At 69.6% G+C, this 42,432-nt stretch carries 25 protein-coding genes and 4 pseudogenes; 18 read left to right on the top strand and 11 right to left on the bottom strand.

Features of this window, described 5'->3' with window-relative positions; translation table 11 throughout:
- The 4 genes and pseudogenes from IF99_RS33590 to IF99_RS0122175 all read left to right on the top strand — a co-directional run.
- Positions 1-89 (top strand): annotated as a pseudogene (locus IF99_RS33590) (IS5/IS1182 family transposase); the annotation flags it as partial.
- A 281-nt stretch (positions 90-370) separates the two neighbouring features.
- Positions 371-1,030, top strand: coding sequence for a tyrosine-type recombinase/integrase (locus IF99_RS0122165; RefSeq protein WP_078655206.1), 660 nt, complete (start codon positions 371-373; stop codon positions 1,028-1,030).
- A 231-nt stretch (positions 1,031-1,261) separates the two neighbouring features.
- Positions 1,262-1,468, top strand: coding sequence for a helix-turn-helix domain-containing protein (locus IF99_RS0122170; protein ID WP_030998504.1), 207 nt, complete (start codon positions 1,262-1,264; stop codon positions 1,466-1,468).
- Positions 1,469-1,663: 195 nt separating this feature from the next.
- On the top strand, positions 1,664-2,623 hold the full coding sequence (locus IF99_RS0122175) for a tyrosine-type recombinase/integrase (protein WP_234340804.1): 960 nt from the start codon (positions 1,664-1,666) through the stop codon (positions 2,621-2,623).
- 63 nt (positions 2,624-2,686) lie between these two features.
- On the opposite strand, the gene IF99_RS31715 is transcribed toward IF99_RS0122175, so the two are convergent.
- Positions 2,687-2,998: a hypothetical protein gene (locus IF99_RS31715; protein WP_030998508.1), complete on the bottom strand. Its 312-nt coding sequence runs from the start codon at positions 2,996-2,998 to the stop codon at positions 2,687-2,689.
- A 6-nt stretch (positions 2,999-3,004) separates the two neighbouring features.
- Between IF99_RS31715 and IF99_RS35495 the strand changes: the two genes are divergently transcribed.
- The 3 genes from IF99_RS35495 to IF99_RS0122195 all read left to right on the top strand — a co-directional run bounded on the left by IF99_RS35495 (position 3,005) and on the right by IF99_RS0122195 (position 12,080).
- The gene (locus IF99_RS35495; RefSeq protein ID WP_267882252.1) at positions 3,005-3,139 is read left to right on the top strand and encodes a hypothetical protein; all 135 of its coding nucleotides are present in this window, start codon (positions 3,005-3,007) and stop codon (positions 3,137-3,139) included.
- A gap of 606 nt (positions 3,140-3,745) precedes the next feature.
- Entirely contained in the window at positions 3,746-5,941 is a 2,196-nt protein-coding gene (locus IF99_RS0122190; protein WP_234340805.1) for a hypothetical protein, read from the top strand.
- A gap of 79 nt (positions 5,942-6,020) precedes the next feature.
- On the top strand, positions 6,021-12,080 hold the full coding sequence (locus tag IF99_RS0122195; RefSeq protein WP_030998511.1) for a hypothetical protein: 6,060 nt from the start codon (positions 6,021-6,023) through the stop codon (positions 12,078-12,080).
- A gap of 686 nt (positions 12,081-12,766) precedes the next feature.
- Here the strand turns inward: IF99_RS0122195 and IF99_RS35100 are convergent.
- Both IF99_RS35100 and IF99_RS0122215 read right to left on the bottom strand, forming a co-directional pair.
- Positions 12,767-13,138: a hypothetical protein gene (locus IF99_RS35100; protein ID WP_051703618.1), complete on the bottom strand. Its 372-nt coding sequence runs from the start codon at positions 13,136-13,138 to the stop codon at positions 12,767-12,769.
- 742 nt (positions 13,139-13,880) lie between these two features.
- Positions 13,881-16,607 (bottom strand): ATP-binding protein, encoded by a 2,727-nt coding sequence (locus tag IF99_RS0122215; RefSeq protein ID WP_030998513.1) that lies wholly within the window; start codon positions 16,605-16,607, stop codon positions 13,881-13,883.
- 208 nt (positions 16,608-16,815) lie between these two features.
- Here IF99_RS0122215 and IF99_RS34100 point away from each other — a divergent pair, with 208 nt between their 5' ends.
- The 3 genes from IF99_RS34100 (at position 16,816) to IF99_RS0122230 (ending at position 21,319) form a co-directional block, all read left to right on the top strand.
- Positions 16,816-17,166, top strand: a complete 351-nt coding sequence (locus IF99_RS34100; protein ID WP_158716639.1) for a hypothetical protein — start codon at positions 16,816-16,818, stop codon at positions 17,164-17,166.
- 30 nt (positions 17,167-17,196) lie between these two features.
- Positions 17,197-18,081 carry an alpha/beta fold hydrolase gene (locus IF99_RS0122220; protein WP_030998515.1) on the top strand — a complete coding sequence of 295 codons (885 nt, stop codon included), beginning with the start codon at positions 17,197-17,199 and terminating at the stop codon, positions 18,079-18,081.
- Between the two features lie 469 nt (positions 18,082-18,550).
- On the top strand, positions 18,551-21,319 hold the full coding sequence (locus IF99_RS0122230) for a LuxR family transcriptional regulator (protein ID WP_051703619.1): 2,769 nt from the start codon (positions 18,551-18,553) through the stop codon (positions 21,317-21,319).
- 217 nt (positions 21,320-21,536) lie between these two features.
- On the opposite strand, the gene IF99_RS35500 is transcribed toward IF99_RS0122230, so the two are convergent.
- Complete coding sequence (locus IF99_RS35500; RefSeq protein WP_267882253.1) at positions 21,537-21,659, bottom strand: hypothetical protein; 123 nt, start codon at positions 21,657-21,659, stop codon at positions 21,537-21,539.
- Positions 21,656-22,465, bottom strand: coding sequence for a MerR family transcriptional regulator (locus IF99_RS0122240; RefSeq protein WP_030998521.1), 810 nt, complete (start codon positions 22,463-22,465; stop codon positions 21,656-21,658). Before IF99_RS0122240 ends, IF99_RS35500 begins: the two co-directional genes overlap by 4 nt.
- 237 nt (positions 22,466-22,702) lie before the next feature.
- Between IF99_RS0122240 and IF99_RS0122245 the strand changes: the two genes are divergently transcribed.
- Complete coding sequence (locus IF99_RS0122245; protein WP_030998523.1) at positions 22,703-24,238, top strand: alpha/beta hydrolase; 1,536 nt, start codon at positions 22,703-22,705, stop codon at positions 24,236-24,238.
- A 361-nt stretch (positions 24,239-24,599) separates the two neighbouring features.
- On the opposite strand, the gene IF99_RS0122250 is transcribed toward IF99_RS0122245, so the two are convergent.
- Together IF99_RS0122250 and IF99_RS0122255 are read right to left on the bottom strand one after the other, a co-directional pair.
- Positions 24,600-25,262 carry a response regulator transcription factor gene (locus IF99_RS0122250; RefSeq protein ID WP_030998525.1) on the bottom strand — a complete coding sequence of 221 codons (663 nt, stop codon included), beginning with the start codon at positions 25,260-25,262 and terminating at the stop codon, positions 24,600-24,602.
- Positions 25,263-25,353: 91 nt separating this feature from the next.
- Positions 25,354-27,072 (bottom strand): sensor histidine kinase, encoded by a 1,719-nt coding sequence (locus IF99_RS0122255; protein WP_037827306.1) that lies wholly within the window; start codon positions 27,070-27,072, stop codon positions 25,354-25,356.
- Between the two features lie 225 nt (positions 27,073-27,297).
- Between IF99_RS0122255 and IF99_RS0122260 the strand changes: the two genes are divergently transcribed.
- Positions 27,298-27,894, top strand: a complete 597-nt coding sequence (locus IF99_RS0122260) for a hypothetical protein (RefSeq protein ID WP_030998529.1) — start codon at positions 27,298-27,300, stop codon at positions 27,892-27,894.
- Between the two features lie 198 nt (positions 27,895-28,092).
- On the opposite strand, the gene IF99_RS0122265 is transcribed toward IF99_RS0122260, so the two are convergent.
- Positions 28,093-28,725, bottom strand: coding sequence for a TetR/AcrR family transcriptional regulator (locus IF99_RS0122265; RefSeq protein WP_030998531.1), 633 nt, complete (start codon positions 28,723-28,725; stop codon positions 28,093-28,095).
- A 169-nt stretch (positions 28,726-28,894) separates the two neighbouring features.
- Here IF99_RS0122265 and IF99_RS0122270 point away from each other — a divergent pair, with 169 nt between their 5' ends.
- Both IF99_RS0122270 and IF99_RS35105 read left to right on the top strand, forming a co-directional pair.
- Positions 28,895-29,560, top strand: a complete 666-nt coding sequence (locus IF99_RS0122270) for a hemerythrin domain-containing protein (RefSeq protein WP_030998533.1) — start codon at positions 28,895-28,897, stop codon at positions 29,558-29,560.
- Positions 29,557-30,561, top strand: a complete 1,005-nt coding sequence (locus tag IF99_RS35105; protein ID WP_051703620.1) for a hypothetical protein — start codon at positions 29,557-29,559, stop codon at positions 30,559-30,561. Before IF99_RS0122270 ends, IF99_RS35105 begins: the two co-directional genes overlap by 4 nt.
- A gap of 318 nt (positions 30,562-30,879) precedes the next feature.
- Here IF99_RS35105 and IF99_RS35805 read toward each other — a convergent pair.
- Positions 30,880-31,140 (bottom strand): annotated as a pseudogene (locus IF99_RS35805) (IS3 family transposase); the annotation flags it as partial.
- Between the two features lie 278 nt (positions 31,141-31,418).
- On the opposite strand from IF99_RS35805, the pseudogene IF99_RS32750 reads away from it, so the two are divergent.
- Positions 31,419-32,256: pseudogene (locus IF99_RS32750) on the top strand (IS5 family transposase).
- 750 nt (positions 32,257-33,006) lie between these two features.
- Complete coding sequence (locus IF99_RS0122285; RefSeq protein ID WP_030998537.1) at positions 33,007-34,074, top strand: restriction endonuclease; 1,068 nt, start codon at positions 33,007-33,009, stop codon at positions 34,072-34,074.
- Positions 34,075-34,436: 362 nt separating this feature from the next.
- On the opposite strand, the gene IF99_RS35810 is transcribed toward IF99_RS0122285, so the two are convergent.
- Together IF99_RS35810 and IF99_RS35110 are read right to left on the bottom strand one after the other, a co-directional pair.
- Complete coding sequence (locus IF99_RS35810; protein WP_420705700.1) at positions 34,437-34,925, bottom strand: hypothetical protein; 489 nt, start codon at positions 34,923-34,925, stop codon at positions 34,437-34,439.
- Positions 34,925-35,098: pseudogene (locus tag IF99_RS35110) on the bottom strand (IS5/IS1182 family transposase); the annotation flags it as partial. The gene IF99_RS35810 and the pseudogene IF99_RS35110, both read right to left, overlap by 1 nt.
- Positions 35,099-35,594: 496 nt before the next feature.
- Here IF99_RS35110 and IF99_RS0122295 point away from each other — a divergent pair.
- Complete coding sequence (locus IF99_RS0122295) at positions 35,595-40,262, top strand: AAA domain-containing protein (RefSeq protein WP_078655208.1); 4,668 nt, start codon at positions 35,595-35,597, stop codon at positions 40,260-40,262.
- A 197-nt stretch (positions 40,263-40,459) separates the two neighbouring features.
- Positions 40,460-41,110 carry a hypothetical protein gene (locus IF99_RS34105; RefSeq protein ID WP_158716640.1) on the top strand — a complete coding sequence of 217 codons (651 nt, stop codon included), beginning with the start codon at positions 40,460-40,462 and terminating at the stop codon, positions 41,108-41,110.
- The last annotated feature ends 1,322 nt before the right edge of the window (positions 41,111-42,432 follow it).

Raw genomic sequence — 42,432 nt, forward strand, 5'->3', positions numbered from 1 at the left:
ACCGCCGCTACGAGCGCAAGGCCGAACACTTCCTCGCCTTCGTCGGCATAGCCGCAGCCCTCATCTGCCACCGCCGACTCACCAAATAAAACAACGTCTTAGAAGGCGCCTGCTCTATCCTCGCGTTCCCTTGGTCACCGAGGGGTAGGTATGTGTGGGTTCGGACAGATTCGCCGACAGCAGACACATTGAGTCCCATACGGACTGGATTAACTCGGCGAAGGAAGCAAACCTAGAGCGGTCTTGAGAAAGCAGAACCTGCTCTCTGCGCATCAGTCGGGACCGCGAGAGGTGCGTCGCGGGCGCAACATAGCCGACGATCGCCGGTTGGCCAAACCGGCGCTTCTGCAGACCATTGAGTGACCAGGGGATGCCGACGCATCCCGATGTCTCGTGTGAGGAGTCATGTAGCTTGTCGAAGCTGGCAATAGGTGAATCGTCCTTGCTCTCAGCGGACCATGTTCGCGCCCTTCTGGAGTGGCTCCAGGAGGAATCTTCGGGAGCCGTTTTCCCTTTCCTCGCCGCTATGGCGGGCACCGCCCTTTCGCCGGGTGAAGCAGTCTCGGTACGGGTGCAGGACGTGACGCTCCCGGACGCGGAGTTCGGGGAGGTGTTGGTCCGTGCCGGCGAGAGCCGGAGGGTTCCTGTCTCCCCGGACGTCGTGGGTGTGCTGAGGCGCTGGATCGACGAGGCGGGTTTGGAAGCTGAAGACCTGCTGTTCCCGGCCGAGCGGGGTGGGGCGTTGGCGTCCTCCGAATACAAGAGGGCGTGGAGGCGCGCTCGCCAAGCGGTGTTGAGCCCGGACGAGGTGCAGGCGGGCTTGGGGGAGCAAGTCTCCAGCCTGCGTGACTCCTGTCTGGACCGCTGGCTCGAGGCGGGCGTTCCTGCGTGGGGTGTCGCCGAGTGGGCTGGCGTGAGTGCGAGCTGGATTGCGCTGCGGTACCCGCACCGCTTCCGGCTGGAAGACATCGAGATCGACTGGGAGCACCTGGAAGAGAGCCTGCGCCTTCCGGGCATTCCCGAGCGGTAGTTTCCCCTCTCGCGCTCCGACTCACGATCCGAGCGCGAAGAGCACGCGCCGAGCACATTTCGAACGTCGGCGGTCCACGCCGCACGCGGCCGTGTCACATGGCTCGACCCTCAGCGATCTGGTTCCCACTGCCCTACAGGGCCGGTTGACCTGCGCCGTGGACTGCCGGCAGCCCGGCTGAATCAATTCACCTGCTTAGCCTTTCCCCCCTCTGTTTCCGAGGACTCGCGCATGCCTGCCCGTTTGCTGTCCATTCCCGCTGTCGCCGCCGCCCTGGACGTCGACCGGCGCACCGTCTACCGCTTCATCGCCGCCGGCGACCTCCCGGTCGTCGACCTGCGCACCGGGACGGAACGATCTCGCGTCCGTGTCCCTGCTGCCGGGCTTGAGGAGTTCATCGCCAGGAGATTGGTTGGCTCCCCGCGCCTCCGTCGGTGAATTCCCGCCCCCAGCCCAGACCTCACCGCTTCCGAACAAAGGAGTAGTACCGCGTACCTGCGCAAACTGAAGTCCGGCAAGTGGCAGGCGACCGTTCGTAACCGGGCCGGAGACCGGTTCAGCGAGTCCTTCCCCCTCAAGGCCCAGGCGCGGGCCTGGGGCATCGAGCTGGAGACCCAGTTCGCCCGTGGAGGCATGCGGGACCCGCGGGCCGGCGAGATCGCGTTCCGGGAGTGGCACGACCGGTGGTGGAACGCCCGCATAGTCGAACCCCACACGCTGCGGGGCGATGCGTCCAGCATCAAGAACCACGTCATGCCGTACTGGGCTGACTGGGAGATGCGGGCCATCACCCGCATGGACGTCCAGAGCTGGATACGCTCCCTGGTCGAGAAGGGCGCAGGCCCTGCCGCGATCAAGCGGGCCTACAACCTGACGTCGTCCATCATGCGCGCTGCTGTCGACGACGATGTGATCGCGGTGAGCCCGTGCCGCAGCATCGATCTGCCGCCCATCGCGGTCAAACCGCCGCAGTGGTTCACGCCCGACCAGGCGCAGAGCATCCTCGACGGACTCTCCCCCGCCTGGCGGACGATGTGCCTGCTCGGCTTCTACACCGGACTGCGCTGGGGAGAGCTCTCCGGCCTGCACCGCCACCGCATCGACACGCGCCGCTCCCGCCTGTTCGTCGTGGAGGTCAACACCAAGAGCGGCATCAAGGAGTACCCCAAGAGCTCCAAGAGCCGCCGGGAAGTCCCGCTCCCGCCCCACGTCCTGGAGGCCCTCGAACGGCACATCCACCGGCTCGACCGCGACGCAGTGGTCTTCACGACCATCACCAAGGGCCGCTCCGGGCGCCTCCTCGCCGACAGCAACTGGCGTCGGCAGACCTGGTGGCCTGCTGTCGAGGCTGCCTACCATTTCGGCGACGACGGCGAGTTGCAGCTCGTCCCGCACTACCCGCCGCACTCCATGCGCCACACTTGCGCCTCGTGGCTCGTCCAGAGGGGAGTCTCGCTCTACGAGGTTCAGCACCTTCTCGGCCACGAGAGCTTCCAGACCACCCAGCGCTACGCCCACCTCCAGCCGGACGCCCATAAGGCTGTGCTGGGAGCCTGGGAACGCATGGAAACCCCGCTCACCATCGTCGCATGAACGTTCCTTTGCCCTGTCCTCCACGGACAGGGCAAAGGCGTTTCCCGGTTGAGCCGGGCCGGGTCACGTTCGCGGGTCGGTTGGACAGTCTCCGGGAAGCGTCCAGCGGCCGTCTGCGTCGAAGGGCCACGCGTAGGCGTAGGCATCGATCTTCGCCAGCTCACGCAGCGCCTCCCGCCCGGCAGGCGGATCCACAGGAGTGCGCAAGGGTTCCCTCAAGGGGTCGAGTTGCACCGCGTACGCCTCAGCCCATTCCAGCCAGTCCGCCTCCTCCGTCGCGACCGGCGCCTCGCCTGCTCGGGCGCGGGCTGCCCGGCAGAAGGCGCGGATCTCTTCGGCCTGCCGCCAGTCCCGAATCTGCCCGGTAAGAATCATCGCCCTGTGCTGCTCGATCTGCTGCTCGCGAGCCCGCGCGACGGCCGCGTATCAGCGGCGCCGCTGTTCGGCCTCACGCAGCTCCTTCTCCCGCTCCCGGCGGTCGGCTTCCGCCGCAAGGCGTTCCAGATTCTGCAGTAGGTGCCCCAGCCGTGACTCCAATGTCCACCGGGCGCTGTCGCTGTACGAGTACGAGTGCTGGTACCAGCTCCCGGAGGGCGCGCCGAGAGCGAGGCGACCGTTGAACTCTTCGTCGTACTTGGGCAGGCGCGTCCAGGGATTGCGCTCCTCTTGACGGCGCTCCTGCGGGGTCGAGTGAGCGACTCGATCTTTGTGGCTCGCTCACCGGCGTATTCGCGAGCGAGGCGCCCGCATGAGCGACGCCTTCAGAGGGCCGTTCGGAGATGCTTGACGCTCGGATGACGCTCGAAGCGGAAGCCTCTGCTGCGCCGCCAAAGGCGGTGCGAGTGACCATCCCGGCCCCACGTACCTTGGGGGGAGAACGCGACCCGACGAACGCGGTGACGGATTCGATCGTCGTGGGCCGTCGCAAAGTGATGAAAGCGCTACAAGAAACCCAAGGATGGGCATACTCTGCGGGAATCACCGCAGGTGGGCCGGGGCGACCTGTAGTGCAGCGGAGGTGTCATGGGTGGGGACCCGCATGTATCAGCACAAGGGGTCGAAGAACGTGAGCGCACGGGGGTGCCGGATCCATACGGTGACCGGGCTCTTCTGACCTCTGCCATGACGGAGGGCTACGCCGCCGTCCCCGACGAGGAACGCAGTCGGCTGCGGAGCTACATCGAGGCGGTTGTCGCGGCCCGTGCGGCGCCGGTGCACACCACCGTTGCCTTCAACGCCGTGTACTTCGGATATGACCTCGACGGTGACGGCTATGGCGGAAGCCCGCTGTGCCTCGACGACTTTCCCGTGATCACCTCCGGCGAGTGTGCTCCCGTGCTCCCGGTCGGTGCCATGGTGTGTGTCACCACCGGGTCGGACCCGCTCTACGCCGAGATCGTCTACCGGGAGGGCGCGCACCCGGAGGTGGGCGCGCTCGGGGACGTGCCGGCCTGGGTGTCGGGGGCGCCCGCGGGCGCCGAGGGCCCTGGGAGGCCCGGTGCTGACGCCGCGCCACGGCGCAGGGAGCTGCTGGTCCCGGACCTTCGAGCCTTCGGTCCGGCCCTGGGTCTGTCACCCGCCCAGCTTCATCGCTTACGCACGCGTGGGCGCTGGATCAATGAGGACGGGCATGTCGTCGTTGACGTGTGCTATCCGTCCTGGGAAGCAGCCCGGCGCGACGATCTGACGGCCTACGCGGACCACCTTCTGACGACGGCACGGCAGCAGCTGCTCAGCCCCTTCGTCCCCGTGTCCCTCGCCGCCCTGGTGGGCGGCACGCACGATGAAGACCTGCGGGCGGGGCTGCTCGGTCTCCTCGACACGGTGCGGGGTGTCCTCGACTCCAGTGCCGCGTTACGCACCTGGGGTCATTACGCCATGACCCGCGCCTCCCTCGCGGATTGCTGGCGGGACACCGGGCCGCTGGGAGGTGACGATGTCAGGTCTCTCGTGGCCGAGGTGGAGCGCGCGGCCACCCCGGTGAGGCGGCGATACGGCCTTGTGGCTCCGGTCACTGTGTACACAGCGGTCGGACCACGGCTGCGCGGCTTCCCCGGGGCGGCGGAACGGCTCAGGGGAGCGGGGTACGCCGCTGCGGTGTGCCGGGTGAACCTGGCGCTCGCCGACGTGGTCCAGGGGGACAGCGACCAGGGTCTGTTCGGGAACGGCTCCCGGATCACCCTCGACGACGCGTTCGAGGGGGGAGGGGTGTGGCGGTCCCATCATCCCGGTGACGCGGAGGTCCCCCGAAACCCCCTGGTCCCGGCCGGACGCGGCTGGGCCTCCACGCTGCCCGCACCGCCGGAGCCGGAGGCGGAGGCGGAGCTGGAACCGGTAGATCTGCCCCTCGCTGACGACGACCTCCTCGGCCCCGGTGAACTCCTGCGGAGCGACGCGCAGGAGATCGTCTGGCGGGCGCCCCTGCGGCTGGCTCATCTCATCGACGGCTGGTTCCCCCTGCACCCGTTCGTCGCGGAGGAGCTTTGCGAGTCGCACGGCGCGCACCCCACGCTGCGCCTTGAACTCGAGCACGCCGGTGAAACGTTGGACGAGAAGGAGGCGGTTCAGGACGTCACGGTCGAACTCGGCGACGACTCGAATCGGTTGACGGGGATCGTCTGGCCCGGTGACTTCTTCCCCGGCCTGATGCTGGAGCTGCGCCGACGTCGTGGCGACACAGTGATCCGCCTCGCCACGACGCGACTGAAGGAGTGCGTGCAGGTCGGTGACCGTGGGGCGGGGCACTGTTACGACCCCCGCGTGCTCACCAGGGAGGACGTGCCGGGCAGCAGCCGCCATGGTGACAGCGCGGTCGGGCTCGGTCCCCGGCAGCTGGTGATGCGCACCGTGCGCCGTTGCGGTCTGCTGACCCTGGACGGCCATGCCCTGATGGATCGAACGGTCCTGCCGAGCGCGGTCTATGGGCGTCTGCCGGCCCGGTCGCAGGCCGCCGCCCTCGACGCGGCCGTCGCGGAACTGCTCGCGGAACATCTTCTGGAGCCGGCCCTCGGCAGCAGGGACGCCTGGGGCCAGCCGCACTTCCCGCCGCGTGACGGACAGCGGATCATCTTCCTGATCGGCTACCGTCCCGCCGGGCCACGGGTGATACGGCCGTGGGGCGGTGGCGAGCCGGGCGGTGAGCGACTGCGCGGCGTGCAGTTCGTCCCAGGCCATCTGCGCCGCCTGCGGCCGGGGTGCTCGCCCAGCGACGTTCAGCGCGCGGCTTTTCGGGAGCACTGCCGCAGGCTCGGCAAGGCGGACGGCTGGGAACTGCCGTACGGCTACACGTTCGTGACCGAGCACACGCGTGGCAGCTGATCCTTCACCGCTTTCGCGCGTCCATGGCTTCGGCCGCCCTTTCCCCCATCCGTCGCCCACAGAAACGGAGTGCGTGTACATGCAGGACCGCTACCGCGTCGTCACAGGGCCGCCATGGTCCCCGTCGAGTGTCTCAGCCGAGGACCTCGAAGGCCTCGCCGCCGCGCTCAACGCCTTGGAATCCCCGGCCGTCGCCGCCCTGAACGACCTCACTGCGGACATGGTGGAGCTCGCATTCAACTCCCTGCGGCCCAAACACCGCCAGGAGTTGCTCACCAGTCTTGGCATCCGCATGTCGGCCCCTCGACGGGTGAGCAGTGCCCTGTGCCGGGATGTGCTCGCCAGACTGCGGCGCGAGTCACGACAGCACGCGTGCACATGCGGGGTCAGGGGTCTCACGGTCACCGTGATGAACCAGGTCGGGGAATTCGTCCTGGCGCAAGACGGTGAGACGGTCCGCGACCCTGTTGCCCGGTGGGGCGCCACGCTGGTTCGGGCCACCGTGTTCGCGTGGTGCAACGCCACCGTCACCGACGCCCATATCCTTGCCTGGGCGGCGGACCAGGACTGGCTCGGGGTGACGGTCGGTGACGAGGAGTCGGCTCGGCTCGCCGCCGTAGCTGCCGCTTCGCGGTCCCTCGTGGAGGCGTACCCCGACTTCGCATCCGGAGCGGCAACCGACGACGAGCCGGCGCTCGCGAAGGACGGGAAACCGGAGCGTGCTGCCGTCGCCGACCGGCCGGGCACCAGTGCCTCCGCACCGGAGACCGCGGCAGCGGACCCCAGCGCCTCGCACGAGGAGACCGCTGCGGCCTCCGAGGGCGCCAGGAGCAAGGAGGGAACGACTCCGGAGGAGACCTGTCGGCAGCTGGAGTCCGCCCTCGCAGAGGCCCGCCAGACCGCGGAGAAGGTCACCGACGCGGTTATGGACGGCCGCCCTCCGCAGGACGAGGACATGGCTTCGCTCGCTGCGCTGAGCACTGCCTTCGATGACGTGGAAGCGGTGTTCCGGGCCGCCGGGATCGAGGGGGTGCCTCGTCGCCTGGCGGACATGACGCGCGCCGCACGCGCGCACTGGACAGCGCGGAAGCGTGATCTCCAGGCCCGCGAGCCGCTGCGGGAGCTGCTTAATGTCGCCTGCCGCCCGGACAGCTCCGTCGCTGCCGTCGCTGCCGCCGAGGCCGTGCGCGGCGCGGCCCGCCGCCTGCTGGACGTGCCGGTGTGGGAGGAGCCGCAACGCGAGGAGGGCGCCGCGCTCGCCGCTCTGGCCCGCCTCATCAGGCTGGGGCGGCAGGCGGAGGCCGCGACGGAGATCCTGGCACTGCAGGCGCAGGTCGTACGGGTCCTGCCCACGTGCGCCATGGCGGTGCTGATCGCTCCTGAGCTGACGCTGGACCAGTCGGTGGACGGTGACCCGCGCCCCGTCGGGGCCGCCGAGGCGCATGGCACCGACCAGCCCGCCGACACCGAGACGACCTCGGAACACGTAACCGTGCAGTCGGCCGCACCGACCGAGGCGAACGCGCCCCAGTCCACCGCCATGCCGGAAGTCACGACGACCGCCGAGCCGGTCCACGCCCCAGACGCAGACGCCGCGGCGGCCGCCGACAACGACCCGGCGCCCCCCACGTCCGCCGATGCGCCGGTCGTGGCGCCCGCCGCTCCCACGGTCTCTCCCGCCGAGGACACGCTCGCCCGGGAAGCGGCCCCGGTGGCGGACGGAGCCACCGATGAGGCCGCGGTCGAGGGGGTCCTGGCGCGGCTGGTCGTGGAGCGGCGCTTCGGACTCGCCCACCATGTGGCGAGTGCCGCCGGCCACGTCGAGCCCCAGGTGGCGGCGCTCCGCCTGGCCGGTGCCGCCGCGCTGCTCACCTCCGGGAACAGCCAGAGTGCCCGGCTCACGGCGGATCTCCTCCAGGAGTACGGCGGATACGCGGGCCAGGACACCGAAGGCAGCGAACTCCTCCTCCTCCCCGCCCTGCTGCGCACCGCGCTGATCACCGGCGACCATGCTGCCGGCGCTCAGCTCAAGGCGCTGGTGCCCCGGCTCCCGGACCGGCTCGGAGAGGCGGCGACCGCCGTCGCCGACCGTGCTCTCAGCGGCGCCCTGCTGATCGCCTCGCCGCTGGTCGCGGACGTCTCCGAGACCGAGACCCGGCTGCGGGAACTGCGTGAGCAGAGCCGCGACCTGCTCGCGCCGCAGCGGCTGCGGTTCGCACGGGCCACGGAGATCGCCAAGCGCTGGCTCGCCCCCGGCGACGGGATGCTTGGATCGCTGCTCACGACCGTCGTCGGCGACGACCGCGACGCGCTGCAGCAGGTGCGGGAGCAGGCCGACCGGCTGTCGAAACTGACCGAGGTCAACAGCGAGATCGACCGCATGGACCGCAAGTACCGCTCGTCCAGCAGCAAACCGCTCCAGGGCTCCGGGCGGCAGGATCTGGTGCATCTCGTGGAGCGGGTTGTCAGCCTGGTCAAGGAGTGGTGCATGGCGGTCGACGGCACCCGTCGCGACCGTTCCGACGGCAGCCGTGCGGTCAGGGAGATCTCCTCTTTGCGTCAGTCCCTGCTGGACGGCAGGGAAGCGGCGCTGGGTGAACTGGAGCGGTTGGCGCGGCGCCCGGACGCCCTCTCGGGCGCGATGGCCTGGGCGGCCCACGCCTCGATGGAGGAGTTGTTCGCTCTGCTGGCCGGCGACAGCGTGACCACGCGTCACGGCGGCCCGGCCGACCCGGAACTCGCGCTCGACGCAGAGCTGTTGAAGGTGCAGGACACCCACGACGGTCAACCGTCGCTGGGCGAGCTGCTGACCGCGGTCGACCGGAGCTGGCAGGACGCCCTCGACGAGCGGCTCTCGTACGACGCCTTCACCGCGGCCCGCGACATCGTCGACCTCGCCGGACGAGGGCTGCTGCCTGCCGCCGGGGCTGGGGAGTTCGCCCCGCCCGCGGAAGCCGAGATCGACGAAAGGGAGACCGCCCGGCGTGCGCAGCTGCGGAAGGCACACAGCGACCTCGTTGCCGAACTGCACCGCGCTCAGGCCGACGGCGCCGTGACCGAGGACCAGGACCTGGGCCTTCAGGAGTTACTCGCCGACGCCCGTGACCGCCTCGAAGGCACCGGTCGGCACGACCTGCTGGACGTGCGGCGGGCGCTCGACAAGGTACGAAGTGGCCTGCCGGCCTTCCGGAAGCAGGCGGCGGACCGGATCCGGGCCCGGCTCGACGCCCTTGACCCCTCCTTGGAGGAGCGGGCCCAGGTCCTGCGGCGCCTGGAGACGAACGACCTGGCCACCGCCGCCGATCTCGTCTACTTCCTGGAGATCGGCGAACCCGTCCCGGAGATCGAGGGCGGCGAATCCCATCTGACCGAGTTCTTCCCGGCCGTGCCCGACGGCCTGCCTGGAGGCATCGACCACGACCTCGTCGAGCTGGTCAGGTCAGGCGGCAAGCATCCGATGGTCCCCGTCCTGGACTACGGCGGCCTTTCCCCCGACGAGGCGGCGCTCGCGGCCGACGCCCTCGACGAGTGGCGTGCGCTTGCGGCCACCGAACGGAAGGACAGGCTCCAGGTGGCTCCGACGCGTCAGGTGCCGCCCCTCCTCAAGCTCCTCGGCTACGACGCCAAGAGCGCCAGGCCGCTCGACGACCGGTCCCAGCACCGGCGGGAGTACCGTCTCTTCGAAGCGACCGGCGTGGAGATCAACGGCAGGGCGAAGGCACCCGCGTTCGGCTCGCAGATCACGGAGCAGGGTGGCAACCTGCGGGTGATGATGGTCTGGGGCAGACCGCCCGCCAAGGTCGTCATGAGCTGGGCGGAGCGCGACACCAGCGGAGCGGGCCTGCTCGTCGTCTACTTCGGCACGCTGAGCCGTGAGGCCCGAGTCGAACTCGCGGCCGGCTCCGACCGGCTGCAGCCGCTGTTGGTGGTGGACGACGCCGCCCTCTCCTATCTCGCGGCCCGCGGCGACCGCCAGGTCAGCGCCGCCACGCAGACCCTGCTGCCCTTCTCCGGCGTCAACCCGTACATCAGGGAGAAGCGCGGCCGGATCGGCGGCGAGATGTTCTACGGCCGCGACGCCGAACGCAAGAGCATCCTCGACCCGCGTGGCACCCAGGTCATCTACGGCGGCCGGGGCCTGGGCAAGTCGGCACTGCTCGCCGACGCCGGGGAACGGTTCACGGAGCAGCGCCCCGGCTACCACCAGACGGTGTACGTCAACCTCGACCAGGAGAACATCGGCAAGGGCAGCTCGCGCGGGCCAGAGGCGCTGTGGAGCGTCCTGCTGAGGGAGCTGACCGTTGCACAGGTGCTCGAAGACCGGCCACAGGGGCGCGGGAAAAGGCAGGAGATCTCCGAGCGGGTGCGCGCCGGCATCCGGACCTGGCTGGACGGGGACTCCCGGCGCCGACTGCTGATCCTGCTCGACGAGTGCGACCAGTTCTTCGAGGCCGACGCCCCGCGGTTCGACCAGACTAAGAAGCTCAAGGGCCTCGGGTCCGACACCAAGGACGCGGCGAAGGTCGTCTTCGCAGGACTTCACTCCGTCCAGCGCTTCTCCAAGCTCGCGAGCAACGGACCGTTCGGCCACCTCGCCCAGACTCCGAAGGTGATCGGCCCGCTGGCTCCCCAGTCGGCTGCGGAACTGCTGGTCGAGCCGATGCGGGCGCTCGGGTTCGAGTTCAAGGACCTGGATCTCGTCAACCGTGTACTCGGCTACTGCTCGTACCAGCCGTTCCTGCTCCAGATGTTCGGGCACCGGCTGGTCGAGCTGATGCACCGCAAGCGGACGCGGCGCGGCGCCGGGGAACCCCCTTACGAGGTGGAGGTGGCCGACATCGAGATCGTGGAGTCGGACGCCGCACTCCGGGACGGCATCTCGGCGGCCTTCAAGGACACGCTGAGCCTCGACCACCGCTACGACGTGATCGCCAACGTGCTGGCGTACCACGCCCGCCATCACGGCCTGGAGGTGCGGCTGAGCGACACCGAGCTCCGCGAGGAGTGCGAGACGTACTGGCGCAAGGGCTTCGAACAGCTCGACACCGAGGGTTTCCGTGCCTACCTCTCCGAGATGGTCGGTCTCGGCATCCTCGCGCCCAACCACGACGGCCTGGGCTGGCATCTGCGCGGTCCCAACGCCCTGCGCATGATCGGTACCTCCCACGAGGTGGAGGCACGTCTGCTCAGGGCCGAACAGGACTGCGAACTCCAGGAGAGCATCGTGCAGGAGGGCCGCCCCGAGCTGCCCGACGGTCGGCCGGCTCCGCTGACCAACATCCAGCTCGACGACCTCCTGGGGGAGCGCTCCAACCGGACTCGGGTCGTCCTTGGCACCACCGCCACCGGAGTCACCGACGTCGCCCGGACCCTGCGCACGATCGCCGGACCGATCGACGGCTGGACGCTGCCGCCCGTCGGCAAGCCCAGCGTCTACAAGCAGGAACTCACCGGCGGTCGCCCCCGCGAACGACGGGTCGTCATCAGCGACTTCGTCAACTACCGGGACCCGGTCCGGCCCGCGACCTGCCGTGAAGCCGTCGACCTGGCCGAGACGCTGCTGCCCGCTACCCCGGGGGTCACCCGCTCGGTCGTCCTTGTCACCGATCCCGCTCAGCTCGCCCTGTGGCGCTCACTGCTGACGGGAACTGAACCCACCTCGGCCGCCCCGGTGGTGCTGCGCCGGCATGACCACCGCAGCCTGCGCGGCTGGGCCCAGCGCGTGGAGATGTTCCACACGGAGGACCGCCTGGACCGTCTCCACGAACTGACCGGTGGCTGGCCAGTCCTGGTGGACCGGGCCCACCACCTGCACGAGGAACTGGGTGACTCCGACGAGGTGTTGCGCCGCCTGGCCGACCTCCGCACGGACCGGGCCGAGGCCCGTGCATTCGCCGAGGCGACCGGCGTGTACGCGGAGCCGCTGCTGGCCGCCGGGTACCGGGCCCTCGACGACGAGTTCAAGGACGGCCTCTTCGACATCGAGGGTGCGGTGACCGCTGTCGCGCTCAAGATCGATGACGAGCACGAGGCTCGGTGGATCGTCAACTGCCTGCATGCCTTGCAGGTGTTCGCCCATGAGGACACCCAGCTGCGCCTGGAACCGGTGCTCCGGGAATGCGTGGCGCTGGGCGGGTGAAAGAGCTGGCATGTGAACCGTGACCGGACATGGCCGTGGCGATCACGGGCGTGCCGGTCGCGGTTCCGCAGTGGGCGGAGAACCTGTTCCGCCCACCGGTGCGGGCCTATCCAAGGGCGCGCGGTCTACCAGGGTCCCAGGTCCTGCCGGGACGGTCGTCGACCGGACGACCAGCCGACTCATGGGCCTGAACTCACGGGCCCGCGAGGTGGCCCGATACCGCAAGAAGACGAACGCCTTGGCCGTGTCGGCGAAGTTCGCCGCCGGGCGGCTGTGACCGCGATACGGAGGGTGCCAGCTGCCGTGTCGAGGGTGAGAGCGAGGCGGAGGTTTCGGCCTCGCACCCGGCCGTGCAGGGCCGCGGCGGCGGCGAGCTCGGCGATGAGCTGCTTCGCTTGTTCGGTGGCGGCGGGTGACACCTCCCCTGAGCGGAGCTGCTCGGAGGCGAGCAGCCGGGCCAGGCGCAGCTCGGCCTCCCCGCCGACGACCACAAGGTCCCTCGACCTGTTGATCCGGTCGGCGATACTGCCGCGCGACGGCGCTTCCATCACATGCCTCTCACACACCAAGCCCCGTGTCCCGCCATGGAGCGGTGGTGCTCCGGCGTGAGCGCGGTCCGCGCGGCGGTGCCCGCGGTGAGACCGAACGGCGGGGGCGCTCCCGGCGCGACACGGCGCCGGCGACTCTTACACCGCCGCCGTACCGGCCTCGCTTCTCGGCAACGGGGTCTTCGCGGGGCTGACGGTCCTCCCGACCTCCTCACTCGTCGTGGACGACGTCGAGTCCGGAGTCGCGGGACGGGCTTCCGGACCGATCCGGACCACCCGGTGATGCGAAGGAGCGATCGGCTTCGCCGTGACCGCGTCGGTGTACGGTGCCGGATCCGTGCCCGGCGTGTCCGTACCGGACCTTCGCGCGGCGTTCTTCACCGCGGGCGCGCCGACCGTCTTGGAGTTCTGCTTGAGGTAGCGGGGCAGGTCATTGGGTCGGCCCTCGTGCAGGACGGTGCGGTACAGGCTGATGCGCTGGCGGGGCTTGCACATGTCGTACAAGGTCATCCACGATCACCCGGGTCGGGCCGTGCAACTCGTCCAGTGACTCCGGCAGGCGGCGGCGGGACCCCCGCTACAGCGAGAGGTCCTCAGCGATCGCACCCGAGAGGCCGTTTAGCGTGGGTGCGGGATGCTGCGGGCTAGAGGGCGTAATCCCGTTTTGGCGGCCGGGGACATTGCGAGGGTCATGATGTGCGAGCTGGCGTCCGGGGCGGATCTCCGGGGGAGCTGGTTGCCGCAGTCCGCTCAGCTCTGAGCAGTACGGACTCTCTGGCTTGACGCTCGTTTGACGCTCCGGGCGTCCGCACGAAGGGCGCTGAGCAGAGAATCCGGCTCTGACCTGCGGCTTTCTCGTATCCCTTCAGGCCGACATCTTTTCGATGACGCAGCACTTCGAGTGCGTGGCGATCCTGGAGCCGGTGGCGAAGGGCTCCTGACCTGCGGTTTGCGTGGGCGCATTATGTGCCGTGTGGCGTTACGGGCGATATCTTGACGCTGAAATGATGCTCGTTTGACGCTCGTTCTGATGGGGCGTCAGGCGTGCTGGGATGCTGTTCAGGCCGCCTGCAGCGGTGCTTCTCGCCTTCCTGGCAAGGCTCGTTCATCAGCTTCCTCCAGGGCGGCGTCGGGCTGGACCCCCCGGAAGCAGCCTGCGGCTGGTTGTTGGGGACGAAGCCGAGTTGGCTCGGCTCCTGGCCTTCCGGGTGGCATTCGCGTACCGCGACAGGGCACGCACGCTGTCGGCCCGTCACGGAAGCCGCAGGTCTCGCAGCTGTCGCCGGGAGGTGATGCTCAGCTTGCGGAAGATGCTGCGGAGGTGGGCCTCAATGGTGCGCGGGCTCAAGAACAGCTGTGCGCCGACCTCCCGGGAGGTCGCGCCGGTAGCTACCAGCCGGGCGATCGTCAGCTCCTGGGCGGTGAGCGCGTCCGAAGGCTGGGCGGACCGGCTGCGTGGGTGCTCGCCGGTGGCGCGCAGCTCGCGGGCGGCGCGCGCGGCGAACGCTTCCGCCCCCATGTCCGACAGCATCTGGTGGGCGGTGCGGAGCTGCTGGCGGGCGCCTTGGCGGCGGCCCTCGCGGCGTAGCCACTCGCCGTAGACGAGATGAGCCCGGGCCAGCTGGGTGGCCACGCGGCAGTTTCGTAGCTGCTCGATCGCCTCGCGGTAGTACTCCTCGGCGGCCGGGCCGGTGCTGACCAATGCCCATGAGCGCGCTGCCAGCCCGAGCCCCCACGGGGTGCCGCTGGCCTGCGCCCGTGAGCTGAGCTGGACCAGCGCAGCGGTCGCACGCTCCGGCCGGCCGCTACGGCATGCCGCTTCGATGAGCTCGGAGTGGGCCAGGTTGCTGTGGGTCAGCTCGTCGGACTCGAAAGCCCGCGTCGCAGCGACCAGAGCCGCCGGGTAGTCGCCCAGACCGTTGTGCAGCACCGCCATGGCGTACTGCGCCAGGAAGTCCTCAGTCCGGCCCCCACGTCCAGCCGCTTCCCGGACCATGGTCGCGTGGATCTCGGTGGTCTCGTCCGAGCGGCCGCGCCAGGCAGCCAGGATGAGCTGGCCGTGGAGCACGGGCACAGTTCTCGTCGCGGCCGCGATCGCGGTCTGCTCGGCGGCCCGGGAGAAGTCACCGGAGAGCACCAGCATGACGGACTGGACGAGCAGTGCTGCGGGGAGCGTGGCCAGCGCGCCGGCTTCCCTGGCCAGCCGGACATGACGAGCGGCCAGCGCGTGCACCATCTGGTCGTCGAAGACCGACATCGCGGTCCGGCCGGCCAGCCACAGCCAGCGGCGGTCGTCGCCGTCGTTCACGGCGTGATCGTCCCGCTCGTGACGATTGAAGGCGTCCAACGCCCGCCGCAGCCCGGGCACTCCTGCCGCGTAGCCCTCCGTGAACGTCGTCACCAGCCCGTCGAGCAACAGATCCACCGGCCTCGGCGACTCCGGTGGCGCGGGCGCGGCCCGGGCTGCTTCGGCCACCGCGCGCACGCCGCCGCCGGGTCCGCGGTCGCCGGTGACGATCGCCGCGTCGAGCGCGTCCAGGTAGGTCTCCCGGGACAGCGCCGGCTCCAGCGGGGCGAGGCTCTCGGCGGCGTCCAGCAGCATCCGCGGCCCCTCGCCGCCCCTTGCCCCGTGGAACGCGATCCGAGCACGCAGCAGCTCCAGGCGGGCCTGCGCCACGGCGTCCAACGGCCCGGCCGCGGCGACGGTCAGCAGCTCCAGGGCCTCGGACGCACCGGCCTCGTGCTTGGCGTGCGCGGCTTCCAGGGCCCGTTCCGCCCGGACGGCCGGCCCAGGGGTCAGCTCGGCCGCACGCTTCAGGAACGCCGCCGCGGCGGCCAACCCGCCGCGGGCGCGGGCCCGTCCGGCCGAACGCTCCAGCTCCGCGGCGGCGTCCTCATCAGTGCCCACCACCGCCTGCGCGCGGTGCCAGGCACGCCGGTCCGGATCGGCCTGCTGGTCGGTGACGGCGGCCAGCGCGCCGTGCGCCCGGCGCCGGTCGGTCGGTGTGGCCGCCCGGTAGACCGCCGAGCGCACCAGCGGGTGCCGGAAGCGCACACGGAAGTCGAACTCCAGCAGCCCGGCGGCCTCCGCGGGCGCAGCCGCCTCGCGGGCGATCCCCAGCTCCGCGGCCGCGCGCCACAGCAACGCCGCATCACCGGTCGGCTCGGCCGCGGCAACCACCAGCAGCATCCGCGCGTCGGCAGGCAGGCTGTTCGCGCGACGCCGAAAGCCGTCCTCGATCCGGCGCGGAACGCTCACCACGTCCGGCAGCTCGAACCCGCCCGCGAACTGCATCGCCGGAGCACTCCGGGGCAGCTCCAACAACGCCAGCGGATTGCCGCGCGCCTCGGCTGCGATCCGGTCGCGCACCACATCGTCCAGCGGTGCGCGGACCGCGGTGGCCAGCAGCGTCTGGGCATCGGAGGCCCCCAGCCCCGCCAGGCGCAGCTCCGGCAACCCGCTGAACGCCTCGACGTCGGTCACATCGGGATCGCGCAGCGCAAAGACCATCGCCACCCGCTCGGCCCCCACCCGCCGGGCCACGAAAGCCAGAACCTGCGCAGACGCCTGATCGAGCCACTGCGCGTCATCGACCACACACAGCAACGGCCCGTCCTCGGCCAACAGGCTCAACACCGCCAACCCCACCAGGAACCGGTCCGGCGCGGCACCCTCGCGCAGCCCGAACGCCACCCCGAGCGCGGCCTGCTGCGGCTCGGGCAGCTCGACCGCCCGCGCCAGGAACGGGGCGCACAACTGGTGCAGGCCCGCGAACGCGAACTCTGCCTCGGCCTCCACCCCGGCCGCGTCGTGAACCCCGAATCCCATCGCCACGGCGGTCTCCCGCATGTGCTGCAAGAGAGCGGACTTGCCGATGCCGGCCTCCCCGCGCACCACCAACACCCCGCTGTCGCCGCCCCGCGCCCGAGCCAGCAGCCGCTCCAGCGCCGCCTGCTCGGCGTGCCGTCCCACGAGCATCGCCTGGTCCTTCCCTGGCGCCGACACGGCGTCTTTCCGGTCATTGTCACCGACGCGAAGCGCGCGGGCAGCACCGGGTCGTCGAGATGCCGGCCTCCCCCGCGCCAGGGTCGGTGACGGGATAAGGGATTTCCACCGACGCGGACCAGGCGCCTTCTCCGCGACTCTGAGAGCCGACAGCAGAGCGACCGGGAAGGGAGCGACCACCGTGATCAGCGCCGAGGTGTTCTTCCCCGCCGACGAGGAGTCCTCCCGCCACGGCAGCGGCGCGAGCGGGTCGCCGTCCACGCCCTGGCCCACCGGGAGCCGCACGGCGGTGGGGCGGGCTGTCGGAGGCCGATCGCCGGCGCCGGCTCACGCACCCCTGACCACGCCGAAGACATGTGGGCCGACGACACGTCGGCCGACGACACCTGAAGGGAACAGCCGTGGCCTGGAGCCCCGCCAACTCGCCGATCTCGCCGTCTACGCCGACCCGGCCGACCCGGAGTCCACGGCCGCCAAAGCCACCATCGCCGAGGCGACAACGATCGCGGTACGGCGGCTCGTCGGTCAATAGCAGGCACACCACCCTCGGAAAGGAAAGATCATGGGACACGTAACCATCGGGAACGAGAACAGCACGCCGGTCGAGCTCTACTACGAGGACCAAGGCGCGGGTCAGCCCGTCGTCCTCATCCACGGCTATCCGCTCGACGGCCACAGCTGGGAGCGCCAGACGCGCGAGCTGCTCTCCGCAGGCTACCGCGTCATCACCTACGACCGCCGCGGCTTCGGACGCTCGTCGAAGGTCGGCACCGGCTACGACTACGACACCTTCGCCGCCGACCTGGATGCCCTGCTGGAGACCCTGGACCTGCGCGATGTCGTCCTCGTCGGGTTCTCGATGGGCACCGGCGAACTCGCCCGCTACATCGCTCGATACGGCCACCAGCGGGTCGCGAAGCTCGCCTTCCTGGCCTCCCTGGAGCCCTTCCTCGTCGCTCGGGACGACAACCCGGACGGCGTGCCCCAGGACGTCTTCGACGGCATCGAGGCCGCGGCCAAGGGCGACCGCTACGCCTGGTACGAGCAGTTCTTCTCCAACTTCTACAACCTCGACGAGAACCTGGGCAACCGCATCGGCCAGGAGGCGGTCACAGCCAGCTGGAACGTCGCCATCTCCAGCGCCCCCGTGGCCGCCCATGCCGTCGTCTCCTCGTGGATCGAGGACTTCCGCGCCGATGTCGAGGCCGTCCGGGCCAGCGGCACACCGGCCCTGATCCTGCACGGCACCGCCGACCGGATACTCCCCATCGACGTCACGGCCCACCGCTTCCGCCGGGCCCTGCCCGACGCGCGGTACGTGGAGATCGAGGGCGCCCCGCACGGGCTGCTGTGGACGCACGCCGACGAGGTCAACGCCGCCCTGCTCGCCTTCCTGGGAGACCCACTCCCCAAGGGCGTCCGCCCCAGTTCGGTGGAGTCGCCATGACCACGGCCCCCGGCGCCTCGCCCCGCGGCGCCGACCTCGGCGTGCGCCCGCGGCGAGCGCCTCGTCCATACGCTGCCGGTACCATGGCAGCGGTTCGGCGTGCTCGACGCGCAAGCTCGTCGTCGGCGACCGACGAACGGGACGCGACCCTGACCGCGACGGCGGGGCCATCGGTCAAGGTACCCGGGCCCGTGGTCTGCGGGCCCAGAAGCACCTGCGGCAGGCCGCTGAGCACGCGCACACCATTCGCGGACAGGTCGGCACCACCGAACGGGACCCGGCTCGGTGGGGTGGCACTGCCACAGCAGGGGCCCGAGAATGCGCTCATCAGGATCCGAGCGGAGCTCACCGGCATCGCGCTCGTGCACGGGGTCGGCGTCCTCGTCGGGGCCTCGGACAATCCCGCCGGCCTCGGACGGTGCGGCACGGACCTCTGGGGCCGGAAGATGGTCACGGCTGGGAGGACGCGATGAGGGCAACCGGTGCTCCGGCTCCGCTCGTCGGACGACAGGCAGAGATCGCTGCCGTGACCGAGGTGCTCGACCGAGCACGCCGGGGCACCGGTGGCGCCCTGGTGCTCTGGGGTGAGCCGGGCATCGGCAAGACCGCACTCCTCGACCACGTCACCGCGACGTCTCCCGATTTCGCCCCGCTGGCGGTACAGCCCGCACGGTGCGAGTCCGGGACCCCCTTCGCCGGCCTGGACACGCTGCTCCGGCCGGTCGAGCACCTGATCGCGACCCTTCCGGTGTCCCAGGCGGCAGCGTTGCGAGGCGTGCTCGCGGGCGAGGTCACCGCAGCGGGCCGGTCGCTCATCGCCGTGGCGGTCCTGTCCCTGTTGTCGGCGCTGGCAGTCGACCGCCCGCTCCTGATCGTCGTGGACGACGCACACCGGCTCGACGCGGAGACCGAGTTCGTGCTCGGATTCGTCGCCCGGCGGGTGGGGACCGAGCCGGTGGTGGTCCTGGTCGCCGACCACGACGCGCCCGCCGGCGGATCGTGGGAGGGGGCCGATCCGCTCGCGGTGCGTCCTCTCGCTGACGACCACGCCGCCCAACTGGTCGCCGCCGCCCACCCCGGCCTCGACGGCCCCGAGGTCACCCGCGCGGTGAAAGCAGGTGGGGGCAACCCGCTGGCACTGCACGAGCTGCCCGTACCGATCGACGATCTCGCCGCCGGCACGGTGCCCGTGGGGCCCCGGCTGCGTGAGGCCTTCGCCGAGCGCCTGCGGACCATGCCGGCCCCGGCACGCGAGTTCGTCGTACTCATGGCCGCGGCTCGTGCCGACGGTGATCAGCTCACGCTCGCACGGTCAGCACGTTCCCGCGCCCCCGAGGGGCCGGTGTGGGAGGAGACGACCTGGTCGGGTCTGCTCGCCGGGACGCCCGACCGGCCTGCGCTACGGCACCCGGTGGTCCGGGCCGCTGTCTACGCGAGCGCCTCCCCGTCCGAGCGCGGGAACGCCCACCGGACCCTGGCCGCCGCGCTTCCCCCGGGCAGTCGCGGGCATGTCTGGCACCGGGCCGCGACCGTTCACGACATCGACGAGGAGATCGCCGGGCTGCTCGAGCGGACGGTGCCCTCGGGCGCCGGCGCGGTACCGATCCTGCGGCGGGCCGCCGAGCTGTCCGCCGACCCGGCCGCTGCGACCCGCAGGCTCGCCGGCGCGGCCGTGGCCGCCTGGCACGGCGGCGACGCCACGATGGCGCGTCGGTTGCTGGCCGATGCCCGGAGCCTGACCGACGAGGTCCTGGTCACCCGCGCCAGCCGTGGCCTGCGCGGGGTACTCGAACTCGCCGAGGGGTCTCTGGAACGAGCCCACCGATCGATCAGTCGCGACATCGCCGCGTTCGATGATCCGCGCATGGGAGTGGAGCTCGGCGCCGCCGCCCTGCACGCGGGATGGTCCGCGGCCCGCGACGACCTCGTCGGCGAGACCCTCACTCGTCTCGCGGGGCTGACGACCCCTGGGCTGCCCGATGTCCTCCCGGTCGTCCGGACGTGGTGGGGGCCGGCGACGGCCCCGGCACGGGCAGCGTCGTCGGCGGAACTCGGTGACGTCATGGCGCACATCTCCCGGGTGGAGTCGCAGCTGCTCCCGGCATCGCCGCTCGGACTGGTGTGGGGCCTCGACGAGCCACTCGCCGATGCCGTGCACGCCCTTGTCCGCAGGCACCGCCGTCACGCCGATGGCACCTCGCTCGCTGCGGCGCTGGCTCGGATCGCGCGACTCGACATCGCCGCGGGCCGGTGGGGCGCCGCGCAGGACGCCGCGGCCGAGGGGCTCGCGTCGGCCGAGCGGATCGGTGCCGAGCACATCGCCGCGGAGTGCCGGAACTGCCTCGGGTGGCTCGCCGCCGCCCGCGGTGACGGCCGCAGCGTCGACCATCTGACCGTTCGGACCCTGCAGCTGGCCAGGCTGCGCGGCGACCGTGCGGTCAGCGCCTCGGCCCACTGGAACCGTGGAATGGCCGCTCTGGCGGCCGGCCGCGCCGATGCCGCACTCGACCTGCTCGCCCGCTTGGACGAGCACGGGCACGAGGCAGCGCATCCGGTCGTCGCTCTGCTGGCAAGCCTGGACACGATCGAGGCCGCCGTGCACGCGCGGCGGCCGGAGATCGGCCGACGCCGTGCCGAGGCGCTCGACGCCTGGGTACGGCGCACCGGCGCGCCCTGGGCGAGATTCACAGCGCACCTGGCACGCGCACTGCTGGACGAACCCGCCGCCGAACGGTCCTACCGGGCGGCGCTGGACGTGCCCGGTGCGTCCCGGCGCCCGTTCGACCACGCACGGGCCCGGCTGCTCTACGGCGAGTGGTTGCGGCGACAGCGGCGGCGCCGAGACGCCCGCCAGCAGCTCGACGCCGCCGCCGAGACGTTCCACGCACTGGGAGCGCGCCCGATGCTCGAACGGGCCCGGCGTGAGCAGGGTCTGATCATGGCGCCCGCACGCCGTGCCACTGCCGCCGGCGCGGGCATGACAACGCTGACGGCACAGGAACGCCGGGTGGCCCAGCTTGCCGCCGGCGATCTGACCAACCGGGAGATCGGGGCCCGTCTGCGGATCAGCGACCGCACCGTCGGGCATCACCTGTCCAACGTGTTCGCCAAGCTGGGGCTCTGCTCACGGCGCGACTTGGCGGCCACCGGCATCGCCGGACGGAGAGATTCCGGCTCGGTCGCGACGCCTGACGAGCTCGTGCAGGTAGGCGGTGAGACGTCGCGAGCTTCGGCGTGACCTGGGTTCACGTCCGCCGTGTCGGCTTCAGGTCCACGGTCTGCTGGTGAGACAGCAGGCCGGCGACGGCTTGGATGGTGTCGCTCATGTGCTCGCGGCGGCCGAGGCCCGACGTCTCACCGCCTGCCGTGCACGCGCTGGTTGGATGGCTACCGGCGCCCCAGGTGTGCTGCCGCTGGAAGGGCCCGCAGCGGCAGGACCGCGTCGGGGACGTCGCTCACCACAGCACCTCGTCCACGCCGCGGGCGTTGACCGAGGCGCGGCGGTCGTCAACCGCGCGCGACTGCCGCCCGAACGTCGGCAGCCCTTCCAGCTCGTACCGCAAGGCACCGAGCGTCACGGGCTTGCACGCCTCAACGAGGGCCTTGAGTGCGCGGGTGAGGCGCTGTCCGAAGCACGCACCGTCTCACCCGTCCCGCCCCTCTCGGCCTCCTCTTCCTGGAGGAGGCCGTGCAGGAGGCGCAGGACGTCGAGCTGGGCCTCGTTGTAGAACGCCGCCACGGACTGGGTGACGACGGACCGGGTGAGCTTCCCGTCGCGGCGGGACGCGGCGTCCAGGTCCGTGAGGGCGGTCCCGTCCGCGCGCTGGGCCCGGACCGCGGCCGCCAGGTGGGCCGCCAGTCTGCGGCGCACGTCCTCGGGGGCGTCGGCCGGCAGGTGCTCGAACTCCTCGTCCATCTTGTCCCGGGGGCGCGTGTACTGGTCCCGGATGAGGGACATCGCCGTCGGCGTGAGGACGCTCGAGGACGCCACCAAGAGGTCCTGCAGGGCCTGGGGCAGCGTGGCGGCGGCGGCCCCGAAGCCCGCGGGCAGGCCGAGCGAGGCCCCGTCCTCCAGGATCGCGGCCAGTTGGCGGCGCATGTGCTGCTGGCGCTCGATGTTCGCCGCGAGTTCGGCGTCCAGGGCGCGCAGGATCTCCTTGGACCGCGCGTCGGCGGCGGCCACCGTGGGGATGTCGGAGAGCGGCACGCCGAGGTCGGTCAGCCGGCGGATGCCCATCAGCCGGACCAGGTGCCGTACGTCGTACCGCTTGTAGCCGCTCGGTGCGCGCTCCGGCTCCTCCAGCAGCCCCAGCTTGTGGTAGTGCCGGACCGTCTTGAGCGTTGTGCCCGCGAGTTCCGCCAGCTGACGCGTGCTCCATGTCACGAGAGTCCCTTTCCGAGGTTCCGTCGTCCGTCGCCTTCCGGGGTTGCGTCGCCGGTCGGCGCGCGCCGTCCGGCCCGCCCGTCTGCCGGGAGGGCCCTGCCTCCCCCTGCCCCTGGCCGCCGAACCCATCCCCGGCCACGACGGATCGTCTCGCGGGGCGGGCTTGACTGTGCCCTTGGGACACAGAGTGCGATGGGCGCGGCCAACCCACCACCAGCGCATGGGAAAGATGCGGATATGACACGAGGACGCGGTATCCGGCGGAGCGCGGCCCTGGCGGTCGCCCTCGGCCTCGGCCTGAGCGGGTCGCTCGTCGCGGGACCGGCGGGCGCGGAGGAGAAGGAGGGACCCGGCGTTCGGTGGGGCACCTGCCCCGAGGACGTGGCGGCCGAGGCGGCGCCGGTCGTGCTGGAGTGCGGCACCGTGCCCGTACCGAAGGACTACGCCGACCCCGACGGCGGCCGGATCGAGCTGATGATCTCCCGGCTGGCCAGTACGGACCCCGACAAGCGGCGAGGCACGCTCATGCTCAATCCGGGCGGTCCGGGCGGCTCCGGTCTCTCCCAGCCCGCTTTCCTCGCGAACCGGGGCGTCCCTTCCGAGGTGCTGGACACCTACGACGTGATCGGCATGGACACCCGGGGCATCGGGCGCTCGGCACCGGTGGCCTGCGGATTCACTCCGGAGGGTCCGTACTTCGCCAACATCCCGCCGTACGCGGTCGACGACGCGGCGGTGACCGCGCGGGCGAAGGTGGTGAAGAAGGTGGCCGAGCAGTGCGCGGAGCGCGACAAGGACGGGATGCTGCCCCACCTGACCACGGCCAACACCGCACGCGACCTGGACCGCATTCGGGCGGCTCTCGGGGAGGAGAAGACCAGCTTCCTGGGCTACTCCTACGGCACGGCGCTGGGGGCCGCCTACGCGTCGATGTTCCCCGAGCGCTCCGACCGCATCGTGCTCGACAGCAACATCGGCGACACCCACCTCGACCGTGACGGCATGCGCCGCTTCGCGCTCGGGGTGGAGCAGACGTTCCCCGACTTCGCCCGGTGGGCCGCCGCCCGCCACGACAGCTACGGTCTCGGCCGCACCCCCGCCGAGGTCCGCCGGACCTACTTCACCCTCGCCGAGCGGCTCGACGAGAAGCCGGTCGACGGGTTCGACGGTGGCATGCTCCGCCAGATCACCTTCAGCTACCTGTTCAAGGAGGTGCAGTACAGCAAGCTGGCCCAGCTCTGGCAGACAATGAAGAGCGGCGGCGACGCGAAGGACCTGCGGACTCTGGTCGCCCGGAGCGGCCCGGCGGACCAGGGGGACGGCACGGCGGACACCCCACCGTCCCTGGACAACCAGCTCTCCGTCTTCCTCGCCGTGACCTGCAACGACGTCAAGTGGCCGACGAGCGTGGACACCTACCGCAAGGGCGTGGCGGAGGACCGTGCGCGCTACCCGATGTTCGGCGCCGCTGCCGCCAACATCCTCCCGTGCGCGTTCTGGCCGTACGCCCGGGCGGAGAAGCCGGTGGCGATCGACGACGACGGGCCGCGCAACATCCTGCTCGTCCAGGACCTGCGCGACGTGCCGACCCCGCACGTCGGGGGGAAGCTGCTGCGGCAGAAGTTCGCGCACAGGTCCCGGCTGGTCAGCGTGGACGGCAGCGGTCACGGGGTCTATGTGTACGGCGACAACCCCTGCGCGCTGAACACCACCACGCGCTACCTCGTCGACGGGAAGATGCCGAAGACGGACGCCTTCTGCCCGGCCGGCTGAAACTCGTGACGATCCGGCCCCGGGGGTAACGGATCGCCCCACACCCCGGGGCCGGAGCCTCGGCGCTGGTGGATCCGACTTCGCTGTGACCGGTCGGATTCGGTCCGGTCAATCGCGGCGGTAACCGGCAGGCGAACGGCTGCCACTGCCCGCAGGAATACGACGGTAACGGGATAGGTGCTCTGCGCCGGTACGGCGTCCGTCGCGGTCGACGTGCTGGACCGGGACCGGTCGGCGATGGCGTACCGCATTGACGATGGTGAGCAGGACCTCGGCATCCGGGTAGTCCGGTTCACGGGGCTCGTCTCTGAGGGTGAGTTCGCGGATCCGCTCCACGTACGGTGTGCCGGGGCGCTGAGGTTCACTCTGCGCACGGCTCCAGGCCCGCGTCGCGGGCCAGGAGCGCCGCTTGGACCCGGTTGTCGCAGTCGAGCTTGGTGAGGACGCGGCTGACGTAGGTCTTCACCGTCGCCTCGCTCATATGCAGGCGGGCGCCGGCGGCCGCGTTGGACAGTCCTTCGCCGAGCAGGGCCAGCACCTCGCGTTCGCGAGCGGTCAGCCCGGCCAGGCGGCGGCGCGCCTCCTCGCCACGCACGGTGGCGGCGGGGGAGGCGAGGGTGTCCACCACGTGGCGGGTGGCGGCCGGGGACAGGTATGCGTTGCCGGCCGCCGCCGCGCGGACCGCGTGGATCAGCTCCTGCGGGGCGGTGTCCTTCAGCAGGAAGCCCGCACTGCCGTGGCCGAGCGCCCGCAGGACGTTGTCACGTTCCCCGAATGTCGTCAGGATCAGCACCCGCACCCCCGGCGCGGCGCGGCCCAGTTCGGCCAGCGCGGTCAGCCCGTCCATCACGGGCATCTGGATGTCCAGCAGGGCCACGTCGACCGCGGTGCTCCGGGCGGTGTCCACCGCCTCCCGGCCGTCCCGTGCCTCGGCGACGACCTCGATGTCCCCGGCGGAGGTGAGGATCATTCTGATGCCTGCTCTGATGAGCGGCTCGTCGTCGGCGATGAGAACCCGGATCATGCGGTCTCCTGCGCGGGATCGGTGTGACAGGCGGACAACAGGCCGGCTCATCATGCCCGATCCGGCCGGGAGCGCGGTCACAGACCTCAAGTCAGGGCTTCCACGCGTAGGACACTTTGGAGGCGAGCTTCCCGCCGCGGAAGCAGAACCGGTAGACGATGTCCTTCTCGTCGTCCACGAAGTGTTCGCAGGCCGCGTCATCGGGCAGCGCGGGCCCCTGCTTCTCCACGCCGTCGGTGAGCAACGAGCCGCCTTCCGGCAACTTCCCGCGCAGGTCCGCCTCGGCCTCGCCGACTCGAGCCGACTCGTACGTCTTCGCCGGTATGGCCCCCTTCTCCAACTCGTCGATCCCTTTCGACACCCCCCACACCAGAAGGGCGCCGACGCCCACGACGAGGACCACGGCGGTAGCGGCGCATCCCAGTGCGGCGTTCTTCTTGCTGCTCATGATGGCGGTGAACTCCTTGTGCGGTAGCGAGCGTTCGAGGACGCCACCACCATTTCCCGCCGAGGCCCCGCCGATCTGCCCTCGGAAGTCGTCGTCCGCGGCCACCGAAGTCGCGCCGCCCGGAGAGGACTGCCGCTCGCCACCGGCGTACGGCAGCACACCGGCGAGGCGGAAGCCCCCGCCGGGGGTGGGGCCGGCGTGCACCATGCCGCCGACCAGACGGGCCCGCTCCCGCAGGCCCGTCAGCCCCTGTTGACCGCTGATCGCGGGGAGTGCAGCCGGAACCCCGGCCGGTACCGGGCCGTTCGCCACCTCGACTACGAGGCTGTCCGGTTCGTAACGCAGCGCGACCGTGATCGGGGCACCCGGCGCGTGCTTGTGCGCATTGGTCAGTCCTTCCTGAGCGATGCGGTACGCCGCCCGGTCGACAGCGGGGGTGAGGGTCCGCTGGGCGCCGGAGCGGTGCAGTTCCACTGTCGCGCCCGCCGCCCGCGACGACGCGACCAGCTCTTCGACAGAAACCGCGGCACGGTCCGAGGAGGGCCCGGCTCCCCGCGGCCCGGGCCCGGACATCTCCGCGTCATCGCGCAGGACGCCCACGGCTTCGCGCAGCTCCCGCATCGCCGATCTGGATGCCTCCCGGAGGACGCCCACACCTTCCCGCTGGCGGCCGTTGAGCTCCGGGTCCACCTCCAGGGCCCCGGTGTGCACGGCGATCAGGGCAAGTTGGTGGCCAAGGCTGTCGTGCATGTCCTGGGCGATGCGCTGCCGCTCCAGCAGCCGGGCCTGGCGCGCCACCATCGCCCGTTCGCGCACCAGTTGGGCGTTGTGCCGCCGCAGGGCGTCCAGCAGGGCGTGCCGCTGGGCACGGTACCGGGCGGCGAAACCGGGCACCACCGCCAGCACCAGGAACGGACCCCCGGTAAGTGCGATGGTCACCAGCACCGACAGTCCGAGGTCTTCATCTGGTGCGGTGGCCACGCCGGCGACAAGGTGGAGCACGAAACCGGCCGCGAACGCGGCCAGTGCCCGCGCCGGGCGCTCGATGCGGCTGCCGGCGGACCAGCCGGCGCAGACCAGCAGGACGAACGCACCGGGAAAGGTGCCGGCCAGGGCTGACGCGGCCAGCAGCACCGAAGCCGGCAGGGCACGACGCGCCAGGGACAGTACGGCGACGACCAGGGCCAGTGCCCCGCCCTGTACCAGGGAGCCGGTCTCCGCCGTGCGAAGGATGCCTGCGATCCCGGAGAGCACTGGCGTGAGCACGGCCTCGCCGACGATCCGCCGCCGGGGCCAGGGGGAGGCGGCGGCGAGACGGAAGCGGAACGACGGTCGGGTACGGGGAGTTTCTGCGGCATCCACGTGCAGACGATAGAGGGCTGCCCTCTGACGCCCGCATCCTTCCTTCGGTGCGGTCGCGCGCGACGAAGGGTGGCGGGGGGCCTCGGTTCCTGGGATTCCTGCTCTCTTTGGTCGTCACGGGTGACGACTTATGGAGACTGCCGCGGGGCGGGCGGTCCGGTGACGATGGCTGCGCCGGACGCACTCAGCGGCGGCACAGGGAACGACGGCTTCGGGAGCGGAACAGTGGACAGTGCGGGACAGTGGACCGGCAGACGTTTCACCGTCCGGCAGGAGAACCGTCTCAAGGCCGACCGTTACACCGTGAGCGAGTTGATGCCGGACGGCTCGGAGGGCAAGGTCCTGGCCTGCGCCGAGGTGAAGCGATTCTCGCTCAAGGAGAAGATCATTTTCCACGCCGGCCTGTCCGGGACCCGCGTGCTGTTCACCATCGAGGAGCGCGGCCTCCGCGGCGCCGGTGATGGCTACGACGTGTGGGACGCGGAGGGCGGCCTTGTCGGCGGTTTCGAGGAGAAGGACATCGCCTCCCTGGTGCGTTCGACCTGGGTGCTGGACCAGCCCGGATTCCCGTCCGCCGTCGGCCGGGAGCGTAACCGGTTCGTGGCCGTGCTCCGCCGCGTCTGGGACTTCCTGCCGCTGGACCTGGTGCCGTTCCTGTGGCCGTACCACTTCGACTTCGAGACGGGGGGCAAGCAGGTGCTGAAGGTGGACAGGAAGTGGGGTCCGCGGGATCGTTACGTGGTCGACATCCTCATCCCCGGGCTGGACCCCCGCCTGGCCGTCGCCCAGGCCGTGGCCCTGGACACGTTCCAGGACCGTTGACCCGAAGAGACTGGCGCCGAAACGGGGCAGGTGGGCCATGTCGCCGGTGGGAAAGCTCCAGGCCCACGGCCGGATACCTCCGGACCGGCCTCGAACAGCCACGGGCCGCGGCCTTTCCGGGCCTCGGCGCCGTTGCGGCCCCAGACGCTCCCGTTGAGGCCGTAGCCGTGCGACAGCGCGACGGGTCCCCCGTCCCGCCTATGCCGGGCCGGGGTCTTCGAGCATGCTCACCGCCTGGCGGGCGAGCAGGCGTTCCGCGTCGTCATAGCTCCAGCCGCACTCGACGACAAGCGATCGCCAAGCCGACAGTCCGAAGCAGAGCCACAGGCGGTCCGCCGCACCGTCCACGTCGAGATGAGGAGCCACCATACCGAGGGCGACCAGGTGCTGCGCGATGTCGCGCAGCGCTTGGCGGTACTGCGCGACGACGTACTCCCACACCTGCCGCGCTTTGTCATCGCTGGCCATGGAGGAGTGGAGCAGGTCTATGGATGCGGCAAAGCGTTCGGTGTTGCCGCGGATTCCGTGCGCCAGGCAGGTCATCGCGGAGGCGAGGTCCTTGCTTCGGACTACCTCCTCATGCAGCCCGGTGGTCTTCGAATCCGCCACGTCCACGGCCAGAAGAGCGTGCAGCAGCTGAGTCTTGGTGCCCACGCTCGCATAGAGCGTCTTGGTCGCGACACCGGCCGAGCGAGCGATCTGCCCCATCGTCACCTGCGCATAGCCATGCGTGATGAAGAGGTCGCGCGCGGTCTCCAGGATGTCCTGTCGGGTCTGAGCCGCGCTTTGCTCACGTCGTGCTGACCGATAGCTCCGAGTCCGATCGGGCATGTCGGCAGCCTACCCGACACCAGAGTGGATAACTTCAATGCAGGGCGTGTAACTTGAAATGGAGACCTCACGGACAACCGGAATCTCTTCCCCTCGTCCCGCCGGAGCGGTTCAGGGTCTTGGGGCCTGCCCGGAAGACCGTGCACTCCTACGTGAAGGTTCCGCACACATGACCATGCATGCCGAGTCCGACGCGCAAGCCATCGTGGAAACGCGGCTCGCCCATGAGACACACAGACTGGCTACCGGACTGCTCGTCGACGCCGTCGGCCGATCCTCCGTGCCGCTTCACGTACTCGGGCAGCTACGGGACTTCATCGTGGCGAACCTGCGTCACCACCACGAGACCGAAGACGCGTGGCTGTGGCCGCTCATCCTGGCAGCGGCGCCGGACACGAAGGGCGCACTCGACGAACTCAGCGAAGAACACGACCAACTGGACAGGGCACTCGACCGCCTCGCCTCCGTCGACCTGACCGCTACGGAAGGCCCCGGCGGCGAAAGCCTGAGCGGCGACAGCCGGCACGCGCTGCGCAAGGCGGCCGTCGCGGTGCGCGACAGCGTGCGTGATCACCTGGCCCACGAGGAACCCCTGTTGCTCCCCGCCCTGCGGCGCATCACACCCGCGCAGTGGGAGGAGTTCGCCCAGCGAGTCATCGCCAGCACACCCCCGGTGGCCGGGCATCTGATGATCGGATTCCTCGATGAAGCCGGCACGCCGGCCGAGGTGGAGTCGATGCTCGTGAACATGCCGCCCCCGATGAAGTCATTGCTGCCCGCCCTGCGCAGCCAAGCCGCCGCCGACCTGCGAGTCCTGCGAGGCGACGGCTCGTGAGCTCCACTCGGCTCCCGTGGCCGGACACGGCTTACGAGGCATTCAAGGGCGATCTGACCGTCGCTGCCGCCTACCTCACCCCGGCCGGAGGCGCGGTGGTCACCAGCGTCTCACCGGTAGGACTCGCGGACCGGGCGGCCAACGAGGTCAGCTTCACCACCTCGCTGGGCTTCCCGAAGAAACTGGAACACATCCTGCGCGACCCACGCGTCTGTCTCGCCTATCACACCCGCGAGCACGGGTTCGCCACCCACAGCCACTACGTCCTCGCCCAGGGCCGAGCGGAGGTGGACCTTCAGCCCTCGGCGCAGCGACTGGCGGGGCTGATGGACGCCTCCGAGCCGTTCCTCGGGCGGACCAGGCGCGGAGGCGTATGGGACTGGCTGCTTCGCGAGTACCACCAGAACCGGGTCTTCGTCGATGTCCACCCGGACCGCATCGCCGTCTGGCCCGATCTCTCGGCGAGTGGACGTGCGACCGTGACGGGCGCCTCCTGGCCGGGGCATCCCGCCGAACAGGAAGCGCCGAGGAACGGCACGACCCCGCGGACACCCGTCGCGAAGCTCGCCCGGCAGATCGCCGCCCTTCCTCATCGCCTGCTGGCTTACCAGGGTGCTGACGGCCACCCCGTCATCCTCCCGGTGACGGTCACCGGACACGACGAGACCGGCCTGCGCCTCTCCGCATCGTCCGGACTGCTGCCACCCGGCGGCCGCCGAGCGGGATTCCTCGCCCACAGCTTCCAACCGCAGTGCGTCGGTGTGAGCATGCGCACCGTCACCGGCTGGTTGACCGTCGAGGACGGACGGGCCCTCTACGCACCCCACACATCGACGGGCATGGCAGCGCCGCGGAACAGGATGGTCACGACCGTGGCCAACGGTCTGCTGGCCAAACGGGGCCTGCGCCGCGCACAGCGCAACGGCACGACCGCCCGCCTGCGCGACCTCGCCGCCCGGGACCGGGCGCAAGGAGCCGAGAGGCGATCCGACGACATGTGAAGACGCCCCGGCCCAGAGCGCCCGAACCGCGGCGATGAGGGTCTGTCGCGCACGGGCGGGATGAACTCGACACCGTGGACTTCGCACCGCAGCCGTTGTTCTTCGTAGGGGCAGTGGCCGGCTTCCCGTCCAGCAGCAGGCAGCCCGACCAGGCCGGCAGATCGATCGCCGCGAGGCTGAGTTCGAGCCGGCCGGCGTGAGCGGCGACGTCGCGGGAGGGGAAGCGGAGCCGGTGGCCCTCCTGTCGCACCGGATGTGGTCCTGCTCGTCCAGCCGGGTGACGTCGCCCTTGGTGGCGGCGGTGTCGATCCCGCATGCGCGCATGATCCTGGCGACGCGTTTGTGGTTGACCACCTCACTGCTCGCCTCGCGGAGCTCGGCGGTGATCCTCGGGGACCCGTAGGCGCCGTCCGGTTCCCGGTGCACGGCTCGTATCCGGGCGGTCAAGCGGGCGTCGGCCACTTGCCTGGCCACCCGGTCCGTGGCCGCCCGGCGCCAGCAGGAGAAGCTCGGGCGACTGACGCCGAGAATGGTGCAAGCCGCTTCACGCCGTGGCGGCGCTGGAGGTCGGCGACACACTGGAAGCGGTTCACCAGCGCGTCTCCCCGGCGAAATACTTCGCCGCCTTGCACAGAATTTCGCGTTTTTCCTCTAACTCACGGACCCTTCTGCGCAGCGCGGCGTTCTCTGCCTCCAGCGGTGCCGGCGGCTCGGCGGGTGTCTCCGTGCGGCGTCCCCGCGGCCGGTTCTCCCATTTCTGACCGCCACGGCCGAGTTGCCCGTGGCCTTTCGGCCCAATGACCACTGAACAGAGGAGAAGAGCTGCGAAGATCGTCAGTTTTACTGATCGTTTCAGAATGAAGTTCGTTGTGGGGCTTGGCGGTTGTGTGTTGTGTCGGCAGGATCTGGTGAGTTCTGCTGATCTTGTCCCTGGTGACCTGTGGGAACGTGTGGCTCCGCTGTTGCCTGCTCGTCCGGCGAGGCGGTATCGGTATCCCGGGCGGTTGCCGGCGGACGACCGGGCTGCGCTGCGGGCCATCGTTCATGTGCTGTGCAAGAGCGTGAGCCGGCGAGATGTTCCGGCTGACCAGGTCGACTGCAGTGGTGTGACGGCCTGGCGACGTTTGCGGGACTGGACCGAAGCGGGCGTTCTGGCCGAGTTGCGGGCGGCGGGTTTGCTGGACATGGATGACGCGGCGGTCGACGGCTCGCACGTCAGGGCCCTCAAAGGGGGGCGCGCACCGGACCTTCGCCGGTCGACCGGGCCCGGCCGGGCAGCAAGCACCACCTGCTCGTCGTCCGGCACGGGGCCCCCTTGGCCCTCTCGCTGGCCAGCGGGAATCGCCACGACGTGACCCAGCTGATGCCGTTGCTGGACGCGATACCCCGCATCCGCGGGGTCCGCGGGCGGCCGCGCACCGGCCGAGCCCGCTGTTCGCGGACCGCGGCTACGACTACGACAAGTACCGCCGCCTCCTCCGTGCCCGCGGCATCGCCCCGAAGATCGCCCGCAAAGGTCTGGCCCACGGCTCTGGCCTGGGCAAAACCCGCTGGGTGGTCGAGCGAACCTTCGCCTGGCTCCACCAGTTCAAACGACTGAGGATCCGCTACGAGCTACGCGCCGACCTCCACCTCGGGCTACTCCAACTCGCCTGCAACATCATCTGCCTGAGATGGCTCAGAACTTCATTTTGAAACGATCAGTTACTGTAGGGCGCTTCGTTCGGATCACCGACGCCTTGGTGAAGCCGCTCATTGAGTTGGAGCCCAGGTGCCGACACACCCAAGAGATCGCCAGGACGTAATCTCGGTTGGTTCATCGGACGGACCAGAAGATGCGCGGTGATGTGGAGTCCGGCCAGGTAGATGGTCGCGGTCTTCTCGTAGCGGGTAGCGAGGTCCCGCCATTGCTACAGGTTGCTGGTTGAAGCAGCGTGCGACGGCATTGCGCTGCTTATACGCCTCCCCGCCGAAGGCGGCCTGCCTGGCCGGCTTCCCCGGCGTCCCGTGACCGTGCTGGTCCGCGGGAATGATGAATCACCGCACAGATGGCGCGCAAGTTCTTCCTGGCACCTCACAGTGCGCGAAGTGGATTACGACCAGCTTGATGCTGCGCTTGCCGCCCTGTCTGGCTTCTTCCTGGCCTCGGGTGCGCACTCGCCGGCGGACTGGTCTCCGTACAGTCGCCACCACCAGACTTGGTTTGGCGAGGTCACGTTGCGGTGGCTGGCCGAAAGGCGCGGGTGGCATCTATGCCCCGGGGACCCGACGAGCTGAGCGCGCGGAGGGGGTCCGTCGTCGAGACCGGCACTCCGTGCGCTCGCGCGGCCGCGAACGATCCGGCGTGCAAGTGGCAGTGGACACGGGGCAGGTCCGGTCGGGTCCAGGAGTGGGTGAGAAGATCACCTCTGGCAAGTTCGGTGCACGACAGGGGTAGGGCAGGGCATGGCAAAGAGGTCCGCGTTGCGGGGGTACTTGCTTGAGGAGGCACTGGCCTGGTTGCTCCGGCACAGCGGCTATCGTCTGCTCGTCGACTTTCGACAGGACGATGCCGAACTCATCGGTTCCGGTGGCGCTCTGCGTGTTCGTGGCCGTGGTGCGGTCCATCAGGTGGACGTGCTTGGTGAGTTCGCTTTTACCCCCGCATTCTCCCTCCCCGTGCGGCTGTTCCTGGAAGCCAAGCACTACTCGACGCCATGCGAACTGGAGGTAGTGCGCAATGCGCACGGCGTCCTGCACGACGTCAACGAAAACTTCATGAGTCATGCCGGTACCCGGCCCCGGCGGCGCTACCAGTACACCTACGCGCTCTTTTCCGCCAATGGCTTCACTCAGAGTGCCCAGCAGTATGCCCTCGCCCACCAGATCTCCTTGGTGGACTTGTCCGGGGAGTCCTTCACGTGGCTGCGCAATGCGATCCGGATCGCTGCGGCCAGCCTCTATTCGGCGCAGAACGCCCATGCCGTCACGCGCTTCCCTGTGACGTGGATGCGCAAGGTGCTCCGCGAGGCTCTCGGAACATGGCCGGTAGGGGTGCCGTCGCTGCCGGTCGATACCAGTGCCGAGCAGTTCGAGGCTGCGGCCTCTGTGATTCTTGCCCAGTTTGTCGACACCCTGGAACAGCACGCTGCGGCTGAGCTGCTGCTGGGCTTCCCCGCGGCCCCGTTCATCCTGCCGCTGGTCGCCGAGGATCAGGAGCAGTTCCTCTCCTACGCCGAACAGTGCCCCGACCACGCTGTGCGGCTGCGTCGGTCGGGGCAAGCCGCAACTGCTGAGTGGACGCTTTCCCCGCGAGAAGACGAGGACGCTTATCGACTGGCCTTCAAGCTGCCGGAACACATTGAGGTGTGGATCAGCGGGATTGAAGAGAAGGAGCGGCAGCGCATCCTGGACATCAAGCAGCAGTTCCTGTCGAACATCACGATTTATCGCATGAACGGCAGCAGTGTCCGCGCCTATCAACTTAACTATGAGCCGGGCGAGTTGCGACCGTCTCCTGACGAAGGTCAGTAGGAGACCGGCTAGAGGGAAGGAACTGCAACGGCAGTAAATCGTCTGTGTGCCGGGTTGTTCAGATGCACGATTTCATCCATACGGGCTCGCGGGCCGCGGCGAGGGCGCCCCTCGAAGTCGGCGAGGGTGGTGGTGGCGATGCGGGGTGGGAGGGCCGCCGAGAACTTCAGGCCGGGGACGGCCCGCGGGCCGACGGTGGGCAGGGTGAGGGAGTCGGGGAGTTCGGCGCGGGCCATCTTACAGCCGGCGGGGGAGAGGTCCTGGCGGAGCCGGAAATGGGTGTCGGTGGAGCGCTGTACGGGGCCGGCGAGGTTGCCGAGGGAGGCGGCGAGGGTGGCGTTGGCCCGGAATCCGGCCCAGATCTACCAGCGGGTGGCGTCGGCGTCGTGGACCAGCAGGGCGCCCGCCGGGTGGACTTCATGGGTGTGCGGTCCATGCTGAGTTCGGCAAGGGCCACGTTGGCGCGGCGGGTGAGGCGGACGGCCGGGTCGGTGCCGAGTAGGACGTCGCGCATGGCGCGGGTGAGGACGTAGGACAGCCCGCGGACTTCGCTGCCCTGCCAATTTGGCGATGCCACCGTCCTCGACGGGTTCCACGAAGGCACGGCGTCGGGCCCAGTCGATGAACGTGACCTGCCAGCTGCGGCCAGCCAGCAGCAGGCGGCGCGGGCCTGACCATTCTTCTGTGAGGACGGTGGGGTCGGTGGTGCCGAACTCGGTGCGTCCAGCGAGCACGGTGAACTCGGAGGGTGCGGTGAGGGAGGTAGTCAACTCCATGAAGTGCCGGCGGCCGAAGCGCTTCTCGGCTTCGGGGCCGATGAAAAGCATGACGATGTTGCCGGTGTCGGTCACAGGTAGCGGCGGTTGTCGCGGGACGTGTAGGCCTTGTCGGCCAGGACGTGGTCGGGCCGGGCGCGGGGTGGTCCGACGCCGATACGGGGCACGGCTATCTGCCGCAGTGCGGGCTCGAGTTGTGGGCCGCCACTGCAGTGGCCCGCAGTCAACAGGAGCGCGAGGGGCCGACAGTGTCGGTCAGCGACCACCTCCTCCGGCTCGGCGAACCAGCCCGGCGGTGTTGGCTGGCCCGGAGAAGCACACACAGTTGACCGACACGCTGTCCGGGCCAAGTGGCCAGAGCGAACGTCCGCCGGATCCTCGAGATGGTCGACTTCGACATTCCCGTGCCCTTGCCGCGCCACGAGTTCTCCGGTGTCGGGCGACTCGGGGAGTGCCTTGCATTCTGCTCATGCAGTCCCTTGGAGGCTCGCTGGAGCAGCCCATTCCGGCCAGACCGAGAGGGCTTGCCATCGCCGGTGCGTGGCAATTGCTGAGCCCGATCGCCTCCGCTGAAACATTTCAACCTCCTGTTTCAACCATCGAGCCGAACTGGCGTAGCAATTGCTTTCGTTCCCCCGCCGACTCTCGGCCGAGGAGCAGATCAGGTCATCCTCAGCAAAATGTGGGCCGCACGCCGGGGAACCCCTCATCCTGGACCGTTCGACATCGATCGGAAGGGGAACAGTGAACGCTCCGCGACGCCATGCGGCCGATCCAGGAGTCATCGCGCAGACCACCGGACTCGTGAATTTTCTGCGGGACATGGTCCACAGCAGTCACCAGCGCCAGCGCGACGACCGAGGCCGGGACCGGCTATGGCTGGCCGATCTGCCTGAGCAGGTACGCAGGCCCGCGCCACGTGAGGACGGCGTCGTCCTGCTTCTCGATCACGTCTCGCAGTCCACGCCGCCGGAGCTGCCCGAGGTGCTCGAGGGGTGGGTGGATCAGACAGCCTGCCTGGACGCCGACGGTATTGACCCGCCCTTGGCCGAAACGGGGCCCGGACGCACACACCTCCCCGCGCTCACCAGCGCCCCAGAAGAGGAAGGCGAACAGGACGCGGGCACCACCCTGTCGCGCGATCAAGCCAGTGAGGTGCTGCGCGCCTACGGGCCCTGGCTGCAGCGGTGGCGTAAGTGGGCCGAGCGAGAACGTCACGAGCGGCCGCTGCGCGCGCTGTACGACAAGGTCTATGCGTGGCATCAGCAGCTGGCCCTTGAGGACGACCGTACAGAACTCGTCCTGGCCGTCGGGCTGTTGGCATGGACCAGGCCGGGTGAGGAGACCGTGCATCGCCATCTGCTCACTCAGCGGGTGGAGACGTCGATGGACCGACGAACGGCACAGGTGACCGTTCGGCTTTCTGCCGAAGGTGCGCTGCGCCTGGAGGACCAGGACTTCTTGGACACTGGTGACGGCTGGGTGAGGGAGCGGGGCGCGGCGCTGGCCGAGGAGATCGCCGCTCGGTCGACACACCCGCTACATCCCGATGCCCTGGAAGTGCTTTCGCAGTGGCAGGAACGGGCCACAGAGCAGCGCATCGCCTTCAGTGCGCGCTGGCAGCCACCGCTGGCGCCGGAGCCCGCGGCACGGCTCACCTACGCCCCGGCACTGGTGCTACGGCCCCGGAATCTCAATGCCTTGCTGCGCGTGTACGGCCAGATCTCGGACACCATGGTGGCGGAGGCACACGCGCCGCTCGGTCTCGCACAGATGGTGATGAACCTCGATCCTGCCGAGCGTGCAGCGTGGGACGGGCGGGGCCTGCGTCAGGCACCGCTTTTCGGTGACGATCCCCTTTTCCCCGGCAAGACCAACGAGCAGCAGCGCAGCGTGCTGCGACGTCTGGAGAAGGAGACCGGAGTCGTGGTGCAGGGTCCGCCCGGGACTGGCAAGACGCACACCATCGCCAACCTGGTCTCGGCTCTGCTCGCTCAGGGGCAGCGCGTCCTGGTTACCAGCGCCCGTGACCAGCCTCTGACCGTCCTGCGGGACAAACTGCCATCGGCTGTGCGCGATCTGTGCGTCCTGCTGCTGAGCTCGACCCGCCAGAACGGCACGAGCGAACTGGACCGCACCGTCACCGCACTCACCGAGCAGGTCGCCGGAGCGGACACCGAAACGCTCCGCGCCGAGATTGACCGCCTTGAAAAGCTCCACCTGAATATCCGCGGCAGCATCAACGCCCTTACCGATCAAGTGCTTTCGCTGCGGGAAGAGGAGTACCGGCACCGGGCCGTAGCTCCTGGCTATGACGGGACCCTGGCCCAGATCGTGCAGCAGGTTCAGGACCAGAGTGCGGCGAGCGGCTGGATCGGCGCCCTGCCCGAGGGCGCCGCAGCCACACCTCCGGTTACTCCGGAGCAGGCCCAGGAACTACTTCTCCTGCTGCGCAGTGGCGCGGGCGAACAGCGCTCAGGCGGCTCGCTGCCTTCGCTCGGGCAGCTGCCGCCGGTGGAGGAGGTCGAGGCCGCGTTCACCGCGAGCCGTGTCACTGATGACGGGCTGACGCCGCGCACGGTCGAGTTGCGCAACCAGCTCGCTACCCTCGATCCGGCCGTCACCGATGAGCTGACCCTCCAGCTGGATGCAGCGGCCACGGCCCTGCACCACCTCGGCGTCCCCGCCGACGCCACACGCTGGGACACCGACTCATGGGTCACACGCGCCCTCACGCATCGGCTCTCGCGAGGCGATCTCGGCCTGTGGGAGCGCATTACCGCCACCGCCCCGGATATCGCCGAGGCGCGTCAAGCGTTCGAAGAGTCGGGCCTGCGCCCCGTCCGCCTTCCGGACGGCCTGGACCCGGACCAAGCCGGGCGGATGGTCGCCACAGGGCAGGCATTGCGCGACTACCTGGCCGCCAAGGAGGGCCGCACCGTCCGCGAACGGCTGACCGGCATCGCATCGCGGGCACAGAAGAACGCCCAAGAGATCCTGACCTTGTGCGCCGTCGACGGCCATGCTCCACGCACCGCCGGCGACCTCGACCACATCCTTGCCCGGCTTCGCGCCCACATCGCACTGGATGCGGTGACCGTGCGATGGAGGCAGGCGAACGCACCGCTTCCCCCAGGTGACATCGAGGTGCGGCTGGTCGAACTGGACAGCCGGAACACCCAGCTGGAGCATATTGGTGTCTTTGCCCAGGTTCGTGAGAAGGTCGATGCCCTTCTGGTTCAGCACGGTGTGCGCCTACTGCTCACCACGCCTGTGGCTTGGCAGGATCTCGTGATCGCGGTCGGTGCGCTGGGTGGACGTCGCGCCGCCGACGACGCACTTGCCAAACTGGCTTCTTGGGACGAGGGGCTGAGTGCCGCACCGGAGGGAGAACGCCCATCCGAGGAGGCGAGGGCACTCGTCGCGGCCCTGCGTGACCAAGATGCCGACGCCTACGCCAAGGCTGTTGACGCGCTGGAAGCCGCATATATGCGGGATGCTCGAAGGAGGCGGTGCGGCCGACTCCTCGAGGCGCTGCGGGGCGCACATCCGCTGTTGGCGGGTCGCCTCTTGGACGAGGCCGACGATCCCGCATGGGAGCCGCGTCTGGCGGCTCTGGAACGAGCATGGGCCTGGGGCAAAGCGGCGCAGTTCGTCAGCATAAGGCGCGACCCTGGTCTTGAACGCAGGCTGGACGTCGAGCTGACCGGGCAGGAGGAGCGTCTGGAGGAGGTGACCGGTGAACTCGCCGCGGCATGGGGTCGGTTGCACTGCCAACAGAACATGACACAAGAGCAGAAGTCGGCCCTGCAGGCGTACCGTACCCACATGGCGTCCGTCGGCCGCGGCAAGGGGCGCAGCGCGGGGCACTTCCGGGCCGCCGCCCGTGAGCGAATGAGCGTCGCACAGGGTGCGGTGCCCGCCTGGGTCATGCCGATCGCTCAGGTCGCCGAGATGATCCAGACCCAGCGCAACAGCTTCGACGTCGTGATCGTCGACGAGGCGAGCCAGGCCGGCATGGACGCTCTGTTCCTGTTGTGGCTGGCACCTAGAGTCATCGTCGTTGGCGACGACAAACAGTGCGCGCCCCCAGTCACCGGCAAGGGCCGTCACCAGGCGATCCGCGACAAACTCGCGGCCCACCTCCCCGACATGCCCACCGGCCTGCGCGAGCTGTACATGCCGCACACCAATCTCTACGGCCTGCTCACCACGTTCTTCCCCGAGGTCATCCGGCTGGACGAGCACTTCCGCTGTGTACCAGAGATCATCAACTGGTCGTCCAGCACGTTCTACGACAACAAGCTCCTGCCGCTGCGCCAGTACGGTGGCGAGCGTCTCGACCCGCTGCGCACCACCTTCGTCGAAGAGGCCGCGACCGTGGGCCGGGACGGGCGCATCCACAACCCCAGGGAAGCGGAAGCGATCGTCGACGCCCTGGAGCAACTCACGTCCGACGAGGCCTACCAGGACAAGACGATCGGCGTGATCGTGCTGCAGGGCTTCGGGCAGATCAAGCTCCTGCAGAGTCTGATCGAACAGCGGATCCCGGCCACTACCCGCGAGCACCACCGCATCCGGGCCGGCAACGCCGCCTCCTTCCAGGGCGACGAACGGCACGTCATCCTTCTGTCGATGGTCGTCACCGATGCGCCCCGTGCCATCGGCGGCGCTCGCAGCGAACAGCAGGCGTACAACGTCGCCGCCAGCCGCGCCCAGGACCAGATGTGGCTCTTTCACTCCGTGCCACCCGACCGCCTCAAACCGAACGACCTGCGACTCAATCTGCTCACCTACATGGACAACCCGCCCGCAGTTCTCGCCGCCAACCAGGACATCGGTCCAGTCCGCCCCGACGTGCGTACCCAGCCGTTCCAATCGCTGTTCGAGCAGCAGGTTTACCTGAGACTGAAGGAACGCGGCTACCACGTACTTCCTCAGTACCCCGCGGGCACGAAAAGCATCGACTTGGTCGTTGTCGGCGCCCGCGGCAGGCTCGCAGTCGAATGCGACGGGGACTACTTCCACCACGTCACACGCGATCAGATCGACCGCGATCACCGGCGCGACCGTGAACTGCGCCGGGTCGGCTGGCGGTTCTGGCGCGTACGGGAGAGCGAGTTCCGCTTCGACCCGGACGAGGCGCTGCGCGGACTGTGGGACGAACTCGACCGTTTGGTTATCCGCCCGGCCGACTACTCCCAACCCGCCACCGCACCCTCCGGTTCCGCACCGTGGACCCCATTCGATCTGCCGGATGAGCCGGACGACGGAAACACTGTCGATGCCGAAGCCGAGTCTGCCGCACCGCACGGGCCGGACAGCGCAGACGACAACAGCGAAGAGAACGAAGCGCACAGCACCCCGGGCGTTGGCCGCAGCAGCATCGACGGCGCGGAGGTCCTCGCATGAATCAGACGAAGCAGGGAGCCGTGTCGGCTCCGCTCGACACCAACACCCTCAGGGAACTGGTCCGCGTTCTCTGAGGCGACGACCACCTTCTCTACCGTCCGGCCTACAAGATCGCAGAGTTCCTGGAGAACGCCGGATGGCGAAACCTGCCCGAAATCGACGGAGAGTCTCGCGCTGAGTGGGCCCTCGATCGCTTCATGGAACGCCGCACGGACACCAGCGCCCTGGAAAACGTTCTGCTGCGGCTCGCTGACGCCCGCGAGTATTACGAAGAGCCCGAGCAGCTCCCTAAGGTCATCTCGGCGGTCAACGGCTTCCTCGTCCACGAGGGGCTGCGCTTGGAGAACCCCGGAGGCCGGCCGCGGCTCGTGGCATGTGACCCCGCGCTCGGCCACCCCGGTCAGCACGCCCCCGTCGAGCTCAAGGCCACCATGTCCGACATCGTCAGGGACGAGCGCATGGCCCTCCTGCTCGAGCACCGGCTGGACGAGGCTCGCACCTGCTTCGCCAACGGGGCTCACGTGGCGGCCACCATCATGCTCGGTAGCCTTCTCGAAGGCGTCCTGTTGTCCGCAGTGCAGGAACGGGATGCCACACTGCTGGGCAAGAAGAGCCCGCAGAACATCACTCTTCATGAGCTGATCAACATTTGCCGCGACGCGGGTTGGATCGACGCGGATGTCACGTCCTTCAGCCACGCCCTGCGCGACTACCGCAACTTCGTCCATCCCCACCGCGAATACCGCGAGTCCTACAGACCCGACCGCGACACATTCAATGTCTCCTGGCACGTAGTGAACGGTGCCCTCAACGACCTTGCCGCAAGTCGTCAGCGTTCGGCTGTCTAGCCACGCTCCTCGCCCCGCGTCCGATGCAGCGCAGCATTGCCCAGCTGCAGGTCCGGCGGGCGCTGGCGCGTCACTTCAGCCGCCGTCAGTGCATGAGCGACCCGTCCACGCGGTCAGCAGTCTGTTGCCTCAACAGCAGACTGTTGACCGCATCCTGGCTCGGCAGGCGTGAGCACAGGGCCTACACCGTCTTTGACGCCGTACTGTCAAAGGGGCGCCAGCTCAATCGGCCGCCGGGAGAGCCCACACCGGCTCACAGTCAGATGCCCCCACGGCACGCAACACAGAGCACACAGCTCATCCGCATTGACATGGACGGTGTACTGCACCTGCTGCATGGCGATGACATAGCGTCGGGCACACGTACTCGAGTGCGGGGCGGGGGCCGCTGCTACGTCTCCCCGGACTCGCCGTCATCGCTGTGGCGGACCCCGGTCTGCAAAGGCTGTGGTGAGGGGTCTGGGCGGCTGGCGGGAGTGTTGCTGGGGCTGGAGCGGTCGGGGCGAACCCGGCTGATGTGGAGCGGGCTGACCATCCAGGGGCAGCAGCCAGGCGCATCGCTATGGCGAGCGTTGGGGGAGAGCGCCCGAAGCGGAAGTCTGAGCGGAGACTCGATCTGCCCCGTGAACCCAGCGTGACAGTGCCTTGCTGAGTCTGCCCTCTTGAAAGGTGCCAGTCGTTAACAGCGGTACCTCGCTCTCCTTCCTCCTCATGCTGAGCAGCCAGCGTCACGGCACTGACCCCCGGTCGAGCCCGCCATCACCTGGCGCCAGAAGAATGCGTCGTACAAGACAGCGCGTCTCCCCGTGGCCGGTCTGCTCCTGCTCCGCACACATGCGGTCGAGGCTCTCGGCGTCTTGGATCATGCGATTGAGGAACAATTCACCTGCTATGGCTTCCCGGGCCTGGGGCTGTTCCCGGATGACGCCCGATGGTCCGCAGCAGGAGGCACAGAGCATGCAACCTCCTACTGTTCAGGGTCGGGAAACGGCTCCGTCAGCACGCCCGCACGATGAAAGCCACCGCCGGTCTCGGACGGCGTTTATGGCTTGAACCGCCTGCCGGTAACCAGAGGGAAGCCGCCGGACGAGGTGGCCAAAACGCTGCTCACCGCATTGCGGGCCATCGCTGCCCATCTGCTTGAGCAAGGACATTGAGGCACCCCTGCCGTCCGCATGCGGTGCGGGCTTGCCCGGCATCGGCAGTGGCTCGACGTGCGCAGACGGGCCTTGACCCCGGATCTTGGACACACGAGACACTGGATCCTGAGGATCTGAGAACGGACATCTCGTGGTCATGAAGAACTATCCGCCGCAGTTCAA

The sequence above is a fragment of the Streptomyces sp. NRRL F-5630 genome, assembly GCF_000719475.1.
Lineage (GTDB): Bacteria > Actinomycetota > Actinomycetes > Streptomycetales > Streptomycetaceae > Streptomyces.

What these genes read in the sequence shown, in the direction of transcription:
- IF99_RS0122165 (WP_078655206.1), top strand. Translation starts at nt 371, where the DNA reads ATGCCGACGCATCCCGATGTCTCGTGTGAGGAGTCATGTAGCTTGTCG.
- IF99_RS0122170 (WP_030998504.1), top strand. Translation starts at nt 1,262, where the DNA reads ATGCCTGCCCGTTTGCTGTCCATTCCCGCTGTCGCCGCCGCCCTGGAC.
- IF99_RS0122175 (WP_234340804.1), top strand. Translation starts at nt 1,664, where the DNA reads ATGCGGGACCCGCGGGCCGGCGAGATCGCGTTCCGGGAGTGGCACGAC.
- IF99_RS31715 (WP_030998508.1), bottom strand. Translation starts at nt 2,998, where the DNA reads ATGATTCTTACCGGGCAGATTCGGGACTGGCGGCAGGCCGAAGAGATC.
- IF99_RS0122190 (WP_234340805.1), top strand. Translation starts at nt 3,746, where the DNA reads ATGACGGAGGGCTACGCCGCCGTCCCCGACGAGGAACGCAGTCGGCTG.
- IF99_RS0122195 (WP_030998511.1), top strand. Translation starts at nt 6,021, where the DNA reads ATGCAGGACCGCTACCGCGTCGTCACAGGGCCGCCATGGTCCCCGTCG.
- IF99_RS35100 (WP_051703618.1), bottom strand. Translation starts at nt 13,138, where the DNA reads ATGACCTTGTACGACATGTGCAAGCCCCGCCAGCGCATCAGCCTGTAC.
- IF99_RS0122215 (WP_030998513.1), bottom strand. Translation starts at nt 16,607, where the DNA reads ATGCTCGTGGGACGGCACGCCGAGCAGGCGGCGCTGGAGCGGCTGCTG.
- IF99_RS0122220 (WP_030998515.1), top strand. Translation starts at nt 17,197, where the DNA reads ATGGGACACGTAACCATCGGGAACGAGAACAGCACGCCGGTCGAGCTC.
- IF99_RS0122230 (WP_051703619.1), top strand. Translation starts at nt 18,551, where the DNA reads ATGAGGGCAACCGGTGCTCCGGCTCCGCTCGTCGGACGACAGGCAGAG.
- IF99_RS0122245 (WP_030998523.1), top strand. Translation starts at nt 22,703, where the DNA reads ATGACACGAGGACGCGGTATCCGGCGGAGCGCGGCCCTGGCGGTCGCC.
- IF99_RS0122250 (WP_030998525.1), bottom strand. Translation starts at nt 25,262, where the DNA reads ATGATCCGGGTTCTCATCGCCGACGACGAGCCGCTCATCAGAGCAGGC.
- IF99_RS0122265 (WP_030998531.1), bottom strand. Translation starts at nt 28,725, where the DNA reads ATGCCCGATCGGACTCGGAGCTATCGGTCAGCACGACGTGAGCAAAGC.
- IF99_RS0122270 (WP_030998533.1), top strand. Translation starts at nt 28,895, where the DNA reads ATGACCATGCATGCCGAGTCCGACGCGCAAGCCATCGTGGAAACGCGG.
- IF99_RS0122285 (WP_030998537.1), top strand. Translation starts at nt 33,007, where the DNA reads ATGGCAAAGAGGTCCGCGTTGCGGGGGTACTTGCTTGAGGAGGCACTG.
- IF99_RS34105 (WP_158716640.1), top strand. Translation starts at nt 40,460, where the DNA reads ATGGAACGCCGCACGGACACCAGCGCCCTGGAAAACGTTCTGCTGCGG.